The organism is Pseudomonadota bacterium, from assembly GCA_027620075.1.
Lineage (GTDB): Bacteria > Pseudomonadota > Alphaproteobacteria > Rickettsiales > UBA6187 > 1-14-0-20-39-49.
In genome coordinates, this window is the sequence record JAQCEY010000001.1 from 575,703 (window position 1) to 621,614 (window position 45,912).

41 protein-coding genes and 1 tRNA gene (1 of these 42 cut by a window edge) are annotated in these 45,912 nt (G+C 38.3%); 27 read left to right on the plus strand and 15 right to left on the minus strand.

The window, feature by feature from the left end; translation table 11 throughout:
• The 4 genes from thyX to ybgF form a co-directional block, all read left to right on the plus strand.
• Positions 1-325 carry the final stretch of an FAD-dependent thymidylate synthase gene (gene thyX / locus O2942_03000; GenBank protein MDA0781214.1) on the plus strand. 617 nt of this gene lie to the left of the window's left edge, so the window shows 325 of its 942 coding nt (coding positions 618-942); its start codon lies beyond the left edge, outside the window; the stop codon is at positions 323-325.
• A 115-nt stretch (positions 326-440) separates the two neighbouring features.
• Positions 441-1,730 (plus strand): tRNA lysidine(34) synthetase TilS, encoded by a 1,290-nt coding sequence (tilS, locus tag O2942_03005; protein ID MDA0781215.1) that lies wholly within the window; start codon positions 441-443, stop codon positions 1,728-1,730.
• Positions 1,731-1,834: 104 nt separating this feature from the next.
• A complete protein-coding gene (gene ftsH, locus O2942_03010; protein MDA0781216.1) occupies positions 1,835-3,841 on the plus strand; it encodes an ATP-dependent zinc metalloprotease FtsH in 2,007 nt (668 codons plus the stop codon).
• 24 nt (positions 3,842-3,865) lie between these two features.
• Positions 3,866-4,729, plus strand: a complete 864-nt coding sequence (gene ybgF / locus O2942_03015; GenBank protein MDA0781217.1) for a tol-pal system protein YbgF — start codon at positions 3,866-3,868, stop codon at positions 4,727-4,729.
• Between the two features lie 142 nt (positions 4,730-4,871).
• Here ybgF and ndk read toward each other — a convergent pair whose 3' ends face one another.
• From ndk to xseA, 3 genes are all read right to left on the minus strand, one after another.
• Positions 4,872-5,294, minus strand: coding sequence for a nucleoside-diphosphate kinase (ndk, locus tag O2942_03020; protein MDA0781218.1), 423 nt, complete (start codon positions 5,292-5,294; stop codon positions 4,872-4,874).
• A 77-nt stretch (positions 5,295-5,371) separates the two neighbouring features.
• Positions 5,372-5,821 carry an 8-oxo-dGTP diphosphatase MutT gene (gene mutT, locus O2942_03025; GenBank protein ID MDA0781219.1) on the minus strand — a complete coding sequence of 150 codons (450 nt, stop codon included), beginning with the start codon at positions 5,819-5,821 and terminating at the stop codon, positions 5,372-5,374.
• A 93-nt stretch (positions 5,822-5,914) separates the two neighbouring features.
• Complete coding sequence (gene xseA, locus O2942_03030) at positions 5,915-7,174, minus strand: exodeoxyribonuclease VII large subunit (protein MDA0781220.1); 1,260 nt, start codon at positions 7,172-7,174, stop codon at positions 5,915-5,917.
• Positions 7,175-7,254: 80 nt separating this feature from the next.
• Here xseA and purD point away from each other — a divergent pair, with 80 nt between their 5' ends.
• The gene (purD, locus tag O2942_03035) at positions 7,255-8,541 is read left to right on the plus strand and encodes a phosphoribosylamine--glycine ligase (protein ID MDA0781221.1); all 1,287 of its coding nucleotides are present in this window, start codon (positions 7,255-7,257) and stop codon (positions 8,539-8,541) included.
• Here purD and O2942_03040 read toward each other — a convergent pair.
• Positions 8,538-9,695 carry a DUF2336 domain-containing protein gene (locus tag O2942_03040; protein ID MDA0781222.1) on the minus strand — a complete coding sequence of 386 codons (1,158 nt, stop codon included), beginning with the start codon at positions 9,693-9,695 and terminating at the stop codon, positions 8,538-8,540. The two genes, purD and O2942_03040, sit on opposite strands and share 4 nt — an antisense overlap.
• 209 nt (positions 9,696-9,904) lie before the next feature.
• Between O2942_03040 and trpS the strand changes: the two genes are divergently transcribed.
• The 6 genes from trpS to O2942_03070 all read left to right on the plus strand — a co-directional run bounded on the left by trpS (position 9,905) and on the right by O2942_03070 (position 15,760).
• Positions 9,905-10,897: a tryptophan--tRNA ligase gene (gene trpS, locus O2942_03045; protein MDA0781223.1), complete on the plus strand. Its 993-nt coding sequence runs from the start codon at positions 9,905-9,907 to the stop codon at positions 10,895-10,897.
• Positions 10,898-11,089: 192 nt separating this feature from the next.
• Entirely contained in the window at positions 11,090-12,106 is a 1,017-nt protein-coding gene (locus O2942_03050; protein ID MDA0781224.1) for a hypothetical protein, read from the plus strand.
• 127 nt (positions 12,107-12,233) lie between these two features.
• A complete protein-coding gene (gene nadA, locus O2942_03055) occupies positions 12,234-13,226 on the plus strand; it encodes a quinolinate synthase NadA (GenBank protein MDA0781225.1) in 993 nt (330 codons plus the stop codon).
• Between the two features lie 276 nt (positions 13,227-13,502).
• Positions 13,503-14,198: an RlmE family RNA methyltransferase gene (locus O2942_03060; protein ID MDA0781226.1), complete on the plus strand. Its 696-nt coding sequence runs from the start codon at positions 13,503-13,505 to the stop codon at positions 14,196-14,198.
• Positions 14,199-14,301: 103 nt separating this feature from the next.
• Positions 14,302-14,691: an acyl-CoA thioesterase gene (locus tag O2942_03065; GenBank protein MDA0781227.1), complete on the plus strand. Its 390-nt coding sequence runs from the start codon at positions 14,302-14,304 to the stop codon at positions 14,689-14,691.
• The gene (locus O2942_03070) at positions 14,684-15,760 is read left to right on the plus strand and encodes a TRAP transporter substrate-binding protein (protein ID MDA0781228.1); all 1,077 of its coding nucleotides are present in this window, start codon (positions 14,684-14,686) and stop codon (positions 15,758-15,760) included. The genes O2942_03065 and O2942_03070 overlap by 8 nt, the downstream gene beginning before the upstream one ends.
• 84 nt (positions 15,761-15,844) lie before the next feature.
• On the opposite strand, the gene pal is transcribed toward O2942_03070, so the two are convergent.
• The 6 genes from pal to O2942_03100 form a co-directional block, all read right to left on the minus strand.
• The gene (gene pal / locus O2942_03075; GenBank protein ID MDA0781229.1) at positions 15,845-16,366 is read right to left on the minus strand and encodes a peptidoglycan-associated lipoprotein Pal; all 522 of its coding nucleotides are present in this window, start codon (positions 16,364-16,366) and stop codon (positions 15,845-15,847) included.
• 143 nt (positions 16,367-16,509) lie between these two features.
• Positions 16,510-17,826 carry a Tol-Pal system beta propeller repeat protein TolB gene (tolB, locus tag O2942_03080; GenBank protein ID MDA0781230.1) on the minus strand — a complete coding sequence of 439 codons (1,317 nt, stop codon included), beginning with the start codon at positions 17,824-17,826 and terminating at the stop codon, positions 16,510-16,512.
• Between the two features lie 155 nt (positions 17,827-17,981).
• Positions 17,982-18,869: a hypothetical protein gene (locus O2942_03085; protein ID MDA0781231.1), complete on the minus strand. Its 888-nt coding sequence runs from the start codon at positions 18,867-18,869 to the stop codon at positions 17,982-17,984.
• 14 nt (positions 18,870-18,883) lie between these two features.
• Complete coding sequence (gene tolR, locus O2942_03090; protein ID MDA0781232.1) at positions 18,884-19,306, minus strand: protein TolR; 423 nt, start codon at positions 19,304-19,306, stop codon at positions 18,884-18,886.
• Between the two features lie 9 nt (positions 19,307-19,315).
• On the minus strand, positions 19,316-20,044 hold the full coding sequence (gene tolQ / locus O2942_03095; GenBank protein ID MDA0781233.1) for a protein TolQ: 729 nt from the start codon (positions 20,042-20,044) through the stop codon (positions 19,316-19,318).
• Positions 20,045-20,513: 469 nt separating this feature from the next.
• Positions 20,514-20,771 (minus strand): hypothetical protein, encoded by a 258-nt coding sequence (locus tag O2942_03100; GenBank protein MDA0781234.1) that lies wholly within the window; start codon positions 20,769-20,771, stop codon positions 20,514-20,516.
• Positions 20,772-21,159: 388 nt separating this feature from the next.
• On the opposite strand from O2942_03100, the gene O2942_03105 reads away from it, so the two are divergent.
• From O2942_03105 to O2942_03125, 5 genes are all read left to right on the plus strand, one after another.
• Positions 21,160-21,879, plus strand: a complete 720-nt coding sequence (locus tag O2942_03105) for a pseudouridine synthase (protein ID MDA0781235.1) — start codon at positions 21,160-21,162, stop codon at positions 21,877-21,879.
• A 15-nt stretch (positions 21,880-21,894) separates the two neighbouring features.
• Positions 21,895-22,695: a hypothetical protein gene (locus O2942_03110; GenBank protein MDA0781236.1), complete on the plus strand. Its 801-nt coding sequence runs from the start codon at positions 21,895-21,897 to the stop codon at positions 22,693-22,695.
• Positions 22,696-22,699: 4 nt separating this feature from the next.
• Entirely contained in the window at positions 22,700-23,266 is a 567-nt protein-coding gene (gene rsmD / locus O2942_03115) for a 16S rRNA (guanine(966)-N(2))-methyltransferase RsmD (protein ID MDA0781237.1), read from the plus strand.
• 54 nt (positions 23,267-23,320) lie between these two features.
• Positions 23,321-23,989, plus strand: a complete 669-nt coding sequence (locus O2942_03120; protein ID MDA0781238.1) for a glutathione S-transferase family protein — start codon at positions 23,321-23,323, stop codon at positions 23,987-23,989.
• A 98-nt stretch (positions 23,990-24,087) separates the two neighbouring features.
• Positions 24,088-24,163 (plus strand) — tRNA-Phe (locus O2942_03125).
• 90 nt (positions 24,164-24,253) lie between these two features.
• Here the strand turns inward: O2942_03125 and O2942_03130 are convergent.
• The gene (locus O2942_03130; protein MDA0781239.1) at positions 24,254-25,396 is read right to left on the minus strand and encodes a site-specific integrase; all 1,143 of its coding nucleotides are present in this window, start codon (positions 25,394-25,396) and stop codon (positions 24,254-24,256) included.
• Between the two features lie 18 nt (positions 25,397-25,414).
• Entirely contained in the window at positions 25,415-25,939 is a 525-nt protein-coding gene (locus tag O2942_03135) for a hypothetical protein (GenBank protein MDA0781240.1), read from the minus strand.
• A 150-nt stretch (positions 25,940-26,089) separates the two neighbouring features.
• Between O2942_03135 and O2942_03140 the strand changes: the two genes are divergently transcribed.
• The 11 genes from O2942_03140 (at position 26,090) to O2942_03190 (ending at position 43,193) form a co-directional block, all read left to right on the plus strand.
• Positions 26,090-26,326 (plus strand): DNA-binding protein, encoded by a 237-nt coding sequence (locus O2942_03140; protein MDA0781241.1) that lies wholly within the window; start codon positions 26,090-26,092, stop codon positions 26,324-26,326.
• 128 nt (positions 26,327-26,454) lie between these two features.
• Positions 26,455-27,261 (plus strand): toprim domain-containing protein, encoded by an 807-nt coding sequence (locus O2942_03145; protein MDA0781242.1) that lies wholly within the window; start codon positions 26,455-26,457, stop codon positions 27,259-27,261.
• The gene (locus O2942_03150) at positions 27,254-28,759 is read left to right on the plus strand and encodes a YfjI family protein (protein MDA0781243.1); all 1,506 of its coding nucleotides are present in this window, start codon (positions 27,254-27,256) and stop codon (positions 28,757-28,759) included. The genes O2942_03145 and O2942_03150 overlap by 8 nt, the downstream gene beginning before the upstream one ends.
• A 2-nt stretch (positions 28,760-28,761) precedes the next feature.
• On the plus strand, positions 28,762-29,025 hold the full coding sequence (locus O2942_03155; protein MDA0781244.1) for a hypothetical protein: 264 nt from the start codon (positions 28,762-28,764) through the stop codon (positions 29,023-29,025).
• Complete coding sequence (locus tag O2942_03160; GenBank protein ID MDA0781245.1) at positions 29,015-29,410, plus strand: hypothetical protein; 396 nt, start codon at positions 29,015-29,017, stop codon at positions 29,408-29,410. Before O2942_03155 ends, O2942_03160 begins: the two co-directional genes overlap by 11 nt.
• A 12-nt stretch (positions 29,411-29,422) precedes the next feature.
• A complete protein-coding gene (locus O2942_03165; GenBank protein MDA0781246.1) occupies positions 29,423-29,839 on the plus strand; it encodes a hypothetical protein in 417 nt (138 codons plus the stop codon).
• Complete coding sequence (locus O2942_03170) at positions 29,832-30,044, plus strand: hypothetical protein (GenBank protein ID MDA0781247.1); 213 nt, start codon at positions 29,832-29,834, stop codon at positions 30,042-30,044. Before O2942_03165 ends, O2942_03170 begins: the two co-directional genes overlap by 8 nt.
• Before the next feature lie 336 nt (positions 30,045-30,380).
• Positions 30,381-30,797, plus strand: a complete 417-nt coding sequence (locus tag O2942_03175; protein ID MDA0781248.1) for a hypothetical protein — start codon at positions 30,381-30,383, stop codon at positions 30,795-30,797.
• Between the two features lie 93 nt (positions 30,798-30,890).
• Positions 30,891-31,388, plus strand: coding sequence for a hypothetical protein (locus O2942_03180; protein MDA0781249.1), 498 nt, complete (start codon positions 30,891-30,893; stop codon positions 31,386-31,388).
• A gap of 41 nt (positions 31,389-31,429) precedes the next feature.
• Positions 31,430-40,801, plus strand: a complete 9,372-nt coding sequence (locus O2942_03185) for a putative Ig domain-containing protein (GenBank protein MDA0781250.1) — start codon at positions 31,430-31,432, stop codon at positions 40,799-40,801.
• A gap of 97 nt (positions 40,802-40,898) precedes the next feature.
• Complete coding sequence (locus O2942_03190) at positions 40,899-43,193, plus strand: tandem-95 repeat protein (protein ID MDA0781251.1); 2,295 nt, start codon at positions 40,899-40,901, stop codon at positions 43,191-43,193.
• Positions 43,194-43,395: 202 nt separating this feature from the next.
• Here O2942_03190 and O2942_03195 read toward each other — a convergent pair whose 3' ends face one another.
• From O2942_03195 to O2942_03205, 3 genes are read right to left on the minus strand one after another with little or no spacing between them, the layout of a single operon-like run.
• Complete coding sequence (locus O2942_03195) at positions 43,396-43,647, minus strand: hypothetical protein (protein ID MDA0781252.1); 252 nt, start codon at positions 43,645-43,647, stop codon at positions 43,396-43,398.
• A 32-nt stretch (positions 43,648-43,679) separates the two neighbouring features.
• Positions 43,680-44,957, minus strand: a complete 1,278-nt coding sequence (locus tag O2942_03200) for a hypothetical protein (GenBank protein MDA0781253.1) — start codon at positions 44,955-44,957, stop codon at positions 43,680-43,682.
• A 25-nt stretch (positions 44,958-44,982) separates the two neighbouring features.
• Positions 44,983-45,726, minus strand: a complete 744-nt coding sequence (locus tag O2942_03205; GenBank protein MDA0781254.1) for a class I SAM-dependent methyltransferase — start codon at positions 45,724-45,726, stop codon at positions 44,983-44,985.
• Positions 45,727-45,912 lie beyond the last annotated feature (186 nt).

Here is a 45,912-nt window from a genome sequence, read left to right on the forward strand (position 1 = left end):
GAACCTCCCTATTAACATATACACTCAGTGGTACTGGAAAATAGACCTGCATAATTTGATGCACTTCCTTGCACTGCGTGCCGATAGCCATGCCCAGTATGAAATACGTGTTTTTGCCCAAACAATGCTTGATATAGTAAAACGCTGGGTTCCGATAACCTACAATGCGTTCATGGATCATAGGGTAAATTCAACTGAAATTTCAGGCAAAGGCATGGAAGTTATAAAAGCCATGATAAACCGTGATTTTACAGATCAGGAATCATCAGGAATGAGCAAGCGTGAATGGTCGGAATTGATGGAAAAACTCGGGCAGAATTTATAAATTTCATTCCCTATTTAGCTTAGAGCCGGTTTTTGTGGTACTTCAACTTTTATACTTTAGCATGCTTTAATTTAGGCGGCTTCTGCCATTAAAAATATTCACATTCAAGGTAAATATGAACCTTAAAGATACACTCGATAGTTTTATGCAGGCTTACAAAATAAAACCCACGCAAAAAATAGCGGTGGCTGTGTCCGGTGGCTGTGATTCTATGGCGTTGGCATTACTTGCCTATTCGTGGGCAAAAACTCCTATTATCGCAATTACGGTAGACCATAGGCTTAGAAAAGAATCAAAAGACGAGGCAGAGCAGGTTTCACGCTGGATGAAAAAATACGGGATTGAACATCATATCCTGAATTGGGACGGAGATAAACCTCCTTCTAATATTCAGGCAAATGCACGGGAAGCACGCTATAACCTTCTAACCGAGTTTTGCAAACAAAACAGGATTAAAACCCTGCTTGTAGCCCATAATAAAGAAGATCAGGCAGAAACTCTGCTTATGAGGCTTATGCGTGGTAGCGGCATTGAGGGAATGTGCGGTATCTTCGAAGATACAAATATCAACGAAGTACGTATTTTAAGACCCCTGCTTGATGTCAACAAAAACGAACTTAAATCTTACTTAAGGAAACAACAGCAAGGCTGGATTGAAGACCCTTCTAACCGCAACGAGAAATTTACCAGAGTGCAGGTCAGGAATTTTATTAACAATTCACCTGAGCCTGACTTGCTCGTTGAACGCCTTGCCAATAGTTGCAAAACACTACAACAAAGCAACAGCTACATAGAGGAAAAGATTAAGCAGGATATAAAGGAAGTAGTTAATATCAGACCTGAGGGCTATTGCATATTAGACATAGAAAAGTTTAAATCATTACATAAAGAATCTGCAATTAAGATACTGTCACGAGTAATAAAATCGGTTGGCGGTGAATATTACAAGCCACGTTTTGAAAAAACGGATAGTTTGTATAAGCAGATTATGGAAGGAAAATACAACGCAACATTAGGCGGTTGCGAGATATTTGAATCCAAAAAGATAAAAGATAATGGAAAGATATTCATAATAAAAGAAAATGCTGCACTGCAACATAGCTTACCCCTAAACGGAAAATCTTCCGTTATCTGGGACGGGCGTTTTATGTGCTCCCTGAATAAAAAGGATATATCGGGTTATTATGTGGGGGCGTTAACGGAGAAGGGCTTTTCCGACCTACTAAAATCCGACAAAAAACTAAGCAGGATATACTTGCCGAGAAAAGTTATTTTCTCACTTCCTGCCTTACATACACTTGAAAAAATAGTTGCGGTTCCCCATATATCATATTACGAGAACAACGAGTTTGAAGACCTGTTTGATGTTCGCTTTTTAGATGAACTGTTAAATTTAGCACAGTAAATTATCATTACAATTCTTTAATTTCAATGTTTTTACTATACTAACATAAGTAAGTTGGTATAATTTATTTTAAATGTCCTTTTTTAAATTGCAGGGGAAGATAAATGGGTGCCGGTAAAAGTTTTTTCTTTTGGATAATTCTGATAATAGTGATGGTCATGTCATACGACATGATGAACAGCGGTTCGGGTTCTATAAATTCGGAAGAAGTCGGTTTTTCCGATTTCTTATATAATGTAGAAGCCGGAAAGGTTCAGGAAGTGCAGATAAGGGGTTCTCATATAATGGGAACTTACAACAACGAAACAAGTTCTGCGTTCAAGACCTATAGACCTGACCAATATCCGGGACTTATTGATGTTTTAAAAGACAATAATGTAAAGTTCGAAATAAAACCTGCCGAATCATTCATAGGTTCTTTAATAGGCTTTTTACTTACATCACTGCTTCCTATATTCCTGCTTATCGGTGCATGGATACTGGTTATGAAGCATATGCAAGGCGGCGGCAAAGGCGGTGGAGCTATGGGCTTCGGTCGTTCAAAGGCACGCCTTATGGATAAGAATAAAAATAAGGTAACATTTAATGACGTTGCCGGAATTGAAGAAGCAAAAGAAGAGCTGCATGAAATCGTAGACTTTCTTAAAGACCCGCAAAAATTCGGTTCTCTTGGCGGTAAGATACCGAGGGGTTGCCTTCTTGTAGGTTCTCCCGGTACGGGTAAAACCCTGCTTGCCCGTGCTATAGCAGGGGAAGCCGGAGTGCCTTTCTTTTCAATTTCAGGTTCCGACTTTGTCGAAATGTTCGTAGGTGTCGGTGCAAGCCGTGTACGTGACCTGTTCGAACAAGGCAAGAAAAATGCACCATGCCTTATATTCATAGATGAGATTGATGCAGTAGGTCGTCACCGTGGTGCAGGTCTTGGCGGCGGTAATGATGAGCGTGAGCAGACACTTAACCAGCTTCTGGTTGAGATGGACGGATTCGAGGAAAATCAGGGAGTTATAATTATAGCGGCCACCAACCGCCCTGACGTTCTTGACCCTGCCCTGCTTCGTCCGGGTCGTTTTGACCGTCAGATAGTAGTGCCTTTGCCTGACATATTAGGGCGTACCAGAATTTTGGAAGTACATATGCAAAAAGTGCCTTTAGCACCTGATGTTGACGCAAAAACAATAGCAAGGGGAACTCCGGGTTTTACAGGAGCCGATCTTGCCAACCTTGTAAATGAAGCCGCACTGCTTGCTGCCCGCAAGAACCGCAAGGTGGTGACGATGCAGGAAATGGAAGAGGCTAAAGACAAGGTAATGATGGGTGCTGAGCGAAAAAGCATGGTAATGGACGAAGAAGAAAAGAAACTTACCGCATACCATGAAGCAGGTCATGCCGTTGTAAGCATTCATTGCACTGCCTCCGACCCTATCCATAAAGCAACTATAATCCCTCGCGGAAGGGCGTTAGGTATGGTAATGCGTCTTCCTGAAAAAGACAAGTTATCCCTGACCCGTGAAAAAGCCAAGGCAGATATGGCTGTCGCTATGGGAGGTCGTGTCGCAGAAGAAATGATATTCGGCTACGAAAAAGTAACCTCCGGTGCATCATCCGATATAAAGATGGCTACTAACCTTGCTCGTTCAATGGTTACGCAATGGGGCATGAGTGATAAGATAGGTCCTATATTCCATGCGAGCAATCAGGACGAAGTATTCTTAGGGCATTCGGTAACCCAGCAGAAAAACGTATCTGAGGAAACGGCAAAAATCATCGATCAGGAAGTCAAAGACCTTGTTAATGAGGGCTATAAAACGGCGGAATCAATATTGACCAAATACCGCAAAGAACTCGAAACACTTGCAAAAGCACTACTTGAATATGAAACGTTGAGCGGTGATGAGATTAGGGAAGTTCTGGCAGGCAAAACCCTAGATAAAAAATCACTATTGAAAGCTAGGAAAACCATTAAAAAGGCGTCAGTTCCGATTACGGTTGTTGACAATGCGAAAAATGAAGGCAAAACTACAAAACCCGAACCTAAAAAAACAAAGGTCAAAAAACCGACCGATAAAAAGAACGATAAGTCAGATAAGGGAACAAGCCCTGAAGGTGCTTAATTAAATTAGTAACGAGTATTTAAAATGAAATATTATCTTTGGGCTTCAATTGCTTTTTTTTCATTTAATAGCTTTGCCCAAAACTATAGTCCCGTTCAGTTGGAACAACAAAGGCTGAATGACAGGCTAAATAAAATGGAGAATAACCTGAATATTCTTCAAAAGCAGTTTTACAAAAACGGCAAAGCACCTGCGTCATTTGACAATTATGACGATGCGTCACCTAATACGCAGGTACGCATAGACGAAATTGAAGAAAAATTGCGTGACCTTATGGGTAAGATTGAACAAAATCAGTTTAACATTACCAACGCACTAAAGCAGATACAAAAAGTTTCACAGGATATTGATTTTCGCCTTAGCGAAATGGAAAAAAAACAGACGCACAATAGCTTAGGCTCAAATATAAACTCTCCCGCTCCCAATACTAACGCAAATGACAAAAAAGAACCTGAGCTTGTAGGTAAGTTGGAGAACGCAACCCGTGAGAGCGTTGCTCCTATTGATGAAAACGACCAGTATGATAAGGCTTTCATGTATTTGCGTAATGCAGAGTATGACAAAGCGGAGTCTATGCTTAAAGCGTTCATAGACAATAATGCGGAAAGCAGTCTTATCAGTAACGCTTATTATTGGCTTGGTGAGACTTTCTATGTACGTGAAAATTTTGAACAATCTGCGGTCAATTTCCTGAAAGGCTATCAAAAACTACCCAAAGGTAATAAAGCTGCCGACAATCTTTTAAAATTGGCCATGTCTCTAAATAAAATGAACAAAAAGAAAGAGGCGTGTACAACTTTTACTAAGCTTGAAAAAGAGTTTCCCGAAGCTGAAAAAGCTATTAAGGACAAGGTAAGTGAAGAGAAAAAGGCTATAAATTGTTCATAAAAAAAGACAATTATCACTTTAACATAAGTAAGTTAGCAACTATTGTCATCCCCCGAATTTGCGAAGCAAATTATAGGGGGATCTCATTTTAATTTGTAGAAGACCCCCGAACAAGTCGGGGATAACCAATAATAAGCATTACCTAATCAGCGATTTCACGACCGGCAAAAAAGAACGCTATCTCACGTGCTGCCGATTCAGGGCTGTCAGAGCCGTGAACAGAGTTTTCACCTACACTATTAGCATATTCTTTACGTATAGTACCTGCATCAGCATTATCAGGATTGGTAGCTCCCATAACTTCACGATATTTGGCTATAGCATTTTCTCCTTGTAGAACCTGAACTATCACAGGGGCAGACACCATAAAATCAACTAACTCACCGAAGAAAGGGCGTTCTTTATGCTCACCGTAAAAAATCCCTGCCTCACGACGGCTAAGATAGATTTTTTTCTGTGCAACGATAGAAAGACCTGCATCTTCTATCATAGCATTGATTTTTCCTGTTATATTACGTTTGGTAGCATCAGGTTTGATAATAGATAATGTACGTTCGATAGCCATTTACTCAATTCCCTTATAAGTATTTTCAAAATGAGAGACCCTTATAAAAGTATTTCTAAAAAAAGCAAGTTTTTAGTTTAAATGCTCCTGACAGCTCCTATTAAAGGCATGTTTGCATCAGGCATATCGAATTTTGATAACTGATTTTTTTCTATCCATTTTAATTCTTGCCCTTCTTTTGGCACAATAACACCTTCCCACCGTCTGATTACAAAGACATACATTATAAGATGAAAGTCAGCATAACGGTGAGACAGGAATGTCAGAGGCAACAGGCAGCCTGCCGATGTTCGGATACCAAGTTCTTCCTTTAGTTCACGGACTAAAGCAATTTCAGGAACTTCACCCTCCTTAGCCTTACCTCCGGGAAACTCCCATAAACCTGCCATGGGCTTGCCTTCAGGTCTTTTGGCTATAAGTATTTTTTCGTCCTTATCTACCAAAACACCTGCGGCGACATATTTAAAAGCAACCTTCTCTAATAATTCGGGATATTCCCTTGCAGGGTCACAACCGCCTTGATACATGTTTTTCCTTTCTTTGAAGTTACCTTACTTAAATCTTTACTTAGCTTAACCATAAAAACTGAACTCTACTCACTAACCACCGGCAACTAAAACCTAAAACAAACTATCCTGCCTCTTATCTGCTACCACCGTTTTTTTAGACTTATTCCCCAATGCCTGAACATCGGCTTGTCCGTCGGCAAATTCTATTTTCAGCTTATCACCGGCATTAACGCCGGTTGCCTGACTAATCACCTTGCCGCCCGAACTATGCACAACGGCAAAGCCACGCTTTAAAACGTTTTTATAACTATAGCTTTCCATTAGCTTTCCGAGGAAATGTATTTTTTGCTCCTTATCCTTCAATATTTTCGGGAAGGCATTTTCAAGACGGATAGCCAGATTATCAAGTTTTTGCGTTTTATCATCAATAAGCTGCGAAAGACTCGGCATTCCCCTTGCCAGTCCTTTTAACTCATTGGCTTTATTTTCCAGCAGCCTGAATATATCCCCTTTTATTCTCCTTGCCATATCATCTATATAAAGCACAAGCTCGGCTTTTACAGGTACAGCCTTTTCAGCGGCAGCCGTAGGGGTCGGGCAACGTAAGTCGGATACATAATCAATAAGCGTAGTATCGGTTTCGTGACCGACAGCAGATATAAGAGGAATATCCGATGCCGCTGCGGCACGCACAACAATCTCTTCATTGAACGCCCACAAATCCTCTAAAGAGCCGCCTCCCCTTGCCACTATCAGCAAGTCCGGTCGGTTATCACCTTTTACAGCGTTAAAACCATATATGGCATTGGCTATCTGCTCGGCTGCTTTTTCCCCCTGCACCAACACAGGCCATACAATTACATGGGTCGGAAACCTGTCCTCTATCCTATGCAGTATATCCCTGATAACCGCTCCTGTAGGCGATGTAACTACTCCTATTATTTTAGGCAGGTAAGGTATAGGCTTTTTTCTATCGGCATCAAACAGACCCTCTGCCGCTAGTTTTTTCTTACGCTTTTCCAGCAACTCCATCAACGCTCCAAGCCCTGCCGGTGTCATTGATTCCACTATCATCTGATATTTGGATTGCCCTGCATATGTAGTTATACGCCCCGTACACACCACCTCTATGCCGTCTTCCGGTTTGAATGTAAAACTGCCCGTACTACCCTTCCAGCATATTCCGGCAAGCACCGCCGATTCATCTTTTAAGTTAAAATAAAGATGCCCCGAAGGTGCGCGTTTAAAGTTAGATAACTCACCCTTTACCCTAACATAAGGAAAAGCCCCTTCCACCGCAAGCTTAATGGTATTAGATATCTCACTGACACTAAATTCAGGCATGTTCGGGTTTTGTTCTAATTGCGACATAACTGGTTGCTATTTTTGTAAATTCGGGGTAGATAATAGTCCGAAAATACGAAGTATTACAACAAAAAAAGGCTTTAGATATGAACATTTTAGTTATCGGCTCAGGCGGACGTGAACACGCATTGATATGGAAATTATCTCAATCTCCACAATGCGAAAAGATTTTTGCAATACCGGGTAACGGTGGTATTTCTAAAATCGCCGAGACTGTTGTAATATCAACTTCAAACCATGATGACGTAATAAAATTCTGCAAAGACAATAATATAGAATTTGTAATGGTCGGCCCCGAAGCACCATTGGTTGAGGGGTTAGTTGACTCATTGGAGGCGGCTAATATACTCACATTTGGTCCTAGCAAAGTTGCCGCACAACTTGAAGGCTCAAAGGACTTTACCAAGAAAGCCTGTGATAACTATAATATCCCGACTGCTGATTACCGGACTTTCACCGATGCAAATTCGGCAAAAGCATATATAAACGAGAAAGGAACGCCAATAGTTATAAAAGCTGACGGTCTTGCCGCAGGCAAAGGCGTAATAATAGCTCAGGATAAAGAAGAGGCATTTACCGCAATAGATGACATGCTGGTAAATAACCGGTTCGGAGATGCAGGAAAATCGGTAGTAGTTGAGGAATTTTTAGAAGGCGAGGAAATTAGCGTATTTGCCATATGTGACGGCAATAAGGCACTATATTTCGGCTCGGCACAAGACCATAAGGCAGTAGGTGAAGGTGATACCGGACCGAACACCGGAGGAATGGGTACATACTCCCCTGCCCCGGTTATGAATGCTGCACTGCAACAAGAGATTATGGAAAAAGCAATTATCCCTACAATTGAGGGAATGAAAAAGGACGGCATGCCGTATAAAGGAGTTTTGTTCGCAGGGTTTATGGTAACCTCAAAAGGTGCAAAGCTACTTGAATTCAATGTAAGGTTCGGAGACCCCGAAACGCAGGTGTTAATGGCAAGGCTTGATGAAGACCTGCTTCCTATCCTGATATCCGCTGCAAAAGGGCAATTGCAGGAAAAACAAATAAAGCTAAAGAACAAAACCGCCTTATGCGTGGTTATGGCGGCTAAGGGATATCCGGATTCATACCAAAAAGGTACGGTTATAAATAACCTTGAATCTTTAGAAAATTCCGAAGATATCGTTGTATTCCATGCAGGAACTAAACTTGACGAGAACGGCAATTTCCTTGCAAACGGCGGTAGGGTTCTTGGTGTAACCGCCCTTGGCACATCGGTAACACAAACTCAGGCAAAAGCATATAATGCCGTTGATAAAATTGACTGGAAAGACGGATTTTGCCGCCGTGATATCGGCTGGAGGGCTATAAAAAGAGAGAGTGCGGCTTAATTTCTGCTTTCTCGTTCTTCGGCTTCCGCCATATCGACGTTATGGCGTATTAAAGTAACTATGTAATCAAGGTTTTCCACCTCACCTCGTTCCTCTGCATGCATCATCATATTTCCGATAATACGGTTAGCCACCTTTTTACTAAGCATTATACCGTTATTATTAAGTTCGCCCCTTAAATCACGCAATACATCGACTAATACTTCTGAAGCCTCATATAACTTGGGAGGTAGGTTTGCTCTTTCATATAGAACTTTAAAACCTTTGTTCCCCGTATCTTTTAACAGCTCCCTTACATTCAGCACGGGAACTTTTGTTGCCCTTGCTATACACACCTCAAATAAATTGAAGTTCCCTACGCAAAGTGCGGATATAGGCATAAGGTCGGGCGGAATATGCAGTTTTGTCATAAGCTTGCAGAATTTATAATATTCCTGCTCGGTACTTTGCATACCCATTACTTTCATAGCAGAAACTTCCTGCCCCTTATTCATGACCTCATCAAAGTTTTTAACTTTGTTTTTATGCTTTTCTTCTAATTTTGCATATATTTCTTGTGATACGGTTCTAGCAAGTTTTTCCATTATAACGACAGGTATTTTTTCCCTTTGCACCATAGCTTCCAGAAGTTTTTCATTATTTGAAAAATCATCTATTATCTTTTTATACCCGTCATCGGCAACCCTCGCCCCATCATTATGCAACAACTTATCAACAACCTTTTCATGACCGGTTTCTATTAAAGCGTTTGAAACTAATTCCGAGACATCTTTTCTTTGAGCAACACTTTCCTGTTTAGATATATCTTGGGTGGAATCAATAATTTCGACAAGGTCTTCATCTGTAAGAACCTCGGAAAATGTAAGAACGGGTATTGAAACTTCATTAATATCTTTTGCCAACTCCATTACAACATCGTTAGGTATATCTTTGGATAGTTTTACGGATTCAGAAAGAACCTTTCTTACTTCAACTTCAGTATCTTTAAGTAGTATGCGGAATATTCTTTCCGCTATTTTCATCTGGTCTTCATCAAAGCCACCGGCAGAATAGTATTTACCTATCTTTTTGGTAACATCTAACCTTTTTTCAACAGAGCTTTTTATTAGCTTTTGAATATCGTCATCTGATAATATGGCTTTGTTACCATCCATAGAAAATACCTTAAAAATAATACCTAATTTTAAACCGTACTAACTGTACTAACTATACATTTTACCGCACAAATGGTTAATTTTCTATTAATATGCGATTATTAACGGCAATCGGTTCAATATAGGACATGGGTGTTGTTTTTATTATTATTGCATCTAAAAATAAAAACATGCTATACAGCATCTAGCCAAAATAATATGAGGAAGCTATGGGTCAGGTATTATCGGGTGTGCAGCCTACAGGTAACTTACATCTTGGTAACTATCTTGGAGCGATAAAGAACTGGGTTAAAATGCAGGACGAGCATAACTGTCTTTTCTGTATAGTTGACCTTCACGCTATCACAGTTCCGCAAGACCCTAAAGAGCTACTAAACAACACAAGAAATACGGCAGCAGCCTATATCGCCTGCGGTATCGACCCGAAAAAATCCGTTATATTCCATCAATCTTCAGTGCCTGAACATTCCGAGCTTGCATGGCTATTATCTACCGTAACACCGCTTGGCTGGTTAAACCGTATGACACAATTCAAGGAAAAGGCAGGAAAGCACAAGGATTTAAGTTGTTTAGCCCTATATAGCTATCCTGTGCTTATGGCTGCCGATATATTGCTATATAAGGCAACGCATGTGCCTGTAGGTGAAGACCAAAAACAGCATCTTGAGCTGACACGCGATATAGCCGGAGCGTTTAACCATCAGTATAATAAGGAATATTTCGCACTTCCCGAGCCTATTATATTAGGTGAGGCTACCCGTGTTATGTCCCTTCGTGACGGCACGAAGAAAATGAGCAAATCCGAAGAATCCGATAATTCCCGCATAAACCTGACGGACGATGACGATACTATAGTAAAAAAGATAAAAAAAGCAAAGTCCGATATGGTAGAAGGTGTTACTTATAACGTGGAAGAACGCCCCGAAGCAAGCAACCTTCTTAATATATATTCGGCTATGAGCGGAGAAAAACGAACTGAAATAGAAAAAAGATATGCAAGTGCCGGTTTTGCAAAGTTCAAATCAGATTTAGCGGAAGTTGTAGTAGAAAATATCAGCCCTATACGCAACGAAATACAGAAATTACAACAGGATAAATCATATCTTGATGATATATTACGCAACGGAACCGAAACCGCTCGCAAAATAGCTAACAACAGCATAGGTGAAATAAAGGATATTATGGGATTGTTGAAAGTATAACTTTAGCGGGAGTTATGATAAGTTTGAATTTATAGTGATTTAAAATAACTTCCTTAACATAAGTTGTCATTCCCCGAATTTACGTAAGTAAATTATAGGGGAATCCATAGTCAGGGTTATATAATAAATACTCTCAAAAAACACCTCATTCAAATCCTTGCTGAAAATTAACACATATGTTACAATTATATAATGAAATATATTATTATTTTCGTTTTTCTGGCTATACCGCTATTACTGCACTCTAACAATGCAATTGCATTAGGTGGTGATTACGTAGTTGTTGTGTATGAGCTTGATAAAGTAAAGCGTATAGACCCGAATGCCGCCCCACAGTCTGATAGCAACGAAACAGGGCGGAATATTTCGGTAAAACAGGATATCCATATTGAAAGCGGTTCATTTAAAATTAGCCTGTTAAGCGGTGATTACCATTATTCGGACGTTAGGCAGTATAATAATAAATTAACAAGGCTCAATGAAAGAGGTAATTCCAATAAATGGAAATATGCCATAAAAACTACCGAACTTAATGAGCAAATACATCAAATGAACATGCAGGAAATGCTTCGTCAATTAAACGCCGATGAAGAAGCTAATAGCTCCGATAACAGGGAAAGAAATATATTAGGCTGGACGGTAAGGATTCAGGAAGACCTTTTAAAAGAAAATTTATTACAAGCCCGTGCGTTAAGGGAATTACAAAACCAATTATTAAAGATTCGAAACCGTGTACCGTATAGAGCCATGAAGCAACTGCAAACCGTTAGCATTTTTTTATACAAGGACAAAGGCGGAGTTGACCCTAACGTAACAGCTTATTATTCACCTTTATATAAAGCCGTAGTTTTCCATAATGCGGAAAAACTTCAAAATTTATCCGACAGGCAAAATGCGGTGGTGCTGCACGAACTTGCACACGGCTACCACGACATAGTATTAAGCTACGATAATCAACAAATTAAAGATGCTTATGACAATGCCGTTAAAAACGGTCTTTATACTAACGTAAAAACACAAAACGGCGGTATAGCATCTAAGGCATATGCACTTGAAAATCATGTTGAATATTTCGCCGAATTATCGGAAACCTATTTTTCAAGGAAGTACGGCTCGTTCGAAAACGACTATTACCCGTTCAACATTTACGACCTGAAAAAATATGACAATATCGGTTATAAACTGGCTGAAGAAATGTGGGGAAAGTAGTATAACTACCATATTAAAATATTATATAGTGTTTTAGCTTGCAGGCACTCTTTTACTTGTTTTTTTGTACCAAATATATTATGAAAGGCTGCTTGAGTTATTTTTTATATAAAAAATTATAAATTTAATGGTCGATACAAAATCTTTAAAAATTGCCGACGAGCATGACATAGACCCTTCGCTCAATCTTGAAGACGAGATTAACCGACTTCGAGAAAGCATGAATGCCGTTATACTCGCTCATTACTATCAGGATTCGGAGATTCAGGATCTTGCGGATTTTGTAGGCGATTCCCTTGACCTATCAAGGAAGGCTGCCGCAACCGATGCCGATGTTATTGTTTTTTGCGGTGTAACGTTCATGGCTGACGTTGCAAAGATATTAAACCCGACAAAAACAGTCCTGATACCCGATACAAATGCCGGCTGTTCATTGGAATTCTCATGTAGACCCGAGGCATTAAAGGCATTTAAAGAACAAAATCCCGACCACATAGTCCTGACTTATATAAATTCTTCCGCTGAGGTTAAAGCACTTTCCGACATAATAGTCACCTCATCGAATGCGGAATATATAATAAACCGGATACCTGAAGAACAACCTATAATATTTGCTCCCGACAAGTACCTTGGCGGCTACCTGAACCGCAAGACAGGGCGTAATATGCTCTTATGGGAAGGTTCTTGTATAGTACATGAAAGATTTTCTGAAAAAGAACTGGTAAAACTAAAGACTATACACCCTGATGCGAAAATTATCGCCCACCCTGAATGTCCCGAATCATTGCTGGCATATGCAGACCATATAGGCTCAACCTCATCTTTGATAAACTTCACTAAAGAAAATAACGGCAGTGAATTTATAGTCCTTACCGAACCGGGCATCATCCACCGAATGGAAAAAGAATCTGCCCGAAGTAAATTCTATGACGTTCCGGGAACCCAAGAGGGTGCATGTGCATCATGTAACGAATGCCCTTATATGCGACTTAACACTTTAGAAAAACTATATATGTGTATGGTTAATAAATCCCCTGCGATAAATATAACCGAAGAACTGCGTCTTGCGGCGAAAAAGCCTCTTGATAAAATGCTTGAGATGTCACCTCCCGAGAAATGATATTTTAGCCGCTTTTGTATATTGGCATTGTTTAAATAAATTCGCCTATGATATATATAAAAAGTGCTATATATTTTGGCATTGCTAACCAAAAGAGTTAACACTCCTTAAGTTGCGTCATTCCACGAATTTACGTAAGTAAATTATAGGGGAATCTCAGTCAATTTGAACCGGATTACCCTATAATTTTGTTACACAAAATTCGGGTAATGACGTAAAACTATTTTGGCTAGCAATACCTATATTTTTAACCATAATCGTAAAAAGAATACAAAAATGCCCAAAGATAAAAAGCCCGGAGATGCCTCGCAAGGTGGCATGAGGCAGATACATAAGAAAGTAAAGACCGCAAAGGGACGTAAACGCTCCTCTACAAAATGGCTGCAACGTCAGCTAAATGACCCTTATGTGCAGATGGCACAAAGAGACGGCTACCGCTCACGTGCCGCCTATAAAATCATTGAGATTGATGATAAATTCAACATATTCCAACCGGGCAAAAGCGTTGTTGACCTTGGAGCGGCTCCGGGAGGCTGGACTCAGGTTGCGGTACAACGCACAAAAGGTGCTACGGTTGTAGGTATAGATTTACAGCAAATAGATCCTATAATAGGTGCAACACTGATAAAATACGATTTTACCGAAGACCACGCACTTATATTGCTTGAAGAAGCTATGCAAAGTAAGAAGGTTGATGTGGTGTTAAGCGATATGGCAGCCCCTTCTTGCGGACACGCACCTACCGACCATATACGAATCATGGGTCTGTGTGAGATAGCGTTTGATTTTGCAAAAAATAATTTAAATGAAGGCGGAGCGTTTGCGGCTAAGATACTGCAAGGCGGGGCTGAAAAAGAACTGCTTGACGATATGAAGCAGCATTTCAAAATTGTAAAGCACTTTAAACCTGATTCAAGCCGCAAGGACTCTGCCGAAATGTATGTTGTGGCAACAGGTTTTAAGGGTTCATAATTCTATAGTTAACACTCCCCAAAAAATCGGCGAAAAATACTATACATAAATATATTTTTCTCTTAATGTTAGCATTTTTATAAACTACAAATTATATGTAATAATGCCTGATAAACCCCACGGTGATTTAACTACTCGTACCCTTGCTATGCCTGCCGATACCAACCCTGCCGGAGACATATTCGGTGGCTGGCTACTTGCTCAGATGGATATAGCCGGTAACCTTGTTTCCAAACGTATAGCTAAAGGACGCACAGTGACGGTTTCGGTTGATTCAATGAACTTTCACCTACCCGTTTTTGTCGGCGACACGGTCGCATGCTACACAAAAGTAAAACGGATAGGACGCACATCGGTAACTATCCATGTTGAAGCATGGGTATCAAGACAATATACAACAAAATTGATACGTGTAACCGAAGGCAACTTCACATTCGTGGCTATTGACGATGACAGGAAACCAAGAATAATACAAAAGGATAGTGATGAATAATATAAAACGCAGGGCTTTTTTAGCCGGAACATTAGCGGCAGGTGCTACGGCGAGTTTTCCCTCTCCGGCCATATCTTCGGGCAAACGTCAGTGGAAAATGGTAATGACATGGCAAAAGGCATTGCCGGGTCTTGGTACGGGTGCGGTTCGTCTTGCTAACCGTATAACGTCACTTTCCGGCGGACAATTAGAAATCAAAGTTTATGGCGGCGGAGAATTAGTTCCTGCTATGGAAGTATTTGATGCGGTCTCTCAAGGCACTGCCGAAATGGGACATGCAGCTCCATATTACTGGCTTAATAAAAGTAAGGCTACGGGTTTCTTTTGCGGCGTACCGGGCGGACTCACCGCTCAGGAACAAAACGGCTGGCTATATTTTGGCGGCGGTCAAAAACTCTGGAACGAATTATATGCACAATTCGGACTGATAGCATTCCCTGCCGGCAACACAGGCTGCCAGATGGGTGGCTGGTTCAACAAAGAGGTGAACACCCCCGATGATATAAAGGGACTTAAAATGCGTATTCCCGGTCTTGCAGGAGAAGTATTCACTAAGCTTGGCGGAAGTGCTCAGGTCATACCTCCGCAGGAGCTTTTTACATCAATGCAATCGGGTGTAATTGACGCACTTGAGTGGGTAGGACCTTGGAACGACATGTCGCTTGGCTTCCATAAAGTTTCCAAATATTATTATGGTCCGGCTTTTCAGGAGGGAGGGCCAACACTGGAATTAATGATTAACAAAAAAGCTTTTGACGAATTGCCTAAAGAGCTTCAACAAATTGTAAAGATTTCATGTGCCACTGAAAACGACCTGATACTTGCAGAATATCACGCAAATAATATCCGAGCGTTCAAAGCTTTCAAAAACGAGCATAATGTCGATATCAGGCGTTATCCCGATTCGGTCTTAAAAGCGTTATTTTCTACCGCTGAAGAAGTTATTGCCGGCGTTGCCGATGAAGGCGATATTGAAAAAAGGATATACGAATCATATAAATCATATCGAGATATGACCGTAGCCATGAGTCCGTTCACCGAACTTGGATTCATGAATGCGAGAATTTAAATTATAGTAAATTAGTGTTGCTAACCAAACAATAAAAAAGGCTCTTTAAATAAAGAGCCTTTTTTAGCTATATTTAATATCATGTTACTTTATAACAGTAACACCCCTTCTATTCTCAGCCCAAGCAGACGAGTTAGAACCTACTACCGCAGGACGCTCTTTACCGTATGATGTAGCTTGGATTCTGCTAGAACTAATACCTGAAGAAATCAGATATTTCTTAACAGCTTCCGCACGTCTTTCACCTAAAGCAAGGTTATACTCACGTGTACCGCGCTCATCGCAGTGTCCTTCTACTATAACATCTACATTAGGGTTCTTCTTTAACCAAGCAACCTGCTTATCTAAAGTTGACTGACCTTTTGCAGTTATAATAGAACTATCGAACGCAAAGAAAACTCTGTCATTTGCCCTAGCACCGACTTTACTGCCGGGGATTTTAGCAAAAGTTTCAAGATTTCCGCTGTCGATCATATATTGACCGGACACATCTGAAGAACTTGCACTTTCTCCATCCGAGTATTTTCCGGCATCGGTTGACTTTGTTGAACTACACGCAGATAGGATTAGTATTGTTGATATTACGGCTAAGGCTCTGATAAACATCTTAAAGTTCCTCATACTTTGATTATTTTGAAATAAGCCTGATTTATCATCAGACTCGTCAAGTTTAATATTATTTACAATTATTCTTTATATAGGTCAATAGCAACTATTATATAAACTTAAATTTTTACGCTATTTTTATTTTATAACAACGGAGACCATGCAGGATCCGAGCCGTCCATCGGTGTTTTTACAAGCCTTTTATTGTAACCTGTTAAATCTACCGAGTATATTTGCCACTCACCTTCTTTGTCACCCCTGTTTTTTTCCTGCCTTGCAAACATTATCACTCTACCGTTTGGCGACCATGTCGGTCCTTCATCAAGATAACTTTCGGTAAGCAGCCTTTCCCCCGACCCGTCGGTTCTCATTACACCTATAAAGAAACTGCCTTTATACATTTTGGTAAATGCTATCAGATCTCCCCTTGGCGACCATACGGGCGTTCCATACCTTCCCTGACCGAAACTTATACGCCTTACATTATTCCCGTTCTTATCCATAACATATAACTGCTGGCTTCCGCCCCTGTCGGAGTTGAAAACTATACTCTTTCCGTCAGGCGAAAATGACGGGGAGGTGTCAATCGCACCGTTATCGGTAAGTCTTTTTTGCGTTTTTGTTCTAAGATCCATAGTAAATATCTCGCTATTACCTCCGACCGAGGAAGACAAAATAACCGACTTTCCGTCAGGGGCAAAACGTGGGGCAAAAGACATGCCGCTAAAATTACCGACCACTTCCCTTTCTTTAGTATCCACATCAAGAATATAGACTTTAGGCACATTATTAGAATAGGTCATATATATAACCTTCTGTGCGGTAGGCGAGAATCTGGGAGTCAACACCAACTCGCTTCCGTCGGTCAGGTAGCGATGATTCGCCCCGTCCTGATCCATTATGGCAAGACGTTTGACTCTCTTTATTGCAGGACCGCTTTCGGAAACATAAACTATCCTTGTATCAAAATACCCGCTTTCACCGGTCAGCCTTGAATATATCTCGTCAGCCATAAGGTGGGCTATTCTACGCCAGTTATTCCTGTTCGTGCTATATGACTTACCGGATATCTGCTGTTGGGCGTGCGTATCCCATAAGCGGAATTCCATTTCAAATTCATTATTAGCTATTAAATTTATCCCTCCGGTAGCCAGTGCCGATGCGTTTATCCCCGTCCATGACGGAAATTCGGGAACGGTAGCACTGCTGTTTATTTTCTGTATAAAAGCCTTACGGGTGATTGAACGGAAAAGCCCCGAACTTATCAGGTCTTTTTCCACTACATTGATTATTTTTTCCCCAAGTGCCACCGCCTCAGGATTATCGCTACCAAGATAAGGTAATGCTATAGGCAACGGCTCTACATTACCTTGCGTAATATCAATACTTATTATCGCATTGGCATTTTGAGAGAATAACAGAAAAATAACAACTGACAGAATTTTAAAAATATTTTTCATTTCGGCTCTAACTAATTAATTAATTTCACGGTCTAATTCTTGTTTTGCAGAGGGTTCTACAGTAAATTCTAAATTCATTCTCTATGAGAGAAACTTCATTACCGGAAATTATAACAAATTAACAAATTTTCAAGTTGCAAATATGCATAAGAACATTAATACATCATCTGCGACGGGTCGAAATTTATTTCCATCTCACGCCAGCCCTCTTTTACAGCAAATTTTTCAGGCGGCAAGTCCTTTAAAGGGCTGGATTTTCTCACGGCCCTTTCCGCACTATCTACCAACGCCCTATATATGGGGTCGCTATTATACCTAAAACTATCTTTTCTTTTTATACTCTTTACATTCCCTTCAATATCCAAAGTGATTATTAAGGTTGCCGTCAGCCTATGAACATCTTTAGCCCCCGAAAAGGAGATTGTAGACCAGTTTTCCATTATCTGACGTATTATCGCACCTTTTTCGCTTTCACTAAGAGGCAGACCCGGTTTATAATCGGACTCCTCACTATTATTAAACATATCCTCAATATCGGAAAAATCGACCTCCTCGCCTTTGGTAGCTTCTTTCGGCTTAGACTCTATATCTTCAATAGTCTTTAATACCGATCCAAATAAATCCTCTTGCGGTTCTTCTTTCTTGACTACCTTTTTTTCTTCTTTTTTAGGCGGTGGAGGTTTTGCTATAGGCTTAACATCTTTTTGTACTATTTTAGGTTCCGACTTTGGTTTCTCGACAACTTTAGGGGTTTGCGGCTTAGGTTCGGGTTCCGACATTTTAGGCTTTGGTTTTACGGTAGGGTCGGGCTGTGCAGGTTTTACATTTGCCGTCTGACTGGTAGGAATCTTAGGTCTGGCTTTAGGCACAACCTTTTTTTGAGCTTTGGGTTTTACATTGGTAAACTCACCTATGGGAAGTATTTCAACTACAATAGCACTATGCTCCGTAAGCTTCTTTTCATAGAAACTAGGCAAGCCGAATAGTATCACCGCGAAAAATATCACGTGCAGTATGGCAGAAAATATTACTCCTGAACGCATTATATATTCTCCGGTTATCCCCCGATTTCAGTCAGCAAGGCAACTTTATTAAAGCCTGCGGAGTTTATTTTTCCCACAACTTCCATAACTTTTCCATAATCAATATTTCTGTCACCCCTGACAAATATCCTCACATCTTTTTTCTCGCCCGATATAGCCTGCAATTTTGCTACTAACTCGTTTTTATCTACCTTTGATTCCTGAATATAAACATCGCCTTTGGCATCAACGGTAACAGACAAAGGCTCGTCCTGTCCTGTAACCGGAGAGGCATTAGTTTCGGGCAGGTCAACCGTCACCCCCGCAACCATCAAAGGGGACGTTACCATAAATATAATAAGTAAAACCAGCATTACGTCCACCATCGGCGTAACGTTAATTTCAGCAACAGGATGATAGTTCCTGTTAATTCTTCCGCTATGTTTATTGGCTAACATTCCCATGGCTTACTCCTCGTTATGCGCAAGAACGGTGCTAAGCTCATTTGCGTAATCTTCAAGTTTACTTGCAACTTTTCTTATTTCATTGCTAAACAGGTTGTAAAAAACTACGGCAGGTATGGCGGCGAAAAGTCCTATTGCGGTTGCAAGCAGGGCTTCGGCAATACCGGGGGCAACAACTGCCAAAGTCGTGTTCTTTGTGGCAGCGATAGCCTGAAAGCTGTTCACAATACCCCATACCGTACCGAACAGCCCTATAAACGGTGCGGCAGAACCGACCGTTGCCAATATGATAAGATTATTTTCCATTTTCTCTATATAATTATTCTTAACCCTGCTCAAGGAATTATATATCCTTTCTTTATACTGGTTCAGAATTTGGGCATCGGCTCTTTTTTGTAATGCCGAAGGGGCGTTTTGTACTTCCTTCATGCCTTCTATGAACATGGCAGCCATAGCACTTCCGGGATCCGACTTGTTAACCCTACCATATAGTGCTTTATACCCTTTACTTGAGCGGTACGCGTTCTCAAAAATTGCCGACTTATAACGCATTCTCCTATAGCTACTCCACTTACTATAAACGATTGCCCAACACCAAAAAGAAGATGCGACCAATAAGAACATTACAAACTTAACAACCATATCAGACTGTGCAATAAGTCCCCAAACCGACATATCAACCGACGCAACACTACCTGCAACCGTTGCAACATCAACTGCATTTGATGCCATAGAACCTCCCTTTTTTTAATATTTATCGTATCGGCATATACAATTTATGAAATTTTATAAAAACGCAATATTTATAAATTAATATCAGACCTTCGGCTATTAATATAGAGTGGGATTTACAAAAGGCAATATAACAAATTTTCACGAAACAACAATCACACGGACTAAATACACTCAATAAGCTCACAATTATTAAAAACTTAAACAGTTTAACCACATGCCGCAATTAGCATATAGGAGCGATGAAAAATCATGACCAAATCAAAAAATCCTTTACCGAGCATCGAAGAAGAAAAACGACCTGAATCTGACAATCTTAATCATGACTCGGCATACTGACTTCTGCCGGCAATAGAAGCCATAGAACAGAATATTAAAACTACGGAAAAAAGAGAACATTATTATAAAAATAAAAGGGGTTAGCACAAAAAACTAACCCTTTTTATTTATAAAACACGAACTACAAATCTTACTTTTTCTTAGCGGTAGTAGTAGATTTAGTTGTTTTTGCCTCGCAGGCAACGTACATATAATGCCTTACATTAATTAATAAGATAAGGAACAATATTGTATCTGCTACGGATATTTGACCGAATACCTTATCCAGACCGATAGTTAGCATAACTCCGAGAATTATCTTAACCACACCTATTACAACTAAAAGCATTAGTCCCAATACAATCAACGGACCGATTGACTCAATTTGCATCTTTTGAAAATTTATCATTTTAAAAACCCCTCTTTTTAATTAAGATAAACACAGCAACCAACCATTGGTATCAGGCTAACCGTAAAAATATGTCAACCTTGTGTTTTTATTAAACAAATACAGTTTAGAAGTATAACAACCATTAATTAAAATTTAGTTAACATAATTAATTTGTATTTTATTAACCGTTTCAGGAAGAATCTAATTAATGACATTAATTGTATTTGGCATTGCTAACTAAACATAGTTTTTGTATTTAATATCAAAATTGTTAATATTTGTGTCATGCCGAACTTGTTTCAGCATCTGCTCTGAAACAAAAAGATACTGAAATAAATTCAGTATGACGAAAATTATGTTTAGTTAAGCAACGCCCCGTGTTTTATAGATTAAAGGAAAAGCATCAATGCAGGATTCAAACCGCATCGCCAAAGTAATCGCAAGGTCGGGTCTTTGTTCCAGACGTGATGCTGAAAAATGGATTTTAGCAGGACGTGTTAAGATTGACGGGAAAATAATTGATAAACCTTCAATTAACGTCACTGATAAAAATACTATACTTGTTGATGACAAACCGCTTCCGAAAATAGAAGAAGAAAAATTGTGGATTTTCCATAAACCTAAGGGGTGTATAACATCTACCGACGACCCTCAAGGCAGACAGACCGTATTTGACCTGTTACCAAAAGATATGCCGAGAGTTATAACCATAGGCAGGCTTGATTATAATACCGAGGGTCTGCTCTTGCTTACAAACAGCGGAGAGCTGGCAAGGTATATAGAGCTTCCCTCTACCGGCTGGGTTAGAACCTATAGGGTCAGGGCTTTCGGGAATCTAAATAAAAACAAACTTGAAGATATAAAAAACGGTGTTGTAATTGACAAAATAAAATACGCTCCGGCAAAAATAAACGTTGAACGTTCAAATAATAAGAACCACTGGATTACAATTTCAATAACGGAAGGAAAAAACCGAGAGGTAAGGAAACTACTTGAATATACGGGTCTTAGCGTAAACAGATTGATACGTACCTCATACGGAATTTTTGAACTTGGAAAACTACCGGTAGGAAAAACTATTCAAATTCCACAAAAAACACTGTATGATGCAAAAGTTTTAAAGTAACTTACAAAAGGCAGTATGGATAATAACGGACAAAAAGCTACATCTAAACATTCCGATATAAAATCAATCGCAAAAGAAACGGCAATAATAGCAGCATCAAATTCTGTCTGCACACCTATAAACTATGTGTTGGAAACCATCAAAACAAAGAAACAGCAAAAAACCGACAGGTCATATACTTCTTTAGTTTCCGGTTTATATGAAAAAGGCGGTGCTTCAAGATTTTTCAGGGGTTATCCGTCATATCTGGTTAGAAATACGGCAGGTTGTTTTTTCGGTAGCAGTGCTATAGTAGCGTCCATTCATACGTTAAAAGACTCCGATACCCCCCTTCCCGCAAAAATGGCAATAGCTTCAATAGCCGAAGGTACGGCGGAAACAATGCTTTTTCCGGTAGAGATATCCGAACTTGCTGCAAAAACATCAAAATCCGGCAGTACAAATTATGCCGACAATATCTTTACTAAAGAGGTTTTACAAAAAGGTGCGAATGCTTCCGTGCATGCGTTATCAAGGAACATCACTTATGGTGCCGGCATCGTAATACCTTACATGATGAACAGCTCTCCGACGGTTAGCTTTACTACCGGCATAGCGGCAGGTCTTATATCTCTTCCGTTTGATGTTATGGCTACTAAATCTTTTGCGGAAAACACAAACATACGCCAAACATACACTAATTTACTAAAAGCCGATAAACGTACGGCATTTGCAGGAGCGGCATTACGAGGAATGCAGATCGGATTATACTCACTGGCGACCAATCAGGCACTCCATTATATTGATAACCGACAGCAACAATCTATAGGTAGGTAATATTATGCGTGTAATATCAGGAAAACATCGTGGGCGGACAATTCAAACCGTAAGCAGCAAAAAACTGCGTCCCACAACAGGCATGGCACGTGAGGCTATTTTCAACATTCTCAGTCATGGAAAATACTCCGACGACGGAGAGAGCCTGATTACAGGAGCAAATATCCTCGATTTATTCTGCGGTTGCGGTGCATTATCAATGGAAGCTCTTTCAAGGGGTGCTTCAAGTGTTACTTTAATAGATATTGATAAAGAACATCTGGATATAGCACGCAAGAATATAACTACGATAGGTGAAGAGCAAAAGGCTGTTTTTATCCGCAGCGATTCTTCCACCCCTCCCCCTGCCCGTATTCCATGTGAAGTTATTTTCCTTGACCCTCCTTACAATCAGAGTCTGGTAATCAAGTCGTTGAAGGGAATTGTTGCGGGGAACTGGCTTGCACCTGACGCTATAATAATCGTAGAGACCGATTTCAGGGAAGATATAGAATTTCCCGAACAATTTAAAGAACTTGACGACAGGAAGTACGGAAACAGTCGCATCAGGATATTAAAATGGCTTGGTTAAAAATTCTTTTCGTTAGCAATTGTAAATTAAAAACAGCTTTGATATAAACGAATCATGAGAAGCTTATACCATTTTCCATTATGTCCGTTTTCCAGAAAGGTAAGGATACTACTTGCCGAGAAGGGGTTGAGCTTCGAGCTTATTAATGAAAATTACTGGAAAAGAAGAAAGGCATTCGCAAGACTAAACCCTGCTATGCAGGTTCCCGTACTAATTGAGCCGAGCGGTCTTATTGTTCCGGACAGTTATTCAATATGTGAATATTTAGAAGAAAGATATCCTGAAATCAGGCTACTGGGCAGAACATTAGAGCAAAACATTGAAATAAGAAGATTATCTTCATGGTTTGACAATAAGTTCTATAACGAGGTGGGCAAATATTTGCTAAATGAAAAGGTTATGAGATATTTAACAGGAAACGGCGAGCCGTGTTCCGATGCTATCCGTGCGGGTAAAACGAATATAATACCGCATATGGAATATTTTAAGTACCTTACACGTAGCGACAAGTGGCTTACGGGCGAAAGGCTAACACTTGCGGATATAACCGCTTCTGCACATTTATCTGTTTTAGATTTTCTGGGCGAAGTTCCTTGGGATAATTATCCTGATGTCAAGGAATGGTATGCACAAATAAAATCACGCCCAAGCTTTAGACCCATTCTTGCAGATAGGGTCGTCGGCTATATACCTCCGGTGTATTATGCAGATCTTGATTTTTAATTATCTGTTTTTGAATAATTTTTAAAATAACAGTCAAAAGTCTCTGGACAATCCTTGAATTTTGCCTTATAAGCATCACCTCTTTATATTACATAAAAGGTCTGATAGCTCAGTTGGTAGAGCAAGGGACTGAAAATCCCTGTGTCGCTGGTTCGATTCCAGCTCAGACCACCACTTTTAAGGCTTTCAGCATATCGCTCTGTGTAATTCCTGTGTAATTGTGCAAAAATACTTCATTAACTTTACCATGAAATATTTTATCCTCTACGGCCTTTTTACTCTGTAACGTTCTTCTAATTTATCCATAGCAGCTTGTATATGTGTGCCGTTCTGGTGGCTATAGCGTTCAACCATCAATAATGTTTTATGGCCTGATATACGTTTTACCGTAGGTAGATCAACACCTGCTTGCACAAGGTGAGTGATGGCGGTATGCCGCAATGTATGCCGAACAATAACCTTTGGATCAAGTCCGGCGGCAGCTACAGCACGTTTAAAAGGTTTTTCTATATTTACTGTGTGCCCAGTACGTGAGGCTTCTGAAGGGAATAACCATTCTTGCCCTGGCCGGGCAACTTCTATATACCCCTTTAAAAATCCAGCAAGATGTGAAGTAATAGGCTGCTCGCGGCTTCCTGCTTTAGCTTGCGCTATATGGATTATATTCCTATCAATATCAATGTTTTTGACTCGTATTGATAATATTTCCATACGCCGCATACCAGTTTCTAATCCAATAACAATGAAAGGGTATAAATGCGGGTGCTGGTCGTGCTTGGCTTCTTCCACGAGACGCGCCGCTTGCTCGGTGGTTAAATATACAATCCTTGAAGGCTCCTCTTTTAGCTTTTTTATGACACAAGGCTTATTATTAATCCACTTCCACTCAATAGCTTTGCTTAATAAATGTGACAAAGCTGCCAAATCCCTGTTAATTGTACCATTCTTTGCGCCCTCTTCCTGGCGCTTCTTTTTAAAGCGCTCAATGTCAAATGTAGATATTTGTGGCAACGGCTTATCCCCTAACATTGCCGCAACATGCTGGGTTAAACGGCGTTTCTTGGCATGAATATCTTTGCCGCCCTCTTGCCCTAATTTTTCAATATATTCATCTACAGCCCTGCGTAATGTAAAAACGGTTTTCCTACCTTTGGGCAAATTAAGCCTGCCACTTCTTGCGTCCGCTCGTGCCTGATTAATAAATTCCTCTGCTTTTTCTCTTGTCACCCCTTCGCTTTCTTTACCGATAACGCGGTGAACGCGCATACCGTCAACCATTATATTTACTGTAAAACGGCCATCACTATTCATAAGACGTTCAAACGTGATGCCGTTTTCTGAGAGTGTTCCACCTGCGGTAAGTTTGCGTAAGTTAGGGCGGGTTAGTTTTAAGAATTTTTGTGCCATGCAGACTATTCCTTAGGATTATTTATTATTATGTTTTGATAGCCATGCTTTTGGTGGCTTTGGAAGTGAGTCCTTGGTTAATTCACCACTTGATATTTTTTTGAAAGTTTCAAAATACTCTCTAAGACTCCCTCTCATTTTTTGATGATATGCAACTGTTCCTTGTGGAGCCGTAGGATCTTTTAAATGCTTATGTAGATCATCCAAATAAATAAAATAATCACTTTCAGTAATAACTTTAACCAACTTCTCTTCTTCAAATGTAAGCAATTCAGGTCGGCAGGTAGCAAGTTGGTATAATCTGTCAGATTCTTCTACATCCCATAAGAAATTAAGAAAATTTAGCTTGTCGCTTTTTTCATCATATAGCCCATCTACAGGATCGTGGATAGCTTTCTGAAGTGCCCATTCTACTACACTACTCAAATTTCGCCTCTGCTTGCGTGCTAGTAATTCTAGCCCATAGCGGATTTTTGGATCAAGCCTAACTGTAATACTTTCAGCCTTGGTCTGCTGCATTACTGGAGATAATCTACTACCCATAAAAACCTTCCTCTCTAAAGTTCTATATAATTCTAATATTGTAATACCGGCTATAATGTCTTGCGTCAAGTTATAATTTGTTATATCTAAATAAATGTCTTACCAGATAAGACAGTATTATTAAATTGAATAGTTGAATGGGTATATAAAATGAAATTTGATTCTAAAGATATAATTATATTTCCAGATGGTCGCTTAGATACTGCAAATGCAGCTATTTATGCAGGACTATCTGTAAAAACAATGGCAATGATGCGCTCTAATGGTTTAGGAGCAAAATTTATAAAACGCGGCAGAGTATTTTATTACAAAGATGACCTTGACGAATGGATAAATGCCAAGGGAAAAGCCACAAGCACTGCACAAGCAAGGGTACAAAATCAATGATAGATTTTGCCTCTTTAAACAATTCTTTATTGTGCCAAGTTGGTGATTTGCTTCCAGCCTGGCTACCTTGCGGTAGGCGCGAGGGGCTAGAATATATTGCCTTGAATCCTACCAGGCACGATAACAAAATGGGTTCCTTTAAGGTTAATCTTGTATCTTGTGAATGGTCGGATTTTGCTACTGGTGATGCAGGTGGTGATTTAGTCAGCCTATATGCTTATTTGAAGGGGATTAGCCAATATCAGGCGGCCAGAGAGCTTTTAGGTAATGCTAAAAATATTATACCCTTTGCACCTAAAGTACCTAAAGCACCTAAAGTTAATGAAAATTCACTAAGTGATTATGTTGGTAAAATATGGCGTGGGTGCGGTGGTGATAATTCAATAGTTGCAGCATACTTAAAAAGCCGTGGCATAACAGGCGCAATACCGCCAACCATAAAAGAGCATTCCAGCTTATACCACAAACCAAGCAACTCAAAACACCCAGCAATGGTTGCGGCAGTAACTATCTGGCCTAATAAGACAATTTTAGGGCTGCACCGCACCTATATAAAACCCGATGGCAGCGGCAAGGCTAATATTGAACCTAATAAAATGATGCTAGGAAGCGTAAAGGGCGGGGCGGTAAGGTTATCAAAACCATCTTCAAAGCTTATTTTGGCGGAGGGTATAGAAACTGCATTAAGCGTTGCTATGTCAACAGGATTATCAACATGGGCAACGCTATCAACTAGCGGCATGTTGAATGTAGAAGTACCACCTTTAGAAATAACGCAGAAAATAATCATAGCCGCAGACAACGATAAAGCTGGAATAGGAGCTGCAAACAAACTGGCAGACCGCTTACTTTCTGCTGGTTATAGGGTGCAAATAGCGATGCCACCAGAAGGCATGGATTTTAACGATTTATTACAAGGGCAAAATAATGAGTAAATATAAGGTGAAAGAAAACATCATGGATGCACAAGACATAACTAAAGAGCTACCTCAGCCCCTTAGAAAGCAGAAAATAACGCCCTTTGAGTTTCCTATTAAAGACCTACCTGATTTGCTGAGAGAGGCGGTCTTGGGGCTGCATGATAAGATACAAGCTCCTGTAGCTATATGTGTTCAGTCAATATTAGCAAGCTCAAATTTAGCAGTACAAGGACATGCAAATATCATGTTACCCTATGGGCAGGAAAGACCCTTATCCTGTTTTTTCTTAAGCGTAGCGGAAAGTGGCGAACGCAAGAGTAGTTGCGATAATGAGGCAATGAAAGCTGTAAAAGCGTTTGAAGAAGAGCTAAGGCAAAAACATGATTTAGAATATCAAAGCTGGAAAAATGCACATGATGCATTTGAGAACCAAAGAAAGGTAATATTAAAGCAGAATAAAGGTAATGTTTCTGGTGTTAAGAATGAACTTGATAAATTAGGCAAAGAGCCTGAGCAACCATTAACACCATTGCTTATTTGCCCCGAACCTACTTTTGAAGGGCTTTGCAAATTAATGGTACATGGTCAACCAAGCATGGGCGTTTTCTCTTCAGAAGGAGGCCAGTTTATAGGTGGGCATGGCATGAAGGAAGAAAACAAGATACGAACAGCAGCTGCCCTCTCTGAAGTTTGGGATGGTAATGCCATAAAGAGGGTTAGAAGTGTTGATGGAACGACTATATTAAATGGTAGACGAATCTGTATGCATTTAATGGCACAACCACGAATAGCGGCTACATTTCTTTCTGATGCGGTTTTAAAAGATCAGGGATTGTTATCAAGAGTGTTGGTAGCTTCGCCAGTTAGCACAGCTGGAACGAGATTAAAGCATCATGTGAAAGATGAAAGTTTTTTGGCTCTTGAAAAGTTTACTTCCGTAATATCAGATATTCTTAAAACTCCTATGCTAACAAAACATGGGTTTAAAAACGAGTTACAGCCCAGAGTAATATCATTTGAGCTGGACACGGCGGAATTATTTTATAGTTTTTCAAATCATATTGAAGAGCGTATGGGTGCAGGAAAAGACCTTGAAAGCATTAAGGGACTTGCTAATAAGCTTCCTGAACATGCATCAAGAATAGCTGCAACGCTTGCTTTAATCGAAAACATCAATACTAAAACGCTGGAATTAAAGTACCTAAGGCAGGGAATAAACATTGTTTTATACTATGCAAACGAAGCCTTAAGAATTTTTGATGAAGGCATGACAGACCCTAATATATTACTCGCAGAAAAACTCTTGTATTGGCTAAATAAGACTTGGGATAGTGAATATGTATCGTTACCTGATATTTACCAGCTATGCAGCAATGCCATAAATACCAAGGATAAAGCAAAGCAAATAGTATCAATATTAGAGGGGCATAACTGGCTAGAAAAATTTACTGGTAGCAAAATAATCCATGGCAAAACCAGAAGGGAAGTTTGGAAGATTATAAGGGAGGTTTAGCTATGAAAGTATTTTTAGAATTTGATTTTGATAAATTTGAAAGGGAAGTGTTACGAAAGCCTAAAACTTTAGATGCTTTAGATAATTTAGATGGCAAAGTAATAGATTTTGCAAAATACTATCATAACCTTACTGAAGATGAACGCGTGGAATATGAAGAGCGTTCGGCTATAATAGAATATGATGGCGGATTATCAAGACAGGAAGCTGAAAAGCAAGCTATACAAAATATAATTTATATGAGGGATTATAAAAATGAAAGATAACAACTTAATAACAACCGACAACTATGAAATATCAAAATATAACGCTGTCAAACATGGTATATTGTCACAATATACAGTTATGAGCTGGGAAAGCAGTATTGATTATGAAGCTTTGCTTGATTCATTGGTGCAAGAGCATGATCCCGATGGTGCAACTGAATCGCACCTTGTTGAAGAGTTAGCTGGTGTTGTGTGGCGTAAGATGCGTCTGCGATATGCAGAAATGACTAGCACACAAGAAAACTTAAATAGGCTTATACAAAGTAGCGATTCTTATAATAATAGCCATATATCTGCAAAGGCAGCATTGCTTGAAAGCTCTAGTGGAGTAAAGGATTTTGATATTAAGCAGGCGGTAGTTGCAACCAATCAGGAGACACAATAGGCATTAAAGCAAATGAAGCAATATCTTGCTTGCTGGAAAAAAGCCAGAAAAGTAATTGAGGAAATGCAGCCGTATGAAAAAGCTTTTGCAGCCCTGCATAAGGATGACCAGCATGAATGGAAAACTGAATATCTTGGTCAAAAGGTAAGTGAGTATAGCGAGCGTGTTTATGAAGAAAATGAAGAAAGCCTTCACTCTTGGATAATTACAAACATTCCATACTATGAAGCACGAGTTTATGAGCTGGAAAATAGGGAAAAGATTAAAAAACAGGTATTAGGGCAGTCTTTTCTTGCACAAAACGACTTAAATAAGTTTACACGCTATGAAAACCATCTTGACCGCAAATTCGAGAAAACCCTTGCTATGCTTATCAAATTGCAGGAATTGAGGGGTAAGGACTTTATTGTAAGTGTCAAACTTGCCTAATGATTTCGGTAAAAAGGAAGGGGGTAAAGTGAACCTCCACGGGGCTTGCCTCGTGGAGGTTCACAATGAAGGCGAGTTAGAAAAAGATTCAACTATTTCCAAAATTGAAACAGTTCAAAAAGAGGGCAAAAGACAAGTAAGCCGTGAAGTTTTGCATTATAATCCCTTCAGAAAGGTTTGTAACCCCGTTCTCATGTTCATTTAGGGTTTTATATTAGATGCTGACCGATAATATTTATTAACAAGTTAACGATAAGCAACTATTGTGTTTTTTTGGTTGGTAGATAAAGCAACTATTAATTGATAATATTAAAATATTTAAATTTTAAGGTTGATTTTTATATTTTTGGAAATTATGAGTAATCTTAATAAATGTTAATAGAGCTTAGTTTGAATAAATAAATTGATAATGATTGGGTTTTTAAACCTCCAATAAGTTGAGTTATTAGCAATTATTAAATTTATTATTGTGCGTATTTTAAAACGAATGTATTAATTCTGCGTTTATCTTCGTTTATTAAAATTTATAGAGGTTGTTATTATGAAGAAGTTTTTACCATTATTAATTTTAACACTAGTTGCATCAGCTTGTGCTTCTAAGCCAAAAGGTAGTTCCACTGTTTTAGGTAAAGTTACGGTTATTAATGAATATGGCAGCGATATTACTAAATATTGCCGTGCTAACATTGACAAAACCGGTTTGTTTAGCCAAAGTGCCGGAACAGGTTCTAACGGTCTTGAGCAAATTACATGTATTAATGGCGGTGATGTATACCGTATTAAAGGTAACCGGTTGTCAGTAAATGTTCCTGCTGAAAACTCAACAGTTGATTTTGGCACTGTAGAAATCACTTTGAATGGTGATGCAAGCTATAAAGTTAGCGGTGGTGACGGCAAGATCAGCGTTGGTGATACTACCAAAGGCTGGTCTAAGCACGACACTAGAAATATTCGTTAGAAAGTATTTAACGTTAGTATTATAAGTTTTTGAATGCCCTATTTAGGGTAAACGGTTTTGTTTTGTAAATTTTGTTCTAAAGAGGATTGAGAAATGGCTTTTGCACTGAAAAAACTAACTGACAAAGAAAGAGAGCAAATGGGATTTGCTAAAACTATGGACGATGTTAAATTGCCTACTGGGGGTAGATTAGGATTTGTTAGTATTGTATCAATTGATAATGATAATAATTGTCTTCTAATACCAATTAGAATTAGAGGAAAACAAAACAAGTTTGAGTTTCTTTATGATGGCAACCCTCTGATTGTAACAACTAATTCAAATGAAACTATACGAGAAAAACCTTCTGATGATGGTTTATGTAAGTACGATGTTAACCATGAAGTAATTGCTATAAAAATTAAAATGAAGTTGGTTGATCAGTTGCCACAAATAAAAGAGTTGGTAATTGAAGCGTTATCTTGTTTTGGCATTGGAAGCTTTAGATATAATGGGGATAGCAAAGTAAAAATATCAGATGACTTAAAAATTGAAACATCATCACATGTAAAATCTGAATTTAGAGTTAGTGACTATATAACAATTAATTAATCAAAACATTTTAGTATTTAATAAACGAAAGGCAGTAAGTTATGCAACAATTAGAACCTATAATGACAGCAGGTAAAATAGTTCAGTATATTGAAGATAGGCTAGATATTAATGGAAATTCAAACCTTTCATTAGATGAGATGAAAGATTTAGCTGGAAGAGTAGATGTTTCAAGTGCGACCGAAGGAGGTAAGGTCTCAGTACTATATTCCGGAAATGTTGACGGAGGGTCGGCACATGGTCTAGCAAATGATATAGTTAATCAGCATACTGATGCAGGAGGTTATTCTGATTTAGGTATTATAGATAAGACTGATGCTAATATTTTATTTAATAATGATGTTTTTCTAGATGCGTTGCAAGATGCTGTAGATAATCATAATTTAGTAAATCCAAACAATCCGACAACATTTGAAAATGAATTGTACAAAACGGATGGAGGAATGTGGAGTATAGCTTCTGAGAATCTTGCTTCAAAAGCTAGTGGTGATATATTGGTGATAATATCGCCTGATGTTGATGCAAACAGGGTTTTTGCTGCAAATGAACTTCCTAAACTACTTAATAACGATGATGTTAATACAATAAACGGTTTAAATAAAACCGAATTAAAAATAATATATGATACTGAAGGACTTCAACCAGCCTTAGATAGACTAACCGTTCAATCTAGTGCTTTGCTGAATACTGTTAAAACAGGTACTGATGGTTTTGGTGATAAATATTATAAAACAGATGAACTTTTTGATCATTTTGATGGAATACAGGGGCATGAATTACCGCAGGGCGTGAGTCCTACAGGAACTGTTGCAGGAGCAGATTACGCTAATTGGGTTGATACGGCTAAGGCTAATGCTACGGATGTTTCATTCAAAGGAATGCTAGTTAAGGTTGGTTTGGCAGGTGCTATACTTGATATAGTGTTTACAGCAGAAGATGCACAAGCTGCATATGACCAAAACGGAGTTGCCGGTGCTGCAGATGTTATCGCCGAGTGGGTTGCAGGTTCCTTAGGTGGTGGAATATTAGGATGGGTTACAGCTGCTGGTGTAGCCACGGCTTTAGCTCCTGTTATTGCAGGTAGTGGCGTAGCTGTTGCTGTAGGAGCCGGTGTCGCATTCGTAGCTGGTTTTGCAGGTGGAGCAGTAGGTGATACCCTAGGAAGGGCTGCATATGACGCTGCTAAAGAGTTAGGAGTGATCCCTAGTGGAAATGATTTTACTGATAAACAAGCTCAAAAAGAAATATTAAATAATGCAGATGGTGCAAAATTAAAACAAGAACTTGATGCTCAAGGGAAGACAGTTGGTGATTTTGTAAAGCAGATTGAACAAGATACAGGAGAGTCAGCGGACGAGATAATTAATGATAACAAAGAGTTCTTTGGTGAGGCTTTAGGTATTCCGCCTGAATTTAATGCTACAAAAAATAACAATGGCGACGTTATTATTGAAGGAGATAATGGATTAGATACAAATATTGATTTAAATACCGGTCAGGTTCATAAAAATATTCCGCATAATGTAAATGTTACTGATGTTTCAAATACAAATGGCATTTCGGTTGGAGATGTAGCAGGTTCTGTCTTTGTTAATCACATAATGGATATAAACCCTAATACTCCAGATATTGGTGATATTGGAAATTCTGTTATTGATCGGGCTATTAATACAGTTGGAGCTTCGTCATCTCAAACGAGTGGAGTTGATTTATCAGGGGCACAATCCGCTGTTGCGAATAGTGTTGCTAGTGGAGTTAGTGCTTATAACGGTTCTTCTTCCAGTGAATTAAATGGTATTGCTCTTGATCCGGGGCAAACTTACTTCCTGCTCCTAAAAGATGGAAGCCTTCAACAAGTAGATCATAACATGAATAAAATTGGAGAACCTATATCAAGTGATGAAGTTAATACAGAAACTCTCGGAAGAGTACCTAGTGATGAAATACCTTGGTCTTCTGAAGAAAAAGACGATCTTGAACTGAAACGTTGGGATGACTCAAGCCTAGATATAGAAAATAGTTTTGAGGTTGCGTCATTAGAAACAAAAAATCTACTTTTACCTGAGGCTCCAAGTATAATCTCAATGGTAGGAGACCTTGTATCAGGTTTTGCCGGAATGATCGGTGATGTTGTAGGCTCGGTTGTATCCGGTATTGGATCGGCTATTTCTACCGTAGGAAGTACAATTTCTGGTGCGGTTACAGGTGCGTTGGATTTCTTAAGTGGATTATTTGGTTCAGATGGTTTTTCAGTTCCGCCTTCTGGTGCGGATGCATCTGGTGGTGAGTTTGTAGCACCTGTTGTTATAGACTTGGATAATGATGGGATTGAGCTTACAAACTTAAATGATTCTACAGTATTTTTTGACGTTGATGCTGATAGTTATATGGAAAAAACAGCTTGGGCTGGAGCTGATGATGGTTTGTTAGTAATTGACCTGTTCCAAGATGGTCAAATTGTATATGGAGAAGAGATAAATTATACGCTTTGGGATAGCACTGCCACAACTGATATGGAAGCGTTGCGAAATGTCTTCGATACTAACTCAAATAATGTTTTAGATCTAGAAGATGAGCGTTTTGGAGAATTTAGAATATGGCAGGATTTTAACCAAAACGGATATGTTGACACAGACGAATTACAAACTCTTGATGCTATGGGAATAGATAGCATTAGCCTTGATTCTGTTATTCCAGAAGACGAATATGATGGTGAGTATATTCAAGGAAACATAGTTTATGATGATACTGCTGTAACATGGAATAATGGTAATTTCGGTAGGGCATATGATACGGCTTTTGAATATAGTATTGGTGGATTAAAATTTAACGGCGATAGTGAAGAATTTAGCATCAACTATGAAGATGGCAGTGAAGTAAGTATATACCAAGCTCCCGATAGTAACCCGATTAATATAGATTCAGAAATTAATTCTTATGACGTAGTAGTTGGCTCTGTCGGAGACGATATTATAACTAATAACGGCTCTAAGGATATTATTTTCGATGGTGGTGAGGGTGACGACCACCTTGAAGGTGGTGCTGGTAATGACTGGCTTTATGGCGGTGACGGTATTGATACATTAAAAGGCGGAGCAGGTAATGACTTGTTGTTTGTAGATTCAGATGACGTTCCAGCTAATATTGATGGCGGTGATGGAACTGATATAGCTGTAATCACAACGCCTACAAGTGTTACAATAAATATTAGCGATCATAATATAGAAGCTGTTTTTGGTAATGATGGTAATGATAATTTCTCAGCGTCCGGAACAGCATCTTTTGAAATGTATGGTGGTGCCGGAGATGATGAATTAACTGGAGCAGACGGTGATGATATCTTAAACGGTGATTCTGGAAACGATATCTTAAACGGCAAAGGTGGAAATAATTTCTTATTTGGCTCTCTTGGTGATGACACCTATATCATTGAAAAGCATGCTGGAACAACCACTGAAATTGCTAGTTTTGATACCAATAATAGTTCAGAAAAAATTGATCTTTCAGATTTTGATTTAACTGAATTATTAATTATTACAGACATAAATGGAACAAGAATCAATCTTGGTGATAATCAATATGTAAAACTTACAAACACCAATGTGTCAAGGTTAGATGAAAGTAGCTTTATATTCAAAGTTGGTACGAACCCTCAAATCATTAAACATGTTAATGGAAGCGGTAATGGTGAAATTATAAAAGGTTCTAACACTGATGATATTATAAATGTTGGTGGTGGTAGCAACTACGTAGTTACAGGACGTGGTAATGATGTTGTTTACACAAACCCTGATGCCTTAGATGTAATAAAGATTACCTATAAGCCTGGTGCTACAGATATAATATATGGTTTTGATAAGTATAACTTAACTCAGCTAACATATTGGATGGGGCAGTTTGATGGAGATACTACTACAGGTGCCGGAGTAATTACCAGCGGAACTACCCCGGAGTTATGGGAAGAAAAAACAGTTCAAACCTCTTTTAATAACACTACATTTGATCTAACAGAATTTGCACATTTAGACTCACGTTCAGATTTTATTGTTTACTCAATCGAAAATGATACGGTTATTAACCTTGGTAATGATCAAAAAATTATTCTTAAAAACTATATTCAGCAAAATACTACAACAGATTACGTTTATGGGCGTGACCATGTCGCTTATGGTGGCACTGCACCGGCTCAATTTATCATTGATTATGATATTTTAGATGCACAAGTTGATTCTTCTAACTTTATATTCTCTACTGATGGAAACCATATAGGAAGCCTTATTGACGATGAAATGCATGGTTCTGAGGGCATGGATTATATCAGCGGTAGTGAGGGTGACGATCTAATACTTGGAAATGGTGGAACGGACTTATTAACCGGCGGAACAGGAAATGATGAATTATATGGCGGCAATAACAATGATGGTATTTCCGGTAATGAAGGAAATGATTTAATTTATGGTGGGACAGGAAATGACGCTCTATGGGGTGATCAGGGTAACGACAAGATATATGGTGAAGACGGTCAGGATATTTTAACTGGTGGAACAGGAAGTGACATACTACATGGTGGTAATGATGAAGATACTTATATTTTCAATATAGGTGACGGCATTGATACTATTATTGATGAAGGTAATGTTAATAATAATGCTGATATTATAAAATTTGAGGGTGATGTATCTGAGGAAAGCTTAATATTAACCCGTGACGAGCAAGATTTAATAATAACGTTTAAAAATAACTTTAATGATCGAATAACTATAAAAGGTCATTTTACTGGAAATGCTATAGAAATCATTCGATTCTCTGATAATTCAGAAATTTTCCTTGATAGTATTGGAATTGAGATTAATGGAACATCGGGTTCTGATATTTTGTATGGTACTAGTCGGGATGATATAATTAATGGTTATTCTGGTGACGATACTATATACGGTGGTGAAGGAAATGATACCTATGTATTTAATCAAGGAGACGGTCAAGATATTATCGATGAAACCGGTGCATACTCAAATATGGATGTTATTAGAATAGGTAATAGTATTAATAGCAGTGAAGTTTATCATGAAAAAATCGGTAATGATCTTGTTATTAATTTTATAAATAATCCAACTGATAAAATAACCGTTCTTAATCATTATAATTCAGACAATTCAATGATTGAAAAAATATTATTTGCAGATGGTTCTGAGCTTGATTTGGTTAATAGCTCTGTAAACATCAATGGCTCTATTGGTGATAATATTATTAGTGGTACTTCATACAATGATATTATTAATGGTGGTGAAGGAGATGATGTTCTAGAAGGAGGTGCTGGAAGCGATACGATTGATGGTGGGTTAGGAGATGATGTAATTTCCTATAGAAATTCAAGTCAAGCTGTTAACGTAAATTTAAGTAATAACACGGCATCAGGCGGAGATGCTGAAGGAGATACTTACACCAATATTGAAGGAATTGAAGGCTCAATGTTTAGTGATGTATTAACAGGTGATGCTGGTATTAACAGAATATACGGAGTTGATGGTAACGATAATATTGATGGTCAAGATGGTAATGATAAGCTTTTTGGTGGTATAGGTGCGGATCACATACTTGGTGGTTCAGGAGACGATTTCATTGATGGAGGTGACGGTTCTGATATTTTAGAGGGGCAAGATGGAAATGATGCTATTTTCGGTGGTGCCGGAGGTGACATTATTTTAGGAGGTAGTGGTGACGATTATCTATCTGGAGGTACAGAGGGTGATATAATTGATGGTGGTCTGGATAATGACCTCTTAACTACCGGATTTGGGGATGATACTCTCACCGGAGGAGCCGGTATAGACCAGTTCAATATTAGCAAAAGTGCTAATATTGAAGATATAATTACTGATTATGAATTTGGAATTGGTGAGAAAATAGACCTTTGGGCGTTTTCAACTATAAGAGTTTTTGAAGATATAAGATTTATTCAAGATGGAAGCGATACAGTTATCGATTTAGAAAACAATCAAACTCTTCGTATAAAAAATACAAATATCGGACAATTCTTGGCGGATGATTTTATTTTAAGGGATGCTCCTGAAGAGTTAATTGTAAATAATTTAACTGATGATTACCAGTTGTCACCATCTATCTCCGCAATGGACAATGGTAACTTTGTTATTACATGGTATAGCACAAATAATATGTACGGTAATAATGCTGCGATAAAGGGTCGTATTTTTGAAGCTGATGGAACTCCCCAAGGGGATGAATTTGCAATTATTACAAATTCAGGATACACAAGTGGTGCTTCACAAAATGTTCTAGGAATAAATGGTGGAAAATTTGTTGTCGTATGGGATGAGTATGAAGTTAGTTTCGGACATAAAGCTAAAGGACAAATTTTTAATTCATCAGGACAGAAAGTTGGCTCTGAGTTTGATTTTGCTCAAAATTCAAGCGGTCAAGAAGTATTTAGATATGATACAACAGTTGAGGAGCTTAGTAATGGCAATATTTTAATTGCATGGTCTGGAGTTTCGTCTGACGGTACTAATGGCATACATTCTCAAATATTTTCATCAAACGGTACACCTGTAGGCAACGAGATTCATTTCGTTATAAGCAATCCTTCAGGTAATGATCCTGTAAAAACTTATAGTCATGTTGACGTTACAAAGATGAATAATGATAGATTTATTGTAACATGGAGAGAAAGTTATTCACTTAATGATGATTTAAACACCAAAATGTATAATCATTATATACAACTTTATGATAATGATGGTAATCAAATTGGTAATAATATAAAAATTATTGAAGGTACAGATTATTATGAAAATGGTGAGACTATTAAAGTTAGTGTAGCTAAAACAGTAGTAGTTCAAACTTTGTCTAATAATAATTTTGTGGCGATTTGGAGAGAAGTCGATCAATCCTCAAATAGCAGTGAAGAAAAGATTGTAGGTCAGATATTTAATAGTGATGGTAATGAGATTGGAAATGAATTTAGTATAGCAGCTAAATCATGGCAAAGAATTGATCCACAACTTACAGCACTTGATGATGGAGGATTTATTGTAACATATTCAGCTCTTAACAATGTTTTTGAGTTAAGTGCCGGTGAAGGAATTTATGCTCAAAGATTTAGGTTTGATGGTGTAAAACTTGGAGAGGAGTACCATGTTAATGATAGTATTGAGCAACAACAATTAAGACCTGATATAGATCAGCTTGAAAGCGGTGATTTTGTAATAACATGGGATTCTGAAGCTAAATACGGTCATTTGCCTGAAAAAACAGATATATATGCTAAAATATATTCTGCAGATGATGTGGTAATAAATGATAAGGTATATAACCATACATTTGAGTTTGGAAACGAGATATCAATACAATTACCATTTGACACATTCTTGGACGCTTCCGGCAATGCTCTTACTTATACTGCGACACTAGCAAATGGTCTTCAGTTACCTTCTTGGTTAACCTTTGATCCTATAACTCTAAAATTCTTTGGAACTCCTGAAAATTTAGACATAGGTAGTATTGGCATTAGAATTATAGCGAGTAATACTACTGAATACATGACTGAATCGTTTAATATTAATATTATAGAGCCTTCAGACGTTTATAGTCTACCGGTATCAACTCCTGAAATTTTTGTTAATACTACTACAGTTGGCAATCAAGACACACCTGCAATAACAGCTTTAACAGGTGGAGGTCATGTAATAGTATGGAAAAATGAAGTTTCCGATGATTATTATAAAGTTTACGGTCAAATGTTTGACGCATTTGGCAATAAGATTGGAGCAGAGATTGTTGTAAGTGAAGATGTAAATAGTGGCGATTTGTATGATGTTACAATTTTAGGTACATCAGACGGAGGTTTCTGGGTAGGGTGGCAGAACTATGATTACGACCCTAGCGTATATTATAATATAGGTTCATATATTCAACGTTATGATAATCTTGGTAATAAGATTGGAACTGATCCTATAAGGGTTATTAATGATGGAGATAATGCTCAGAATAATATAAGCATGACTGAGCTTACTAACGGTAATATATCGGTTGTTTGGGACGCAATGAATTTTTCTCCTTCCGGTCAAACTGATATGGATATATACAATCAGATTTTTGATATTAATGGAAATGCGGTTACAACACCCGTCTTGGTAAATGAATATGTAACTCTTGGGCAGTATGAGCCAATTGTAACGGCACTTTCTAATGGTGGCTATGTTATATCTTGGAATGGTAGAATAGATAGTGTAACAACCACTCAGTCACTAGCTAAGATATATGACTCAACCGGTGTTATTTTAGTTAATGAATTTTTATTAAGTGAGGATCTGTCTATAGATAATCGCAACGTTCAATTATCAGCACTTGATAATGGAAAATTCGCTGCAATATGGGTGACTAGTAGTGAAGATGCGTATGATACTGATATTAACGGAAGAATATATGACAGTTCAGGATTGCCTTTAAGCGAAGAGTTTGTTGTAAATGATGAGACATTCTTCTGGCAGCAACAACCGTCTGTTCATACGCTTGATAATGGTCATTTTGTTGTTGTTTGGAGTAGTTTATACCAAGATAATCATCAATCTGGGGTTTTTGGTCAGGTTTTTGATGAAAATGGCAATAAGCTCGGAGGAGAATTTTTAATAAATGAAACTACTTTTGGTACTCAAAATATGCCGACAATAACTTCTATTGGAGGAGGAGAATTTGTAGTTGCATGGATTAGTATAGACCAAGATGGCTCTGAAGGCGGCGTGTATTCAAAAACCTTTACAGAGTCAGATTATCAGGTTGTTGGCAGTAAGCTAATTATTGAAGGTACTGATGTTTCAGACAAACTATACGGATCAGAGCTTGACGATACATTCATAGGTAGAGACGGGAATGATATTTTTGTTATAAAGCAACAGTCCGGAAACATTGATATAATTAAAGATTTTAAAGTTGATGATTTGGGTTATGGAGTAATTTACGATAAAATTGATTTATCAGATTTTTCAAATATCCGTAATTTTGATGATCTTGATATTATCCAGCTTGGTGCAGGTCATGGTAATGGAGCGTATTTGAATCTAGACTTGGGTGATAACCAGACATTGCGTTTAAATAGTATTGATCTACAGTATAAGCCTCTAACAGAAGAAAATTTTATTTTCTACCAAGACATTAATTTTGCCCCTCAGTTGTTTGAAGGGATAAAAGATAAAAACATTTTAGTTGGTGATAATCTAGAATTTGTGATTTCAGATGATGCCTTTTTTGATGTTGAGGGTGATAATATATCATATACTGCAACGTTAGCTGACGGTTCAGATTTGCCTGACTGGCTTACTTTTGATCCTATAGCTAAAACTTTTCAGGGGGCTCCAACAAGTTTCGATGTAGGCAACATAGATAAAATTGACTGCTAGTGATGGAAAGTCTGATGTTGATACTTTCTTTAAAATAGTAACAAAGGGTACATTATTGTTATTAAACTCTAATAAGTATATTGGCTATATAGGAAACATGCCTGATTCATTTGTTATTGATGGATTATTAGCGGCATCATCCAGTGACAATGTAACCGTAACACTCACATTGTCAGATATCTCATCAGGTATATTATCTACAGATTCATTGACTTCAGTAAATGGAGTATTAATAATTACCGGGTTATTAGATGATGTAAATGAGGCTATATCTCAAATCACGTTTACTAAAGACGCAAGTTTTACAGGTCAGGTAAGTATCTCTACTATTTTAGAGGATGGTATTAACCCTGCATTTAATAGTAATGTTACTATACAGCCTAATCAGGCTCCTGTTGCCGCCGTTGATATTATTGCCGGTACTGAAGAAAGTTCATTACTAATAGATACAAATACTCTTATATCAAATGACACAGACCAGGAAGATGTAAGTGTTATTTTTGACAGTATTTTCTCTCAACCTTTAAGTGGTGCAACGCTAATAGATAATTTAGATGGAACATTCACTTATGCACCTAATGCTGATTTTTCAGGTATAGATACATTTGAGTATAAGGTTGTAGATAGATTTGGTGAGGATTCCATTGCTGAAGTTAGAATAAATGTTTCTAATATTAATGATGCTCCAACCGGAATTACACTATCAAGTAATATATTGGCTGAAAATTCATCTGGTGCATTTATTGGTGATTTGACCGTTGTAGATGTTGACACTGGAGATAGCCACACATTTATAGTTGATGATACAAGATTTGAAGTTATAAATGGTCAGCTAAAACTAGTTGACGGTCAATCGTTAGACTTTGAAACTGAGCCAACGGCAGATGTTAATATTATTGCAACTGATTTGGTAGGTGAATCAACAGCTCCTATCACATTTACTATAAATGTTTCGGATACAAATGATGAGCCGACTGCATCAGATATTCAGGCTACTACAAATGAAACAGATGAAGATATTGATTTTGTTATAACTGTAGCGGATATATTAACCCACAGCTTGGCTGATGATGCTGATGTAAGTGATGTGCTTTCAATATATTCTGTGCAGAATGCAGTGAATGGCTCGGTGTTATTTGATGGAACTTCTGTGACTTTTGCCCCTGATGATGATTATTTTGGTTCTGCTAGTTTTGAGTTTACAGTTACAGATGGAAATGGCGGAACGGTAACAAGAATTTTCAATCTTAATGTTGTTGCTATTAATGATAAGCCTGTTGTTTCTTTTGTAAATGGAGCGGTTGACGAAGATACACAACTGACTATTACGTTGTCTGATGCGATTGACCTAGCAAATGAGGATGGTTCTATTGCTCCAACTCAAACAAATATATCGATTTATAATGTTACAGCTAGTGCTACGGTTTCTGTAAATGCAGATGGTACTATCAGTTATAAGGCTGCAGATGACTTTAATGGTGTTGATACATTTGAGTATACAATTACCGATTCACAAGGTTTGGAGTCTGACCAACAAACTGTATCTATTACAGTTAATGCGATAAATGATGCTCCAACAGCTATTACATTATCCGATAACATTTTGGCTGAAAATGTAAGCGGTGCAATTATTGGTGATCTTACAGTTGCCGATATAGATGCCGGTGACAGTCATACGTTTACAACAACGGACGCAAGGTTTGAAGTTGTAAACGGTCAATTAAAATTAGTTGACGGCGTATCATTGGATTATGAGGACGCAACGGTTATTGCTAATAACGGCACTATAAGTTTTGATATTACTGCAACTGATATAGCAGGTGCCGATTATACTGAAACGGTAACAATTAACGTCACTGATGTTGCCGAAGTAGTTGTTGGAACTGCTGCTAACGATACTATTACCGGATATGGCGGCGGTATCGGTAAGGATATCATTTACGGGATGGGTGGCAATGACTTGATAGCTACATATGCTGAAGATGATTATATCGAAGGCGGTGCCGGAAACGACACTATCTACGGAGGTTCGGGCGATGATATCATCGAAGGTCAGGTCGGTCATGATATTTTATACGGCGGCGAAGGAAATGACACGATACGTGGCGGATACGGAGTTGACCACATGCAAGGCGATGCGGGAATAGATACTTTTTTATTTATGGCAATAGCCGATTCAAACGCTACTTATGGAATAGATACTATCCATAACTTTGAAGACGGCACGGATTTGATAGATTTATCGGCGTTAGATGCAAGCGGTATTTCGTCATTTGCAGACCTGACGGTTACTGATAACGGTTCTATGACAACCATTACGGGCAATTCAAATACGTTTGAATTAAAGTTAAACGGTGTTTATACGATTGATGAAAATGATTTCATTTTTTAGATAGTTTTGCAAGAATTGTAGGAACAAATCCTCCATTATTAATTTAGTGGAGGATTTTTTTTGTCCGTCTTTACTGGAATGTCAATCTTGACTAATCTGTACCTGCATGAAGTTATTCATGCCAGCTTGTGAGGGAGATGGCTGTGCTCTCCCGTCAACCCTCTTGCCAGATTGTTTATGGTTTAGATATAACGATGTAAATTTACATTCTTTTTAATTTAACCACCTTGTTATCATGGTCAAGATTGGTTTCTGCCATTTTAATAAGATGCTCAGCCATTTTTTTTACAGCTTGTTTTCTTTTTTCAAGGTCGGCATACTTTTCAAACCACATATCCTCTGGCGATATATCAATAGATAAAGTCATTATACATGCAATAAATAGCTCTAGCCTGTCTTGGCTTACTGGCTTTGTTTTAATAGCTTGTATTATTGCTTCATCAATTTTTGACATGTCTTGGCAATGAACAAGTCCTTCTCCTAGCTTTAAATAATATACGTTACCGATAACAAGGGGGGCCTTACCAAAAATGAATGATTCCCAGCCAGCGGTTCCGGGATAGTACATACTAATTTAGCCTCCTGCATTATCTTAAAATTATCTAAAAAAGGATTTACTAAAATAACGTCCGGCATATTAGCAATTCGTTTGTAAAAGCCTTTTGGTCGCAATCCAAGACAAGGAATATGCTCTTTTACAACTAACCTCATTCCAACAGGCATGGCTCTGGCTATGGATTCTATAACAGACATCTGGTCGGTAAACATGTCAGCTAGAACCATTGTTGAAGCTTCCGGGTCTACATGTAGTGGAAAATATATGTACTCATAATTGCCTATTTCATTATGAAAGAACTTAACCTTATTATTTAACGCTTTTCTCGTGTAGTAAAAATATAAGAGATTTTTCTTTAATATATCAAGCCCATTGCGCTGTCTTAGAACTCCTTTTGTACCTTCCAATCCAAGCTTTATAGCTACACAGCGAACTAAATCCTTCGCTAAGGTCTTCATTATACCCAGATATGAATTATTTTGTTTTAGCTCTTTAATCCAAGATACTGTATCTTGAGGGGCAATAGGTCTTTCCCTGAAATCTTGGATAAATTGCTTGGCTTCATCCATTTTATCAGCAACAAGTGATGGGTTTTTTAGAGCTTTGTCAAATAAATCGGTTACAGGGCGCATTGACCAGTAGTTATTGTCATCCATAATGCAGCAATGCTTTATTCTTGCTATAACAGGCTGCGTAAATGGTATTCCAAAATAATGAGCAACTTCTCCCATTGCGAAAGCTACAGAACCCGCAACACAATAAGCAAATATAGCATCGGGTCGATGGTTCTCATATTCAGTAAACAAATAATCCAGCAATCCGACTACATAACGCCATCGAGCGTCATCGTTGTTTTTAGTAAGTTTTATAAGCTCGGTTCGCTCTACAATACCACCACTTACAAAACCAACGCCTATTTCTCGATCGGCTGTAATTATCCTTCTTATGATATTTGTACCAAGCTTTTTTTCATAATCTTTGAGCTTATCCATATCAAGAGGTGTTTCGAGCCATTTTCTTTCAAGCCCACTTAGCCAGTCATAATTTGAAAATTCAGGGTCTTTTATTTTATCAAGCTCATCCATTAGGTTTGAACGTGCTGCTACTATTGCTCTGAATTCAGAATTAGGGATTTGTTGGTTTATCTCTTTCGCAATACTTATGCTTTGCTCAAAGAATGTGTGTCCTAGTAAAAAGAAAACCCTCATAATTATACTTATCCTATTATAAAGTTTAACTTTTAGGAAGGATTAAAGCCCATTCTTGGAAATATGCTCGCATTTCATTTGTTAACATGAAAGCAAATTTCCTATTAATATTAATCTTTTTGGCTTCATTATATGCCTGCTCATTAATTAAAATTGGTGATTCAGTTTCAAAAGTAACTTTATGAGTCTTTTTGAAGATTTTGGTTACATACTCTTTTAGATCAGAAATATCAGCATTTTGGGTTTTATGAAGTTCAACAACAAAGGCTGCATTTTTATATTTTGATGAATCAAGGTTCTTAAGCAGCTCCCACTCACCACCCTCAATATCTATAAGGTGAAAGGCTTTATCTTGTATATCACTTTGGTTAGCAGCTCTTTTAAAATGCTCCGTGTATTTATCTAGTTCATTGAGTTTTGAAACATTTTTTGCAAAATCAATTTCATTCTCACTTAGGTCTATACCCAATGTTGGCTTTTTATATTTAAAGGCTACACCATTAGTGTAATAACCGCATCCGCAGCCTATATCGATAAACTTTTCATACTTTTCGATATTCTTAGCAATAATGGTTTGCAAGAATAATTCGTATGTCCCTAATACTTGTGCGTATGAAAAGTTAGCAAATATACTTTTGTCTGGCAGACGCATTCCACAATATTCACCACTTAAAACCTTTTTTTGTTCTAATAATCTATTTGCGTATTTTTTTCTTACACGTCTGAAAAAGTGCGATAATAGCTTTTCTTCAATCAATTGAACGGACATTTTGTCTCCAAATTAAATAAATAAGTTTGTATTTTTCATATGTCAGGAAAATAGTCTATAAATATTTACATTACAAATAATTTTAAATATTTGCTGTGTTAACCCGCATACAATAATGACCCACTTGATGGGTTAATCTGCGTTCAAAACTGACCCACCTTATGGTGGGTTTTTTGTTATGTAGTT

Bases quoted from the DNA above. Each gene is read 5' to 3' on its own strand.
- tilS (MDA0781215.1), top strand. From the start codon at position 441: ATGAACCTTAAAGATACACTCGATAGTTTTATGCAGGCTTACAAAATA.
- ftsH (MDA0781216.1), top strand. From the start codon at position 1,835: ATGGGTGCCGGTAAAAGTTTTTTCTTTTGGATAATTCTGATAATAGTG.
- ybgF (MDA0781217.1), top strand. From the start codon at position 3,866: ATGAAATATTATCTTTGGGCTTCAATTGCTTTTTTTTCATTTAATAGC.
- ndk (MDA0781218.1), bottom strand. From the start codon at position 5,294: ATGGCTATCGAACGTACATTATCTATTATCAAACCTGATGCTACCAAA.
- mutT (MDA0781219.1), bottom strand. From the start codon at position 5,821: ATGTATCAAGGCGGTTGTGACCCTGCAAGGGAATATCCCGAATTATTA.
- xseA (MDA0781220.1), bottom strand. From the start codon at position 7,174: ATGTCGCAATTAGAACAAAACCCGAACATGCCTGAATTTAGTGTCAGT.
- purD (MDA0781221.1), top strand. From the start codon at position 7,255: ATGAACATTTTAGTTATCGGCTCAGGCGGACGTGAACACGCATTGATA.
- O2942_03040 (MDA0781222.1), bottom strand. From the start codon at position 9,695: ATGGATGGTAACAAAGCCATATTATCAGATGACGATATTCAAAAGCTA.
- trpS (MDA0781223.1), top strand. From the start codon at position 9,905: ATGGGTCAGGTATTATCGGGTGTGCAGCCTACAGGTAACTTACATCTT.
- O2942_03050 (MDA0781224.1), top strand. From the start codon at position 11,090: ATGAAATATATTATTATTTTCGTTTTTCTGGCTATACCGCTATTACTG.
- nadA (MDA0781225.1), top strand. From the start codon at position 12,234: ATGGTCGATACAAAATCTTTAAAAATTGCCGACGAGCATGACATAGAC.
- O2942_03060 (MDA0781226.1), top strand. From the start codon at position 13,503: ATGCCCAAAGATAAAAAGCCCGGAGATGCCTCGCAAGGTGGCATGAGG.
- O2942_03065 (MDA0781227.1), top strand. From the start codon at position 14,302: ATGCCTGATAAACCCCACGGTGATTTAACTACTCGTACCCTTGCTATG.
- O2942_03070 (MDA0781228.1), top strand. From the start codon at position 14,684: ATGAATAATATAAAACGCAGGGCTTTTTTAGCCGGAACATTAGCGGCA.
- pal (MDA0781229.1), bottom strand. From the start codon at position 16,366: ATGTTTATCAGAGCCTTAGCCGTAATATCAACAATACTAATCCTATCT.
- tolB (MDA0781230.1), bottom strand. From the start codon at position 17,826: ATGAAAAATATTTTTAAAATTCTGTCAGTTGTTATTTTTCTGTTATTC.
- O2942_03085 (MDA0781231.1), bottom strand. From the start codon at position 18,869: ATGCGTTCAGGAGTAATATTTTCTGCCATACTGCACGTGATATTTTTC.
- tolR (MDA0781232.1), bottom strand. From the start codon at position 19,306: ATGTTAGCCAATAAACATAGCGGAAGAATTAACAGGAACTATCATCCT.
- tolQ (MDA0781233.1), bottom strand. From the start codon at position 20,044: ATGGCATCAAATGCAGTTGATGTTGCAACGGTTGCAGGTAGTGTTGCG.
- O2942_03100 (MDA0781234.1), bottom strand. From the start codon at position 20,771: ATGATAAATTTTCAAAAGATGCAAATTGAGTCAATCGGTCCGTTGATT.
- O2942_03105 (MDA0781235.1), top strand. From the start codon at position 21,160: ATGCAGGATTCAAACCGCATCGCCAAAGTAATCGCAAGGTCGGGTCTT.
- O2942_03110 (MDA0781236.1), top strand. From the start codon at position 21,895: ATGGATAATAACGGACAAAAAGCTACATCTAAACATTCCGATATAAAA.
- rsmD (MDA0781237.1), top strand. From the start codon at position 22,700: ATGCGTGTAATATCAGGAAAACATCGTGGGCGGACAATTCAAACCGTA.
- O2942_03120 (MDA0781238.1), top strand. From the start codon at position 23,321: ATGAGAAGCTTATACCATTTTCCATTATGTCCGTTTTCCAGAAAGGTA.
- O2942_03130 (MDA0781239.1), bottom strand. From the start codon at position 25,396: ATGGCACAAAAATTCTTAAAACTAACCCGCCCTAACTTACGCAAACTT.
- O2942_03135 (MDA0781240.1), bottom strand. From the start codon at position 25,939: ATGGGTAGTAGATTATCTCCAGTAATGCAGCAGACCAAGGCTGAAAGT.
- O2942_03140 (MDA0781241.1), top strand. From the start codon at position 26,090: ATGAAATTTGATTCTAAAGATATAATTATATTTCCAGATGGTCGCTTA.
- O2942_03145 (MDA0781242.1), top strand. From the start codon at position 26,455: ATGGGTTCCTTTAAGGTTAATCTTGTATCTTGTGAATGGTCGGATTTT.
- O2942_03150 (MDA0781243.1), top strand. From the start codon at position 27,254: ATGAGTAAATATAAGGTGAAAGAAAACATCATGGATGCACAAGACATA.
- O2942_03155 (MDA0781244.1), top strand. From the start codon at position 28,762: ATGAAAGTATTTTTAGAATTTGATTTTGATAAATTTGAAAGGGAAGTG.
- O2942_03160 (MDA0781245.1), top strand. From the start codon at position 29,015: ATGAAAGATAACAACTTAATAACAACCGACAACTATGAAATATCAAAA.
- O2942_03165 (MDA0781246.1), top strand. From the start codon at position 29,423: ATGAAGCAATATCTTGCTTGCTGGAAAAAAGCCAGAAAAGTAATTGAG.
- O2942_03175 (MDA0781248.1), top strand. From the start codon at position 30,381: ATGAAGAAGTTTTTACCATTATTAATTTTAACACTAGTTGCATCAGCT.
- O2942_03180 (MDA0781249.1), top strand. From the start codon at position 30,891: ATGGCTTTTGCACTGAAAAAACTAACTGACAAAGAAAGAGAGCAAATG.
- O2942_03185 (MDA0781250.1), top strand. From the start codon at position 31,430: ATGCAACAATTAGAACCTATAATGACAGCAGGTAAAATAGTTCAGTAT.
- O2942_03190 (MDA0781251.1), top strand. From the start codon at position 40,899: ATGCCTGATTCATTTGTTATTGATGGATTATTAGCGGCATCATCCAGT.
- O2942_03195 (MDA0781252.1), bottom strand. From the start codon at position 43,647: ATGTCAAAAATTGATGAAGCAATAATACAAGCTATTAAAACAAAGCCA.
- O2942_03200 (MDA0781253.1), bottom strand. From the start codon at position 44,957: ATGAGGGTTTTCTTTTTACTAGGACACACATTCTTTGAGCAAAGCATA.
- O2942_03205 (MDA0781254.1), bottom strand. From the start codon at position 45,726: ATGTCCGTTCAATTGATTGAAGAAAAGCTATTATCGCACTTTTTCAGA.